The following is a 40890-nucleotide window of genomic DNA, read 5'->3' as shown; positions in this document are numbered from 1 at the left end:
GCCGGTTCTAACCGGCATTGCCACTCACGACCCGCTACTCCACCAACGCGTCCTCCGGCACGCCCCTCGCCAGCGACGCCAGCACCTCCAACGCACTTCCCAACGTCTCCTCCGCAGGCGCGGACACCGCGATCCGCACCGCGTTCGGCGCGTGCCCCGGCACCACCGAAAACGCCGCCGCCGGGGACAACGCGATCCCCCGGCGCGCGGCGGCGGCCACGAAAGTCTCGGCCCGCCACTGCTCCGGCAGCACCCACCACCGGTGGTAAGCCGCGGCGTCGCCGTACACCTGGAAGCCCGCCAGCGTGTGGGCGACGATCCTCGCCCGTGCCCCGGCGTCCGCGCGCTTCGCCGCTTCGACCTCCGCGAGCACGCCGCCGGTGATCCACCGTCGCGCTGCTTCCACGGAGAATCGCGACGCCGCCCAGCCGCCTGATCGGATCGCGCTCGCCAGCCGCGCGACCCACGCCGGCGGGACCACGAGGAAGCCGGCGGTGAGCCCGGGCGCGACGCGTTTCGACAGGCTGTCCACGAAAACCGTCCGCTCGGGCATCAGCGCGGCGAGAGGTTCGGTGTCCGGGCGGAGGAAGGTGTAGATGCCGTCCTCGATCACCGGCAGGTCCAGCCCGCGGACGGTCGCGGCCAGTTCGGCGCGGCGCTGCGGCGGCATCGTGGTGCCGAGCGGATTGTGCAGGGTCGGCTGGACGTACAGCGCCCGCACCGGAGCGCTCGCCGCGAGCGCGGCCGGGACCAGGCCGTGCGCGTCGGTTTCGATCGGCACCAGTTCGAGGCCGAGCCGGGTCGCCGCGGCCTTGACCACCGGGTACGTCAGGGATTCGACCGCCAGCCGCTCGCCGGTCGGCACGAAGGCGGCGAGTGCGGCCGCGATGCCCTGCCGTCCGTTGCCCGCGACCAGCACCTGGTCCGGGTCCGGCTTCCAAGCTCCCCGGGCGAGCATCGTGACGGCCGCCTCGCGGACCGCTTTGGTGGCGGCCGCGCCGAGCGGATGCAGGGCGTCGGTGAAGACGTCCGCGCGCAGCACGGGTTCGAGCGCTTGGGCGAGTTTGGCCGATTGGCTTGGCAGCACAGCGAAATTGAGTTCGAGGTCCACCCGCGCTTCGCCGGGTTCGGACAGCGCCGGCTCCGGTCCGGGCTTCGCCGCGCGCACGAAAGTGCCCCGGCCGACCTCGCCGATCGCCAGGCCGCGCCGGACGAGTTCGCCGTACACGCGGGCCGCGGTGGAGCCGGCGATGCCGCGGTCTCGCGCGAAGCGGCGCTGCGGCGGCAGCCGGTCGCCGGGGCGCAGCCGGCCGGCTTCGATGTCGGCGGCGAGTTCGTCCGCGACGACGCGGTAGTCGTCCATCCCACCCTCGCTCTGCCGGGATTCTCCCGGACGCATCATGGCACCGGCCGGTCACGTACGGCTAATGCGACCCACGGAACTCCCCGAACGGGGGTCACTAGGTTAGCCTTACCTGTGTGGCATGGACGAGCGAAGACACCCGACTGCACGCCGAGGACCTGACCCTGGCCTACGACGGCCGCACGGTCGCCGAACGGCTCGGCGTGGTCATCCCGGACAAGTCGTTCACGGTCATCGTCGGCCCCAACGCCTGCGGCAAGACGACCCTGCTGCGCGCGCTCGCCCGCATGCTGAAGCCGCGCGCGGGCTCGGTCTACCTCGACGGCGAGGTGATCACCAGCTACGGCGCGAAGGAGGTCGCGCGCCGGCTCGGGCTGCTGCCGCAAAGCTCCATCGCGCCGGACGGGATCACGGTGGCCGACCTCGTCGCGCGCGGCCGGTACCCGCACCAGAAACTGCTGCGCCAATGGTCCCGTGACGACGCGACGGTGGTCGCCGATTCGATGCGCGCGACCGGCGTCGACGACCTCGCCGAGCGGATGGTGGACGAGTTGTCCGGCGGACAGCGCCAGCGCGTCTGGATGGCGATGGCGCTCGCCCAGCAGACCGATCTGCTGCTGCTCGACGAGCCGACGACGTACCTGGACATCGCGCACCAACTCGACATCCTCGACCTCTGCGCGACGCTGCACAGCGAGCAGGGCCGCACGCTGGTCGCGGTGCTGCACGATCTCAACCACGCGGCCCGGTACGCGACGCACCTGATCGCGATGCGCGACGGGAAGGTGCTGGCCACCGGGACGCCGGAGGAGGTCGTGACGGCGGAGAACGTCGAGCGGATCTTCGAGCTGCCGTGCCGGGTGATGGAATGCCCGGAGAGCGGGAGCCCGATGGTGATTCCGAAGGTCAGCCGCCGGGCCGCCTGACCTCGGCTTCAGCGGCGGGCCATGAACGACCGCCATACCTCCGCCGGGATCGACGAACCCGTCACCTTCTTGCCCTCCGCGTCGAGCAGCTTGCGGTCGTCGTCGGAGCCGAGCCACACCGCCGTCGCCAGTTGCGGCGTGTAGCCGACCGCCCAGGCGTCCTGGTTGTCCCGCGAATTGCCGCGCTCGAACTCGCCCGTGCGCAAGGCCGCCGCGCGACCGTCCGGCAGCGTCGTGCGCAACGCCGACGTCACGTCCTGTGCCACCTCCGCCGGGACCGCTGAAACCGGCTGGTTTTCGTGCTGCCACACGACTTTCCCGGACCGGTCGAGCACCTTGTCCACGAGGTGCGCCGCCGCGTGCATCCCGTTGGCGGCGTAGGTCGCGTACGCCCCGGCCACGTCGAGCGGCCGCATCGGATACCGGCCGACGACGATGCCCGAGCCGATCGTGGCTCCGTCCTGTTCGCGCATGGTCGGCGTGCCGTCCACCTCGTCCGGAATCCCCGCCGAACGCGCCGCCGCGCTCACCTCGTCGACGCCGATCTTCTTGGACACCGTGATGAACGGCGTGTCCGCGCCTGAGGTCAACGCGCTGCGCAGGGTGCAGGGTTGCGGGCACTTCGGCGGATAGTCGAACTTCTCGCCGAGATACTGGATCTCCTTGGGAGCAGCTACTTTCTCCTCCAGCGACATGCCGTTCTTCAAGGCGGCCGCCGCGGTGAACGGGTAAAAAGCGGAGCCGAGCGCGTGCCCGGTCGCCGCATAATCCCGGACGCCGTTGTTGCCGCCGTCGTACGCGCGCACCGCGCCGTTCGTCGGATCGACCGCCACCAAAGCGCCGCGGAACTCCGCCGGTTCGCCCCTCAACCGGTCGCCCAGCGCGGCGTGCGCGGCGTTCTGCAGCCCTGGGTCGAGCGTGGTTTGGACGGTCAGATTCCCCTGCTGCAACCGGGAAATCGAGAAACCGGCCGTCTCCAATTCCGCGAGCACTCGCTGTTTGAGATGGTACTGGTCGTAATTCAGGCTCACTCGCGTTTCCGCGGGCGGCTTGATCTCCGCGCCCGGATAGGCCATCCCGTCGGCGTTCTTCACGTAACCGCGTTCGACCAGCTTGTCGCGGACGTAGCGCCAGCGTTTCGCCGCGTGCTCGTCGCCGGAGACCGCCGGGTCGTGCACCGACGGCGACTGGATCATCCCGGCCAGGAAGGCGGCTTCGCTCCAGGTGATGCTGTTGTCGAGCGGGCGGCCGAAGAACGCGTTCATCGCCGCCGCCGGGCCGAACGTGTTGCGGCCGAAGGAAATGATGTTGACGTAGCTCTCGAAGATCTGTTCTTTGCTCTGCTGCTGGGTGATTTTCGTGGCGAGCACGAGTTCCTGCATTTTCCGCGACAGCGTCGAATCCTCGTCGCCGGTCGATTTCTTGATGTACTGCTGGGTGATCCCGGACCCGCCGCCGACGCCGGTCAGGAACGCGCGGCCGATCCCGGTCGGGTCGAAGCCGGAGTTGGCCCAGAAGGTCGGATCCTCAGTCGCGACGATGGCGTCGCGCAGTTTCTGCGGGATCTGGTCGAACGGCACGAACCGCCGGTCGCCGCCCGGGGGCACGATGCGCAGCAGTTCGCTGCCGTCGGAGTACTTCAGCGTGACGGTTTTGCCGAGCGACGCGAGGACGTCCTGCGGGCTGCGGACGTCCAGCAGCAGGTAGGCGATCCAGAACGCGATCAGCGGCACGCCGACCGCGAACCCGGTCAGGTAGTAGGCACCCTTGCGGATGCGGCGCCACTGGCGACGGACACCAGCGGATTGGTCACTCTCCGGGGCTGACTCCACGAATGAAGGACGACTGAACCGGTCACAAGGTTCTGCCGGTTCCGTGAATTGATCACGAGAGGAACGCGCGCAGCAACGACGCGGTGCCCTCGATGTGCTCCGCCATCGCCTGCCGCGCGGCCACCGGATCTCCGGCGAGGATCGCGTCGACGATCGCCTCGTGCTGCGCGTTCGAGTGCTCCAAATTGGGTTCGAGGAGCGGAATCCGGTCGAGCAGCTGGTTGACCCGCGTGCGCGCGTCGGCGACCGTGCTGGTGAGCGACGCGGACGCGGTGACCTCGGCGATCGCCAGGTGCAGCCGCGAATCCTTGCGCCGGTAATCGGCGAGACCGGCCGCCGACGCCTCCGCGAGCGTGCCGGTGAGATGCTGCCGATCAGCCGGGCTCAACGTCCGCGCCGCGGCCGCCTCCGCCGCGCCGGTCTCCAGCACATGCCGCAGGCAGAGCGCGTCCTCCAGCCCCGCCGCGTCCACCTCGCCGACCGCGCGTTCCGCCGGGTCCGGCAGTTTCTCGTTCACGAACGTGCCGCCGTACCGCCCGCGCCGCGACTCGACGTACCCCGCGTCGGCCAGCGCGCGAATCGCCTCCCGCAGCGTCACCCGGCTCACCCCGAGCCGCTCGGCCAGCTCGCGTTCGGAGGGCAACCGGTCCCCCGCGCCGACGACGCCGAGCCGGATCGCCTGCAACAGCCGCTCGACGGTCTCCTCGAAGGCGTTCCCGGCACGCACCGGCCGGAACAGGGCCGCGTTCGCGCTCACCACCGAGGTCGACTCCACCTGTCCGATTCTATGCTGCCCGATTGCAGAGAACTCTTTGCAAAGTTCCCTCTGCGGTCTAGGGTGGGGACATGCCCGACGAACGCCGTGCCCGCCAGATCGACGCCCGCACCCTCCGTGCGCTGGCGCATCCGCTGCGGATGGAGCTGCTCGACCTGCTCACCGTCGACGGCCCGGCCACCGCGACCGGGCTCGGCAAACGCGTCGGAGAAAGCTCCGGCACCACGTCGTGGCACCTGCGCCAGCTCGCGGACGCCGGACTGGTCGCGGAAGACACCAGCCGCGGCTCGAAGCGCGAACGCTGGTGGAAGGCGGCGCAGGAATCGACCCGGATGCGCGCGGCCGATTTCGTCGACGACCCGCAGATGGCCGGACCGCTGATGGCTTTCCTGCACCAGCACGTGGACATCCGCTATCGCGAGCAAGCGCGGTTCGTCTCGGAACTGCCGCGCTGGGCGGACGAATGGCAGGACAGCTCGACGCTGAGCAGCACCCGGATGCCGCTCACGCCGGGCGAATCCCAGCGGCTGATCGAAGAGATAGAAGCGGTGATCGAACGCTACCGCCGTCCGGCCTGTCCGGGCGACGAAACGGTGATCGCGCAGTGGGCGGCGTTCCCGCACGCGACCGTCACATCCGAAGACCAGGGGGAATCCTGATGCACCCGTTCCTGACCGAATTCGCCGCCGACCGCCACGACGACTTGCTCGCGGCCGCCGTCCGCTTCCCCGCGCTCAGAGCGCCCGCCCGGCAACGGCTCGGCTGGTGGCTCATGGAACTGGGACTGCGCCTCGCCACTCCGAAACGCCGTGAAGGGCTCCTTGAAGGAATGTGATTCCCTCAAGGAGCCCTTCACGGAACGAAAATCAGCACTCGATGACGTTCACGGCGAGCCCGCCGCGCGCGGTCTCCTTGTACTTCACCGACATGTCCGCGCCGGTCTCGCGCATGGTCTTGATCGCCTTGTCCAGCGTCACCACATGGCTGCCGTCGCCGCGCATCGCCATCCGCGCGGCGTGAATAGCCTTGGACGCACCCACGGCATTCCGCTCGATGCACGGAATCTGCACCAGCCCGCCCACCGGATCGCAGGTGAGCCCGAGATGATGCTCGACCCCGATCTCAGCGGCGTTCTCCACCTGCGCCGGCGACCCGCCCAGCACCTCGGTCAACCCGGCGGCCGCCATCGCCGAAGCCGACCCGACCTCGCCCTGGCATCCGACCTCAGCACCGGAAATAGACCCGGTCTGCTTGAGAATCGACCCGATAGCCCCAGCGGTGAGCAGGAAGGTGACGATGCCGTCGTCCGACGAACCGCGCACAAACCGTTGGTAGTAGTGCAAAACCGCCGGAATGATCCCCGCCGCACCGTTGGTGGGAGCAGTGACCACACGGCCGCCCGCGGCGTTTTCTTCGTTGACCGCCAGCGCGTAAAGACTGACCCAGTCCATCGCGTACAACGGGTCATCAGCGCCGTCTTCAGCAAGCAGCTTGTCGTGCAACGACTTGGCCCGCCGAGGCACCTTCAGCCCGCCAGGCAACACGCCCTCGTGCGTGTACCCGTTCCGCACGCACTCGACCATCACCTGCCAGATTTCCAGCAGCCCGGCCCGGACCTCCTCGCGACTGCGCCAGGAAAGCTCGTTCTGCAGCATGATCTCGCTGACGGGCAACCCGCTGTCCGCGCAATGCTTCAGCAAATCCGCACCGGTGCGGAACGGATAAGGCACCGGCGTGGAATCCTCGACGAAAACCGTGTCGGTCTCGTACGACTCGTCCCGCACGAACCCGCCGCCCACGGAGTAATACGTCCGTTCCCGCACCAAAGAACCGTCCGCGGCGAACGCCCGGAACACCATCCCGTTCGGATGCGCGGGCAGCGACTTCCGCCGGTGCATCGTCAGGTCAGTGTCCTCGACGAACGCCACCGGGTGCGTCCCGCCGACAGCCAGCCGCCCGGAATCCCGGATCGCCGCCACCTTCGCGGGCACCGTGTCGGTGTCGATCGCCTCCGGCAGTTCCCCGGACAGCCCGAGCAGCACCGCCTTGTCGCTGCCGTGCCCGAAACCGGTCGCGCCGAGCGAGCCGAACAACTCGGCCTGCACCCGCGCGACCGTCTCCAGCACGCCGTCCTCGACCAGACCGTCCACAAAGGTCTTGGCCGCCCGCATCGGGCCGACCGTGTGCGAACTCGACGGCCCGATGCCGATCGAAAACAGGTCGAAGACGCTGATCGCCATTGATCCGCCCCTTCTCTTAGTTCCTCGCCAGCACGCTGCTGGCTTCTTGCGCCGCCGGTCCTTCGGCGGTCAGGTGAGCGAGGTTCTCCGGCAATTCCTCGCCGCGGTGGGCCTTGGTCTGCGCGTACAACCGGCCCGCGCGATACGACGACCGCACCAGCGGCCCCGCCATCACACCAGGGAACCCAATAGCCTCAGCGGTTTTCGCGTGCTCCACGAACTCCTCCGGCTTGACCCAGCGGTCGACCGGGTGGTGCCGCGCGGACGGCCGCAGGTACTGGGTGATCGTGATGATCTCGCAGCCCGCGTCGAAGAGCTCCTGCAACGCGACACTGACCTCGTCGGGGGTTTCGCCCATCCCGAGGATCAGGTTCGACTTCGTCACCAAACCCGCCGCGCGGGCCTGCGTGATCACGTCCAGCGAGCGGGCGTAGCGGAACCCGGGGCGGATCCGCTTGAAGATCCGCGGCACCGTCTCCACGTTGTGCGCCAGCACCTCCGGACGCGACCCGAACACCTCAGCCAACTGATCCGGCTCCGCGTTGAAGTCCGGGATCAGCAGCTCAACACCGGTGCCCGGGTTCAACGCGTGAATCTGACGCACGGTCTCCGCGTACAGCCACGCACCACCGTCAGCCAGGTCGTCGCGCGCGACACCGGTGATCGTCGAGTACCGCAAACCCATGGCCTGCACCGACTCCGCGACCTTCCGCGGCTCAGTGCGATCCAGAGCAGCAGGCTTGCCCGTGTCGATCTGGCAGAAATCGCACCGCCGAGTGCACTGGTCACCACCTATCAGGAACGTAGCCTCACGGTCTTCCCAGCATTCGTAAATGTTGGGACAACCAGCCTCTTCACAAACCGTGTGCAGACCCTCGCGCTTCACCAAGCCCTTCAGCTCGGTGAACTCCGGACCCATCCGCACGCGTGTCTTGATCCACGACGGTTTCTTCTCGATCGGCGTCTCGCTGTTGCGCACCTCAAGCCGCAACAACTTCCGCCCCTCGGGCTGCGCGCTCATCGGCTCAGGTCCGCGTACAGCGGGTGCTTCTTGGCCAGCAGCTCCACGCGACCCCGCAGCGCCTGCTGCGCGGCCTCGTCGAAGTCCGGCTTCAGCGTCTCCGCGATGATGTCGGCGACCTCGGTGAAGTCGTCGGCGCCGAAACCGCGGGTGGCCAGCGCCGGCGTGCCGATCCGCAGCCCCGACGTCACCATCGGCGGACGCGGGTCGAACGGCACGGCGTTGCGGTTGACGGTGATCCCGACCGAGTGCAGCCGGTCCTCCGCCTCCTGGCCGTTGAGCTGGGAGTTCACCAGGTCGACGAGCACCAGGTGCACGTCCGTGCCGCCGGTGAGGACGCGGACGCCCGCCTCGGCGCAGTCGGTGCGCGACAGCCGGTCGGCGAGGATCTTCGAGCCTTCCAGGGTGCGCTCCTGGCGCTCGCGGAACGCGTCGGTCGCGGCGATCTTCAGCGCCACGGCCTTGGCCGCGATCACGTGCTCCAGCGGACCGCCCTGCTGACCGGGGAACACCGCCGAGTTGATCTTCTTCGCCAGCTCCTGGCGCGAGAGGATCAGACCGCCGCGCGGACCGCCGAGGGTCTTGTGCGTGGTGGTCGTGACGATGTCGGCGTGCGGCACCGGCGACGGGTGCAGGCCGGCGGCCACGAGGCCGGCGAAGTGCGCCATGTCGACCATCAGCTTGGCGTCGACCAGGTCGGCGATCCGGCGGAACTCGGCGAAGTCGAGCTGGCGCGGGTAGGCCGACCAGCCGGCGACGATCAGCTTCGGCTTGTGCTCGACCGCCAGCCGCTCGATCTCGGCGACGTCGACGATCCCGGTCTCCTTGTCGACGTGGTAGGCGACCACGTTGTACAGCTTGCCGGAGAAGTTGATCTTCATCCCGTGCGTCAGGTGGCCGCCGTGCGCGAGGTCGAGGCCGAGGATGGTGTCGCCCGGCTTCAGCACCGCGAACATCGCCGCCGCGTTGGCCTGCGCGCCCGAGTGCGGCTGCACGTTCGCGTGCTCCGCGCCGAAGAGCGCCTTGGCCCGGTCGATCGCGAGCTGCTCGACGACGTCGACGTGCTCGCAGCCGCCGTAGTAGCGGCGGCCCGGGTAGCCCTCGGCGTACTTGTTGGTCAGCACCGAACCCTGCGCCTCGAGCACGCCGACCGGCGCGAAGTTCTCCGAGGCGATCATCTCGAGCGTCGACTGCTGGCGGTCCAGCTCCGCGGCCACCGCGGCGGCGACCTCGGGGTCGACCTCGGACAGGCGGGCGTCGAACGAGGCGGTCATCAGTTCTCCTGGGTCAGCTCGGCGTACGCGGACGCGTCGAGCAGCTCCGGGACGTCGCCCGAGAGCCGCACCTGCAGCAGCCATCCTTCGGTGTAGGGGTCGGAGTTGATGACCTCGGGGGTGTCCGATGTGGCCTCGTTCACCGCCACCACCTCGCCGCTGACCGGCGAGTACAGCTCGCTGACCGATTTCGTCGACTCGACCTCGCCGAACACCTCGCCCGCGGTGACGGTGTCGCCGACGCCGGGCAGCTGCACGAACACGATGTCGCCGAGCGAGCCCGCCGCGAACGCGGTGATGCCCACCGTCGCGACGCCGTCGGAGACCGACAGCCACTCGTGTTCCTTCGTGTAGGACAGGTTCTGGGGGATGCTCATTGTTCGACAGGCCTCTCAGGCTCGGGAGTAGAAGGGCAGGGCGACGACCTCGACCGGCTCGACGCGGCCCCGGATGTCGACGGACAGCGCGGTGCCGGGCTCGGCGTGCTCCCGGTCTACATACGCCATGGCGATCGGGTAGCCCAGCGTCGGCGACAGCGCGCCGCTGGTGATCTCCCCGATAGTGGCATCCCCGGACAGCACGGCGTACCCGTGCCGCGGGGCGCGGCGGCCGGTGCCGCGCAGGCCGACCCGCACCCGCGGGACGTCGGCCTTCTTCAGCTCCTCCAGGGCCGCGCGGCCCACGAAGTCGCCCGGCTTCTCGAACTTCACGACCCGCCCGAGTCCGGCGGCGAACGGGTTCAGCTCGCGGCTGAGTTCGTTGCCGTACAACGGCATTCCGGCTTCCAGGCGCAGCGTGTCGCGGCACGCGAGTCCACACGGGACCAGGCCGTGCTCCTGACCGGCCTCGGTCAGCAGCGCCCACAAGGCCGGAGCCTCGGCCGCGGGCACGAACAGCTCGAAGCCGTCCTCGCCGGTGTAACCGGTGCGGGCCAGCAGGACCTCGTGGCCCTTCACGACGGCGGGCACGCTCGCGTAGTACTTCAGCGAAGCGAGGTCCGCGTCGGTCACCGCGGCGAGCACGTCGACCGCCTTCGGACCCTGCACCGCGATCAGCGCGGTGTCCGCGGACCGGTTCTCCACCACCGCGTCGAACCCGGCGACGCGCTCGGCCAGTGCGTCCGCGACCACGGTCGCGTTGCCCGCGTTGGCCACGACCAGGTACTCCTCGTCGGCGAGCCGGTAGACGACCAGGTCGTCCAGCACGCCGCCGTCGGCGTCGCAGATCATCGTGTAGCGGGCGCGGCCCGGCTTCACCCCGGTCAGGTTGCCGACCAGCGCGTAGTCGAGTACGTCGGCGGCCTGCGCGCCGCGGACGTGGATCTCGGCCATGTGCGACAGGTCGAACAGCCCGGCCGCCTCGCGCACGGCCTTGTGCTCGGCCAGTTCGCTGGCGTAGCGCACCGGCATCGACCAGCCGGCGAAATCGGTGAACAGCGCGCCGAGGTCCTGGTGGACCTGGTGCAGGGGGGTTTCCGTCACAGGAAGCCTTTCGTTGTCGCGAGCGGAGGACACGCTCACGCGTCGTACGCGTCGAGGGGCGGGCAGGAGCAGACGAGGTTGCGGTCGCCGCGCGCGCCGTCGATCCGCCGCACCGGCGGCCAGTACTTGGTCTTGCGCGCCACGCCGACCGGGTACGCCGCCAGTTCGCGGTCGTAGTCCGCGGTCCACTCGCCGATGACCGACGAAGCGGTGTGCGGCGCGCCGCGCAGCGGGCTCGTCTCGGCGGTCCAGCGGCCGGCCGCGACCTCGTCGATCTCGTGCCGGATGGCGATCATCGCCTCGCAGAACCGGTCGATCTCGGCGAGGTCCTCGCTCTCGGTCGGCTCGACCATGAGCGTGCCCGCGACCGGGAAGGACATGGTCGGCGCGTGGAAGCCGTAGTCGATGAGCCGCTTCGCGACGTCGTCCACGGTCACGCCGGTTTCCTTGGTGATGCCGCGCAGGTCGAGGATGCACTCGTGCGCGACCAGGCCGTCCTGGCCGGTGTAGAGCACCGGGTAGTGCGGCGCGAGCCGGGCGGCGATGTAGTTGGCCGCGAGCACCGCGACCTTGGTGGCCTCGGTGAGCCCGGGCGCGCCCATCATCCGGACGTAGGCCCAGGAGATCGGCAGGATCGACGCCGAGCCGTAGGGCGCGCCGCTGATCGGGCCGACGCCGGTGTCCGGGCCGGCCTGCGCGAGCAGCGGGTGGTTCGGCAGGTACGGCGCGAGGTGTTCGCGGGCCGCGACCGGGCCGACGCCGGGACCGCCGCCGCCGTGCGGGATGCAGAACGTCTTGTGCAGGTTCAGGTGCGAGACGTCGCCGCCGAACTCGCCCGGCTTCGCCAGGCCCAGCAGGGCGTTGAGGTTCGCGCCGTCGACGTACACCTGGCCGCCGCCGTCGTGCACGATCTTGGCGAGCCGCTCGATGCCGTGCTCGTAGACGCCGTGCGTGGACGGGTAGGTGACCATGATCGCGGCGAGGTCGGCGCTGTGGCTGTCCACTTTGGACTGCAGGTCTTCGAGGTCGACGTTGCCCTCGTCGGTGCACTTGACCACGACGACGCGCATCCCGGCGAGCACCGCGGACGCGGCGTTGGTGCCGTGCGCGGACGACGGGATCAGGCAGACGTCGCGCTCGGGCTGGCCGTTCGCCTGGTGGTAGGCGCGGATGGCCAGCAGCCCGGCGAGCTCGCCCTGGCTGCCCGCGTTCGGCTGCAGCGACACCTGGTCGTAGCCGGTGACCTCGGCCAGCCAGCCGGACAGCTGGCGGACCAGCTCGTGGTAGCCCTCGGCGTCCTCGGCAGGCGCGAACGGGTGGATGCCCGCGAACTCGCGCCAGCTGATCGGCTCCATTTCGGTGGTGGCGTTGAGCTTCATCGTGCACGAGCCGAGCGGGATCATGCCGCGGTCGAGCGCGAAGTCCTGGTCGGCGAGACGGCGGAGGTAGCGCAGCATCGACGTCTCGGACCGGTGCGAGCTGAACACCTCGTGCGTCAGGTAGCCGCTCTCGCGGGCGAGGCCGTTCGGGAGCGCCTGCGCGGCTTCCCACCCACCGTCGACGCCGAAGGCGCGAAGCACCTTCGCGAGCGTGTCGGGACGCGTGACCTCGTCGGAGGCGATGCGGACGTGGTCGGCGTCGATGTGGCCGAGGTTGATCCCCGCCTCGCGCGCAGCCGCGTGCACTTCAGCGGCGCGGCCAGGCACCTTCGCGACGACAGTGTCGAAGAAGGCCTCGTGAGCGACTTCGACGCCACCGGCGCGCAGCGCGTTCGCGAGACCGGCCGCGAGTTCGTGAACCCGCGTCGCGATCGCCTTCAGCCCCTCGGGACCGTGGTAGACCGCGTACATCGCGGCAAGCACTGCGGGCAGCACCTGCGCGGTACAGATGTTGGAGGTCGCCTTCTCGCGACGGATGTGCTGCTCGCGCGTCTGCAGCGCGAGGCGGTACGCAGTGTTCCCGTCCGCGTCCACGGACACGCCCACGAGACGGCCGGGCAGCGACCGCTCCAGGCCGGCGCGCACCGCCATGTACCCGGCGTGCGGACCGCCGTAGCCCAGCGGCACGCCGAAGCGCTGCGTAGAACCGACGGCGACGTCCGCGCCGAACTCGCCGGGCGCGGCGATCAAGGTGAGCGCGAGCAGGTCGGCAGCGACCGTGTACAGCGCGCCCGCGGCCTTCGCCGCTTCGGAAACCGCGTGGTAGAAACCGCGGCCGCGCAGCACGCCGGACGCGCCGGGGTACTGCACGACGACGCCGAAGAACTCCTCGGGCAGACCGGTGAGCAGGTCGCGCACCTGCACATCGATGCCGAGACCGGCGGCGCGCGTCCGCACGACCTCGACGGTCTGCGGAAGGCATTCGGAGTCGAGAACGACCACATTGGACTTCGACTTCGACGCGCGGCGCATCAGCGTCATCGCCTCGGCGACGGCGGTGGACTCGTCGAGCATCGAGGCGTTGGCGATCGCCAGCCCGGTCAGGTCGGACACCGCGGTCTGGAAGTTCAGCAGCGCTTCGAGCCGGCCCTGCGAGATCTCCGGCTGGTACGGCGTGTACGCGGTGTACCAGGCCGGGTTCTCGAGCACGTTGCGGCGGATCACGCCGGGGGTGACGGTGTCGGAGTACCCGAGGCCGATCATCTGCGTCATCGGCCGGTTGCGCGCGGCGAGCGCGCGCAGCTCAGCGGTGGCCTCTTCCTCGGACGCCGGCTCCGGCAGCGCCAGGTCGCCCGCGGTGCGGATGGCGGTCGGCACCGCCGCTTCCACGAGCGCGTCCAGGCTTCCGTAACCGCATTCGGCGAGCATCTTCGCCCGCTCGGCCTCGCCGGGACCGATGTGGCGGGTGTCGAAGGGGGTGGAGGTGATGGGAGCTCCTCGGGACGGGCACCGGGCGCGGCGGTGCACTGGGAACTCCCCCTCTGTCATGGGCACCTGAGAGTTTCACCGCGCTCGACGCGGCTTTCACCTTGGGTGAGGCGCGGGTGCGCCTGCTTTCCAGAGTGGCCTCGCCAAAAGCGGTAGCGGTTACCTGAGAGATTCCGGGGAGTTTGCTCCTTCGGTGTCCCACTGCTCGCATGGGACTCTCCCGCTCCGGCTCGAACGGCCCTGTGTTCAGTTGTGGGTGCTGCAGGTGGAACGCACCCTACCTGGTGGTTCGCCCGCCAGTCTACCGCGCCAGGCCTACGCCACACCCCCTTGCCAAAGGTCCGTGAAGGGCTCCTTGAGGGAATCAGATTCCCTCAAGGAGCCCTTCACGGACAGTCACAGCGGGGTTACATAGGCGCCCGAGATGCCGCCGTCGACGAGGAATTGGGCGGCGGTGATGAAGCTGGCGTCGTCGCTCGCCAGGAAGGCCACCGCGGCGGCGATCTCCTCGGGCTCGGCGAAGCGGCCGACGGGAACGTGCACTAGACGCCGGGCCGCGCGTTCCGGGTCTTTAGCGAAGAGTTCCTTCAGCAGCGGTGTGTTGACCGGCCCCGGGCACAGCGCGTTGACCCGGATGTTCTCGCGCGCGAACTGCACGCCCAGCTCGCGCGTCATGGCGAGCACGCCGCCCTTCGAAGCGGTGTACGAAATCTGCGACGTCGCGGCCCCCATCACGGCCACGAACGACGCGGTGTTCACGATCGAACCGCGGCCCTGCCGCTGCATGTGCGGCAGCACCGCCTTGCAGCACAGGTACACCGAGGTCAGGTTGACCCGCTGCACCTTCTCCCAGGCTTCGATGCCGGTGGTGAGGATCGAATCGTCTTCCGGCGGCGAGATGCCCGCGTTGTTGAAGGCGACGTCGACCGCGCCGAACTCGTCGACCGTCGTCTGGAAAAGCGCCTCGACCTGGTCAGCGTCGGTGACGTCGACCTGGACGAAGGCCCCGCCCACGGCGTCGGCGGCCGCCTTGCCCTGCTCCGGCGTGACGTCGCCGATCACCACCTTCGCGCCTTCGCTCGCCAGCCGTTTGGCGGTGGCGAGGCCGATGCCGCTCGCGCCGCCGGTGATCACCGCGACGCGGCCGTCAAAACGCTGCACCATCTGGTTCATTCCTCCGTGCTTTCGGTGCTCAGGAAAACGTTCTTCGTCTCGGTGAAGGCGGCCGCGGCGTCCGGGCCCAGTTCGCGGCCGAGACCGGACTGCTTGAAGCCGCCGAAGGGCGTCCAGTAGCGGACCGACGAATGGGAATTCACCGACAGGTTCCCGGATTCGACGCCGCGCGCGACCCGGAAAGCGCGGCCGACGTCGCGCGTCCAGATCGAGCCGGACAGGCCGTATTCGGTGTCGTTGGCCATCCGCACGGCTTCGGCCTCGTCGCGGAAGCGGACCACCGCGACGACCGGGCCGAAGATCTCGTCGCGGGCCAGCGGATCGTCCAAGCCCGGCGGGAGCACCACAGTCGGCGCGAACCAGTAGCCCGGCCCGGACGGCGCGCTGCCGCGGAAGGCGACCGGAGTCGCATCGGTGACGTAGGAGGAGACTTTGGCATGGTGGTCCGCGGAAATCAGCGGGCCCATCTCGGTCGCCTCGTCGCCGGGATCGCCGACGACCACGCCCTGCACCGCGGGTTCCAGCAGTTCGAGGAACCGGTCGTAAACGTTGTCCTGCACCAGAATCAGCGACCGCGCGCAGCAATCCTGACCGGCGTTGTCGAACACCCCGTACGGCGCGGTCGCCGCGGCCTTCTCCAGGTCGGCGTCGGCGAACACGATGTTGGCGTTCTTGCCGCCCAGCTCCAGCGTCACCCGCTTCACCTGCGCCGCGCAGCCGGCCATGATCTGCTTGCCGACCTCGGTGGAGCCGGTGAACACGACCTTGCGCACTGCCGGATGCGTGACAAACCGTTGACCGACAACGGATCCCTTGCCCGGAAGCACCTGGAAGACGTCTTCGGGGAGGCCCGCCTCGCGGGCGAGTTCGGCCAGCCACAACGCGGTGAGCGGGGTCAGCTCGGCCGGTTTGAGCACGACCGTGTTGCCCGCCGCGAGCGCCGGCGCGAAGCCCCAGCCCGCGATCGGCATCGGGAAGTTCCACGGCACGATCACGCCGACCACGCCCAGCGGCTCCTGGAAGGTCACGTTGACGCCGCCGTCGACCGGGATCTGCTTGCCCAGCAGCCGTTCCGGCGCGCCGGCGGAGTATTCGAGCAGGTCGCGCACGTTGCCCGCTTCCCAGCGGGCGTTGCCGATCGTGTGCCCGGAGTTCTCGACCTCCAGCCGGGCGAGGTTCTCCAGGTCGGCGTCGACCGCGTCCGCGAACCGGCGCAGCAGCCTCGCCCGATCGCCCGGGGCGACCGCCCGCCAGGCCGGGAACGCGGCGTGCGCGCGGGCGATCGCGGCGTCGGTCTCCGCCTCGGTGGTCAGCTCGACCTGGCGCACCACTTCCGCGGTCGCGGGGTTGCGCACCTCGAACGTCGTCATTTCCCCTCCTGCGCGGCGTTCACCAGCGCGGCGAACAGCCGGACGTCGTCGCCGTCCTGCTCCGGATGCCACTGCACGCCGAGCACGAACTCCCCCGGCGCCTCCGCGGCCTCGACCGTCCCGTCCGCCGCGTGGCCGGACGCGATCAAACCGGAGCCGAGCCGGTCAATCGCCTGATGGTGGTAACACTGGACTTTTGTTTCCTGGCCCAGAATCGCCGCCGCCCGCGTGCCGTCGACCAGGCTGACGGTGCTGGTGCCGAACGTCGCCGGAGCGGGCTGATGCGTCGCGTCGCTGAGGGTTTCCGGCAGGTGCTGCGAGAGCGTGCCGCCGAGCGCGACGCTCATCACCTGCAGCCCGCGGCACACCCCGAGCACCGGCTTTCCGGCCGCGCGCGCCGCCTCGAACAGGCCGAACTCGAATGCGTCGCGCTCCGGACGGATGTACGTCTTCTCGTGCGGCTCCTGGCCGTAACGGCTGGGTTCGACGTCCGCACCACCGGTGAGGACCAGGCCGTCGATGCGCCCGATCAGGCTGGCGTACTGGTTCGTGACCGGCGGCAGCAGCACCGGGATCCCGCCCGCCTTGACCACGCAGTCCGCGTATACCCGGTGCAACAGCGTCGCTTCGGTGTCCCAGGCCAGGAACTTCGCCTGTTCCGAATAGGTGCTGAGCCCGATGACGGGTGGGTCAGAGTCGTTCGAAACCACGGATGCGCTCCCAATCGGTCACAGCTCGCTCGTACGCTTCGCGCTCGATCCGCGCGGCGTTGAGGTAATGGTCGACTACATCGGTGCCGAAGGCATCTCGCGCGATACGGCTGCCTTCGAGGACTTCAGCGGCTTCAGCAAGTGTGACGGGCACAGTGGGCTTGTCGGACGCGTACGCGTTGCCTACGAACTCAGGCTCCAACGGCAGCTCGTTCTCGATGCCGTGCAGTCCAGCAGCGATCATCGCGGCGACTGCGAGGTACGGGTTCACGTCTCCGCCGGGTACGCGGTTCTCGACGCGCAACCCGTCACCGTGCCCGACGACGCGCAACGCGCACGTACGGTTGTCCGTTCCCCACGCGATCGCTGTCGGCGCGAAGCTGCCAGGGACGTAACGCTTGTACGAGTTGATGTTCGGAGCGAAGAAGTACGTCAGCTCGCGCAAGGCTTCCAGCTGTCCGGCGAGGAAGTGCTGCATCAGCTTCGAGAAGCCGTGGTCGCCGTCGCCGGGAAGCACCGCTTCGCCGGACTTGCCGCGAAGGCTCAGGTGGATGTGGCAGGAGTTGCCCTCGCGTTCGTTGTACTTCGCCATGAACGTGAGGCTCTTGCCCTCCTGCGCGGCGATCTCCTTCGCACCGTTCTTGTAGATGCCGTGGTTGTCGCACGTCGCGAGCGCTTCGGCGTAGCGGAAGGCGATCTCGTGCTGACCCGGGTTGCACTCGCCCTTCGCCGACTCCGGATACAGGCCCGCGCCCGCCATTCCGTTGCGGATCCGGCGCAGCAGCGGCTCGATGCGCGCGGTGCCGAGCATGGAGTAGTCGACGTTGTACTGATTGGACGGGGTGAGGCCGTGATACCGCTTGTCCCACGCGGTCTCGTAGGAGTCGTCGAACACGATGAACTCGAGTTCGGTGCCCACGTAGGCCTTCAGGTCGTGCTCGGCGAGCCGGTCGAGCTGGCGGCGCAACACCTGGCGCGGCGAAACGGAAACCGGGCCGCCCTGCACGCGCTCGACGTCCGCGAGCACCAGCGCGGTGCCCTCCTGCCACGGAATCTCCCGCAGCGTCGCGAAATCCGGCCGGAGCACGAAGTCGCCGTAGCCGCTCTGCCAGGACGAGATGTCGTAGCCGTCGACGGTGTTCATGTCGACGTCCACCGCGAGCAGGTAGTTGCACGCCTCGGTGGCGTGGCCCACCACCTCTTCGAGGAAGTACTCCGCCGAACAGCGCTTGCCCTGGAGCCGCCCCTGCATGTCGGTGAGGGCGACGAGCACCGTGTCGATGGTGCCCGCCGTCACCCGTTCGCGGAGATCTTCGAGCGTGAGCATTCCTCGCCTGGCCGCCATCGCATCGCCCCAAAGGTTCGGATCAGGTCCTTTGCGGCTTCTTCTTACCGGGCCATCCTGCCAGGGTCAATCCACTGAAAGGCATTTTCTTAGACCTTTAAACGCGGGTTCCGCGGGGCTCACCCGCGCGGCGCCTGCTATGTCCGGGTTGCCCGGCTGAGAAGATACTGTGAATCGGGTGCGTCCGGGACCAAATCCGCCGCCTCGTGCGTTGGACCGGGCAAGAGAGGTGAGAGGGATGACTGAAGCATTCACGCAGACCACGTTCAGCCAGCAGCAGGCGCGGCCGCAGCTCCCGACGCTGCCCACCGGGTGGCCGATCGGGTCGTACGAGTCCTACGAGCAGGCCCAGCAGGCCGTCGACCACCTCGCGCACGCTGACTTCCCCGTCGCCGACGTCACCATCGTCGGCGTCCAGCCGATGCTCGTGGAGCGCATCGCGGGCAAGATGAGCTGGAGCCGGATGCTCAGCAGCGCGGCCATGTCCGGCGCGGTGTTCGGCCTGTTCCTGGGCCTGGTGCTGAGCATGCTCAACCCGGCCGCCGGGCTGCTGTCGATCGTGCTCGGCCTCGCCGCGGGTGTCGTGTTCAACGTGGCCTTCGGCGCGCTGGGGTACGCGGCGAACCGCAACAAGCGCGGGTTCATCTCGCAGAGCCAGCTCGTCGCCCAGCGCTACGACGTGCTGTCGCAGCCGCGCAACGCCGAGAAGGGCCGCCAGCTGCTGGCGGACCTGGCCGCACGCTCGGCGTTCAACCACTGAGTTCCGGCGACTCGCCTCCCGGGCGCCCTGGCCGTTCGCGGCCTTGGGCGCCCGGTTTCGCGTTGCGGGCCTTGCCGAGAGGGCGGGCTGCCGTGCTGGTCGGGTCTCGTGCGCGCCTATGCCGGTTCTCACCGGCCTCACCACTCACGAACCACCCGCCCCGACGCCCCTTACCTCGTCGGCGGAGCGGCCTTCGTCGAGCTGCTCGGCGGAACCGGCGCCCCGGATGTCGCCGGAGCCTTCGGGATCACCGCCGCGAACGGCACCCCTGCGTCCTCCCGGCAGTAGCTGCGATAACCGTTGTAGCCGTTGACGTTCCCGCGGTCGTCCTGCGTTCCCAGGGTGACCTTCGGGCGCGGGAACTGGTTGTCCTCTCCGGTCATCTGGCTCGTGCCGGTGTCCTTCTCGCAGCCGTAGCGGGTGATCGTGAGCGGACGTCCGCGGTCGTCGTAGAGATAGACGTTCTCCAGCGGTTTGCCGTTCGCGTCGAAGGCATACAGATTGGTCAGTTCGTGCTGGCCGTAGCGCAGCGACTCGTTGCCGTGGACGTCCTGGTACATCGAGGAGGCGTACGACGGGGTGGAACTCGACGAGTAGGTGCGGTCCCGGACGAGGTTGACCGCCGCGCCGAGGCCGCCGAACGCGCTGCCCACCACGAACGCCGACACCGGCACCGCGATCCACAGCATCCGGCCGTCGACCTTGATCCGCGGGCCCGCCCACATCACCAGGCCCGCGCCGACGAGCAGCACCGGCAGCAGCAGGACCGCGTGCAGGTCCCGGATCATCAGCAGCAGCCCGAACGCCAGCAGCGCGAACCCGCAGACGACCCACCACGCCGGCTTCAGCGAATTGAGGTACGTGAGCGCGCGGTCGGCCGACCGGTCCTCCCGCATCGACTTCACCATCGCCCGCGCGCGGACCACCTCCGGCAGCTCCCGCATCGCGTCGAGCCCGCGCAGCAGCAGGAACGCCACGCTCACCGCGAACACCGGGGCCAGCAAGATCATCCCGGCCAGCGCCGCGGCATTGAAGCGCACCGCGGTGTAGAACGCGATCAGCGCCGTCCCCGCCGCGCAGAACATCAAGCCCCACAAGGCAAGCCGCGGTCCGACCCGGCCCGCCTTCGCTGTCGGCAGGACCTCGGTCGCGGCTTCCGGAACCGCCGGAGCGGGCGGGTAGCCGCCGGACGCCCGCAGCTCGGCCGCGTAGCTCTCCGGAGTGCCGAGCCGCGCGACGAGGTCCTCGACCCGTGCCGTCGCGCCCGCTTCCGACTCCATTTCGGCCAGCTGCGGCCGGACGTCCTCGAGCAGTTCCTCGATCTCGTTCGCGGGCAGGTCCGCGAGCGCGGTGCGCACCCTCGACAGGTACGTCCGCGCGGCCGTCGGCTTGTCCGTGCTCATGCTGCCTCTCCCCGATTCGTGCCCGCGGTTTCGCCTGTCCGCGCGGTCAGGCCCGCTCATTCACCAAACTGTCCATAATGGACGCGAAGCTGGTCCACGTACGCGCCGATTCGGCGAGCCGCGCCCGGCCCCGGTCGTTCAAGCTGTAGTACTTGCGGTGCGGGCCCTCTTCGCTCGGAACCACGTACGACGTCAGCAATCCCGCTTTGTACAGCCGCCGCAGCGTGCCGTACACCGAGGCGTCCCCGACCTCCGCCAGGCCGGCGACGCGAAGTCTTCGCAGCACGTCGTAGCCGTACCCGTCGTCGTCGCGCAGCACCGCGAGGACCGCCAGGTCCAGCACTCCCTTGAGCAGCTGACTGATCTCCACCGCGTTCCTTCCCGGTCCTGCGCGAGAGAAGCTACCACGCATAGCGCAGTAGTGTGCGCGGCGAGCGGCCGTCCGGCGGTATCGCTGCCCATTCGGCCGGTTCAGCGGGAGACGAACGGTCAGGTATACAGCGTAGACCTCGTGGTCTACAGTGTAGACATGGCCGAGATCCCGACCGCCGAACGGCTCGCCGCGGCGGCGCGCGAGATCATCGCCGCCGAGGGCGCGGCGGCGGTCAGCATGCGCCGCGTCGCCGAAGCCGCCGGAGTCACCGCGATGGCGATCTACCGGCACTACGAGAACCGCGAGGTCCTGCTGCGCGCGGTCGCCGACGCCACCGGCCGGGAATTGGGCGCGGCGTGGAAAGACCCGGCACCGGGCGGAGAATGGCTCGACCGCTTCGACGCGCTGCTGGACCGGTTCCTGGACTTCGCGCTCGGCCAGCCGCATCTGTACCGCTTCCTGATGGCCGACAGCTGGGCGCAGGCCCGGATATATCCGGACAGTTTCCGCGAACCCGGCTCGCCGCCGTTCACCGCGCTGGTCCGGCTGATCGAAGAAGGCATCCGCGAAGGCGTGCTGCGCGACGACGATCCGCTGGAAGCCGCGCTGACCGTCAGCACGCAGACGCAAGGCATGGTCCTGCACTACCTCGCCGGCCGAATGGGGGCCGCGGAACCCGAGTTCCGCGCGCTGTGCCGGCGTACTTCCCGGAGGATCTTCGATGGCCTCAGCACGTAATGCCCGCTGGCACGCCCCGGCCGCGCTGCTGTCTTCGGCGGCGCTCTTCTACTTCGGCACCGGGCTCGCGCCGATCGCCGCGCTGACTTGGCTCGCGCCGTTTCCCGTACTGCTGCTGGCGACTCGCGCCGGCGGCTGGACCACGGTGAGCACCGCGTTCGGCGCGTTCCTGCTCGGCACCGCGAATATGTGGGCCTACCAAGCACATTCCGGCGACGAACCGTTGTGGCCGTTCGGCGCCACCATCGATGTCGGGATGTCGCTGGTGTTCACGTTCGCGGTATGGCTGTTCTGGGCCTTGGTGCGCCGACACCGGACGCTGCTGGCCAGCCTGGCCGCCCCGGCGGCGTGGACCGGCCTCTTGTACCTGATCGCGACGCTGAACCCCATGGGGATGATGGGTTCCCTCGCCAACGACCAGGGCGACGCCCCGCTCGTGCTGCAAACCGCTTCGTGGGCGGGAATGTGGGGCGTCGAATTCCTGGTGCTGCTGCCCGCTTTCGCGGTCGCCGCGATGTGCGCGCCCGGAGCTTCGCGGCTGCGCATTGGCATTGTCGCCGCGATCATCGTGGTTTTGTCGCTCGGCGGCGGCGCATTACGGCTTTCCGGCGCGGGCGGTCCGTCGGTGCGAATGGCCGCTCTCACGCAAAATGCCGGCTATCACTGGGGTCCCGCGCTTGGCACTGCTCAAGGACGCGCCCTGGTGCAGGACTACATCCAGCAGATCTCAGCCATGCCGGACGGCGTGCGGCTCATTGTATTGCCAGAAGCCGCTTTCAGCGCCGAGGAGGAATGGCCAGCGGCGTTGGTGGAGCCGATGCGGCGCGCGGCCAAGGCCCGGGGCGCGGCGATCGTGGTCGGCTTCGAGTACTACGACCGGCCGGGCAAGCACAACTACGACTACGCGCTGGCCTTCCCCGCCGACGGTGCCGCACCCGCTCGGTACCTGAAGCACCACGACCTGGTGAGCCCGCCGGGCCGGGATCTGGTGTTCGTGCCCGGCACCGAGGTCCCGACCGGGCCGGTGATCTGCGGCGACACGACGTTCGCCTCCCCCAGCCGCGACTACGCCGCCGCCGGTTCGCGGATCCTCGCGATCCCGGCGGAACTGGCGGTCCCGCCGGGCAACAACAACGAGGGCGGCTGGCAGCACACCCGCAACGCACTGCTTCGCGGTGTCGAAAGTGGACAGTCGATCGCGCTCTCCGACGCGAACGGAAGCCTGATGCTGTCCGATGGCTACGGCCGCGTCCTCGGCGAAGCCCGCACCGGAGGACCGGCCCCGTTCACGACGGTCGTTGCCGATGTTCCGGCAGGCCCCGGTCAGACGTTCCACACGCGATTCGGTGATTGGTTCGCTTGGCTCGCGGCGGCGATTGCCGTTGCTGGCTTGGTTTTCACTCGCCTTCACGCGGCCTCGCAGCCTTCCTCCGCCGCCAACCCCGCAACGGTTGGTTCACGCCCTCACACATCCTGAAAGTTCACAGGCGTGCCGGGCACCGCGTCACTGCGGGCGGAGCAACCCTTCCAGCACGAGGGTGATGACATCGTCCGCCTCGGCCCGCCAATTGGGGCGGTCATGGGCCGCGCCGATGCCGTGCAGCACCATCATCACGGCACCGGAATCCACGTCGTCGCGGACGGTGCCCTCTCGCACGGCGGCGGCCACCAGGTCGGCGACAGCCTGTTCCAGCGCCTGACTGCCCTCGGCGAGGTCGCCCGAGCCCTCGGACATGAGCGTGGCGAGCGTCCGGGCAAGGCCTTCGTGGGCGTCGATGTGGTCGACCATGCCGCGCAGGAAGGTCGCCAAAGCCTCCGCCGCGGGCAGCGTGACCTGCAGCTCGCGGGCGCGTTCGCACAGCGCGGCGACTTCCCCGTGGTAGACCGCCTCGGCCAGCGCCTCCCGGGTGGGGAAATGCCGGTACAAAGTGCCGGTGCCCACTCCGGCGAGCCGCGCGAAGTCGTCGAAACGCAGGTCGAAGAACTCTCCGGCGTCGAAGATCTCTCGCGCCTTGGCGATCAGGACATCGCGGTTGCGCCGGGCATCGGCCCGCAGCGGCTTGTCGGCGGTCATGGGCTCCCTCGCGTTGACAAGTGGAGACTGTCTCCATATTTTGGAAAGTGGAGATCGTCTCCACATCGAATGCTACCCCGCGAGGTGCGGCGTGAAGATCCTGATGTTCGGCCGAGGCGTGATCGCCACCATCTACGGCTGGACCCTGCAACGAGCGGGACACGACGTCGAGTTCTACGTCCGGCCAGGCCGCGCGGCGCAGTACGGGGACACCGTCGACCTCGACCTGTTCGATACGCGGCGTCGGCAGCGCGTCGAGAAGTGGCCGGTACGCCTCCGCGAGCAACTCGAGCCGGACCACGACTTCGACCTGATCGTGCTCAGCGTGGGGCACCACCGCCTCGCGGAGGCGACGGCCTTCCTGGCCCCGCGCGTCGGCCAGGCCACGGTGTTGATCTTCGGCAACGTCTGGGCAGAGCCGCTGGACGCGATCGGCGCACTCCCGGCCGACCAGGTCGCCTGGGGCTTTCCCCAAGGCGGCGGCGGTTTCGACGCGGACGGCGTGCTCCGCGGATTCCTGCTGCGATCAGTCGTCTTCGGCACTCTCGGCCAGCCCCCGACCGACCGGGAACTGGCTGTGCGCCAAGCGTTTCGCGAAGCCGGGCTCCGGATCAAAGAACGGCCCGACTTCCGCGGCTGGCTGTGGGTCCATTTCGTGTCGGACGCGGGCCTGTTCTCCCAAGGCCTGCGGCTGGGTTCCCTGTCCGACCTGGCCGGGTCGACGCGCGACGTGCGCGAGGGCCTGCTGGCCGGGCGCGAACTCGTGCCGCTCCTCGAAACGCGCGGCATCGACCTGCGACGACACCGGGGCGGCCTGCTGCTGTTCCGAGCACCCACCTGGCTGACGGCCCCCGTGCTGGCCTGGCTGACCGCTCACGTCGCACCCGTGCGCGCGAGTTTCGCGGCACACAACAACCCCGACGCGCAGGAGCCGCGCGAGGTCTGCCGAGACACGCTGGCCGAAGCACGACGCTCAGGCATCTCGGCACCGCGGCTGGAAGCGGCGGAACCACTCTTCGCCCGCGAGGAGACGGGGCGAGCCTGAACTCGCCGATGTTCCGGCTGCACAAGGCTTTTCGCTGCCCAGTGCCTGTGAGCTTTTCGCGGTCCAGTGTCTGTGACGTGGAAGGAAAGGCCGCTGGTTCGCACGGTTCGGGCCTCATCACCTGTCAGTCGCGCCGCTCAGCGATCTCCCGTTCTCGCCCGACCGCAGCCACAACTGACCGCCCAACCCAGCCCCGTCGCCGGTCCACCGCGAGTCGCGCGGCTCAGTTCTCGCCCGGCCGCAGCCACAACTAACGGCCCAGCCCCAGCCTCGCCGCCGATCCACCGCGCGTCACGCCACTGCGCGATCTGCGTGTCCGAGCCGCAACTAGCCACAAGACCAGCGTCTCCCAGCAACGCGCGGCCTGCGATCGCCACACCCACCCAAACGTCCGCGCCGGGCGACCGTCCCGTGCGGCTAAGCCACCCGAGCCCGTCGCTGACACTTGGGACACGAAAACGACGACCGGTTCATGAACGGCTCCCGCCGGATCGCCGAACCGCATCGGCGGCACGGCATTCCTTCCTGGCCGTACGCGTCGAGCGAGCGCTCGAAATACCCCGACTGTCCGTTCACGTTCACATAAAGCGCGTCAAACGACGTCCCTCCCGCCAGCAGCGCGGCCGACATCACGTCACTGGCCGCGGACACCAGCGTTCGCCCTTGTGCGGCAGTGAGTTTCTCGGTCGGCCGCGACCAATGCAGTTTGGAGCGCCACAACGCCTCGTCGGCATAGATGTTGCCCACCCCGGACACCAGCGTCTGATCGAGCAGCGCGCGTTTCACCTCGGTCCGCCGAGAACGCAACGCGCGCACGGCGGCCTCCGGGTCGAACTTCGGATCCATCGGATCCCGGGCGATGTGCGCGATGGTGCCGGGCAGGTTGTCGCCGTCGACCTCGACCAGTTCGTCCAGGGCCAGGCCGCCGAACGTGCGCTGGTCGACGAAACGCAGTTCCGGCCCGTCGTCGGCGAACCGGACGCGGACGCGCAGGTGTTTCTCGTCCGGCACGTCCTCGGCTTGCACCAGCATCTGGCCGCTCATGCCGAGATGCGCCAGCACCGCCTCGCCGTCGGACAGTTCCAGCCACAGGTATTTGCCGCGCCGCCGGGCGGCCTCGATCGTGACGCCGGCGAGCCGTCCGGTGAAGTCGGCGGCTCCTTGCGCGTGCCGCCGGATGGCGCGGTCGTGCAGCACCTCGACGGCGCGGACAGTACGGCCGGCGACGTGCGCTTCGAGGCCGGCGCGGACGACCTCGACCTCGGGTAGTTCGGGCATGCGCTCATTCTGCCCGGCGCCCCCGACAAAAAACGGAGGGCCCGTGCCCTGGCAACGAAAAAACGGGGCCGGCCGACATCGAGTCGGCCGGCCCCGGGAAGAAAAACGACTCAGCTCGCGTCGTCGCCCGTGCCGAGTTCCTCCGACAGAGCCCGCCAGGCGGTCTCCGCGGCCTTCTGCTCGGCTTCCTTCTTCGTGGTGCCGTTGCCTTCGCCCAGCGCGCGGCCCGCTACCAGCACGGTGGCGGTGAATTCCTTGCGGTGGTCGGGACCGCTGTCCTCGACGCGGTACTCGGGCACGCCGAGTCCCCCGGAGGCGGTCAGCTCCTGCAGGCTGGTCTTCCAGTCGAGGCCTGCCCCGCGCAGCGGGGCCTCGGCCAGCAACCCGTCGAAGAGGTGGTGCACCAGCTTGCGCGCGACCTCGATGCCGTGCGCGAGGTACGTGGCGCCGATGACGGCTTCGAGACCGTCGGCGAGGATGCTCGCCTTGTCCCGGCCGCCGGTGAGCTCTTCGCCCTTGCCCAGCAGCAGATGCGCCCCGAGCCCGCCCTCGCCGAGCCCGCGTGCGACGCCTGCCAGCGCGTGCATGTTGACGACGCTGGCGCGCAGCTTCGCGAGCTGGCCCTCGGGCAGGTCGGGGTGGGTGGTGTAGAGGTGGTCGGTGACGACGAGGCCGAGCACCGCGTCTCCGAGGAACTCCAGTCGCTCGTTCGGCGGCAGGCCGCCGTGCTCGTACGCGTACGAGCGGTGCGTGAGCGAAAGACGGAGCAGCTCGGGGTCGAGAACGACCCCGAGCGCCTCGAGCAACGATGCGGGTTCGGCCGCGGGTCCTCCGACGGGCTTACCCCCCATGGTCGGCTGCCCGCTCAGGCGGGCTCGACGACCTGGCGGCCGTTGTGCTGGCCGCAAGCCGGGCAAGCGACGTGCTGGATTTTCGGCTGGCGGCAGGCGCGGTTGGAGCAGGGCACCAGCTGAACCGGAGCCGCCTTCCACTGGCTGCGGCGGGAGCGCGTGTTGGATCGCGACATCTTCCGCTTCGGGACGGCCACGAGTAGATCTCCTTCAAACGGTCTGCTCGCGGATGCGAGCGAACTTACTTCTCCCGGATCGAGCTGGACGCTCGTCAGGCTTGCTCTCCGGAGCCGTGCGCAGGCTTTTCGCCCGCGTTCTCGTCGAATCGCTCGACCAGCGCGGCCCACCGAGGGTCTATCTTCTCATGCCCGTGTCCGGGCTCGAGATCGGCCCACTTGACGCCGCATTCGATGCACAGTCCCGGGCAGTCCTCGCGGCACAGCGGGGCGAGCGGAAGCGCCAGCACCACGGCGTCGCGGACGGTCGGCTCGAGGTCGATCCGGTCGTCGATCAGGCGAGGGATCTCGTCCTCGTCGGTGGTCTCCTCGGTGGCCGATCCCGGGTAGGCGAACAGCTCGGTGAGATCGACTTCGATGTGCTCGGTGACCGGGTCGAGGCAGCGCGAGCACTCGCCGGCGGCCACTGCCGTGGCGGTGCCGGTGACGAGGACGCCTTCGACGACGGATTCGAGCATCAGGTCGAGCTCGACGGGCTCGCCTTCGCGGATTTCGAGCACGCCGGGGACGCCGAGCGCGGCCGGCACGGGCGCGGTGCGGCGCAACTCCCGGCTGAGTCCCGCGCGGCGGCCGAGCTCACGGGTGTCGACCACCCACGGACTGCGGTCGTCGAGCTGCGCGGGGCGGGGGTTCTGGGCAGGGTTTTCGGACATCGCCTACCAGCGTACGCAGGCCCCGCAACCTCGTTGGAGGCGGCCGGACCTGGCGAGCGCCGGGCGCGCGGCAGCCACGCGCCCCAATGTGGCATTGGGTGCATGCGACGCACCGAACGCCACATTGGGTGCGTCTGACGCACCCAATGCCACATTGGGGTTTTCTCAGTAGTGGGCCTTGAGAGGTCTGTGAAGGACGTTTGCGGGAGCGGAGAGCGGCGTGGCGTGGGTCGGCCGCATCGCCGCAGCTGCCAGCCGCCCCGCGCCGCATGCCACCGCGCAGCCCCGCAGGGAGACCCCGGTTTGCGCGGGGTTCCCGCGTCGCGCGACTGACCTGACGCGCGATGCCGAGGTCCGTGAGGGGAACCCTGAGGGACTCAGAGTCCCTCAGGGTTCCCCTCACGGACTTTCGCCAGGAACGGAGCCACACGGCCCGGCGGTGCTCCGCATCCCCTGGCCAGCCATCGCTACAACGCGAACCCGCCACACCGCACCACTGAGAAAACCTCATTGGGGCGCTCGCCCGCCGAGAGCCTCGGCATCCGTCCTCACCGGCCGGAACACCCGCGAGGAGCCTGGTCAGACCTGGTAGTCGTACAGCGTCGAGCGGCCGCCGCCGTGGCCGGTCGAGGGCGAGCGCAGGTGGTTGCGGCCCGAATCGACGGTGCGCAGCGTGGTGGCCAGCAGTTCGGAGAACTCGGCCAGCTTGCCGTCCACGTACGCGTCGCAGTCGGCGCGCTGGCGGTCGGCCTCGGCGTGCGCCTCGTCGACGATGCGCGCGGATTCGGCGTGCGCGGCCTGCACGACCTCGGTCTGCGAGACGAGCCGGGCCTGTTCGGCGCGGGCGTCCTCGATCGCGCGGTCGTAGGCGTCGCGGCCGGCCTGGATCATCCGCTCGGATTCGGCGCGGGACCGTTCGGTGAGGTTCTGGTACTCGGCCTGCCCGCCCGCGACCATGCGCTCGGCCTCGTTGTGCGCGTCGCCCAGCATCTGCTCCGCGCGGGCGCGCGCGTCGGCGAGGATGCGCTCGGCCTCGGACGTGGCGTCCGACACCGTCCGCTCGGCTTCCTCGTTCGCGCCGGCGACGGTCTCCCCCGCCTCCTTGCGCGCGGCCAGCAGCAGATCGTCGCGTTTGTCGAGCACGTCCTGCGCGTCGTCCACTTCGCCGGGAAGCGCGTCGCGGACGTCGTCGAGCAGCTCGAGGACGTCGCCGCGGGGCACCACGCAGCTGGACGTCATGGGAACCCCACGGGCCTCTTCGACGATCGTGACGAGCTCGTCGAGTGCCTCGAAAACCCGGTACACGGCCACTCCCTCAAGCAGTTTCCCCGATCACTGGCTTCCAGTCTGCCCGCTTCGCAGCCTGAACCGGTGAACGAGCACCCGACCGGGCGTGTCCTGGCACGCAGGGGAAGGGGCGGCCTCGCCCGCCGGTGAGACCGCCCCGCCGCGCCGCGATCAGCCGTTCAGATCGATCTTCTGGAAGGTGGCGTAGTGGTCCGGCGTGTAGACGAGTTCGCCGCCGTCGCCGGAGATCACCCGGTCCTCCGAGCCGACGTCGTACAGCGTGTAGTAGCCGGCGTCGCACGCGGGCAGGACGCCCTCGCGGTTCTGGTAGGTCGTGCCGTCGCTGAGGGTGCCCGCGCGCACGCCGTCGACGACCTTCTTGGCCTCGTCCGACAGCGTCGAGTAGCCGACCGGGCTCAGCTTCGACAGGTCGCCGCACTTGGCGGGCGTGCTGCCGCCGTCGATGTCGATGACCTGGAAGGACTGGTAGTGGTCGCCGGTGTAGAAGTACTCGCCGCCCTGGCCGGTCACGATCCGGCGGGTGCCGCGGTTGCTCGAACCGGGCGTGGGCACGGTGTACTCGTGGTAGTAGCTCGACGCGCAGGAGGGCAGGATCCCCTCGCGGTTGGTGAACACGACGCCGTCGTTCTTCGGGTACGGGAACGGGCCGTTCGTCTGGATGAGCTTGTAGGTGTCAGTCGCCTGCGCGGGCAGCGCGGACAGCTTGACGTGCGTGAACCCGGACAGATCCCCACAGGAGTTCTGCTTCGGCTGCACGGACGCCGGCGCCGCCGGGGACATCGGAACGGCCTCCGCGGCCGTGCCAAACCCCAGGAAACCGACCAGCAGTGCGAAAAGGACACCGACTATGCGGCTGCGGTTGTTGGTCATTTTCGGACGGTAACCCGGTCGGGTAGTCCGCAGAATGACGTGAGGTGAACAGCTTCAGGCCGCGGCCGAAGTCCCGACGAAGGCTGTAATCCGTTCAGGCTAAATCGGCCGCCGGGCTGGCGTTTCGGCCGGAGGCGGTGCTCAGTCCCGAGCTGCTCAGTCCTGTTTGGCGTAGACCGCGACGAGGCGTTCGTACACCACCGGCGGCACCAGGTTCTCGATGTCGCCGCCGAGCGCCGCGATCTCCTTGACCAGCGAGCTGGACACGAAGCCGTACGCCGGGTTGTTGGCCATCAGCAGCGTTTCGAGGCCGGTGAGCTCGCGGTTCATCTGGGCCATCTGCAGCTCGTAGTCGAAGTCGCTGACCGAGCGAAGGCCCTTCGCGACCGCGGCGATGTCGTTGTCGCGGCAGTAGTCCACGAGCAGGCCCTGCCACGAATCGACGCGTACGTTCGGCAGCTTCGCGGTGATCTCGCGCAGGATCTCCATGCGTTCCTCGACGCTGAAGAGGCCCTTCTTGCTCTTGTTCACCCCCACCGCGACGACAACCTCGTCGAAGAGCGCCGAAGCACGCTCGATGATGTCGAGATGTCCGTTGGTGGCCGGATCGTAAGAACCGGGACAGACCGCACGCCGCATGGCGCGGACGCTATCAAGCCACGCGGTCGCGCGCGCACTCGTGACGACTGCGTCACACCTCAGATGAGCTGTCGTACTCAGCCCAGTACAACGCCGTGTCTCCATAGCGCTTGTCGCGAAGCGGCTTAAACGTCGACGGCCAGTCCGGAGCACCGTCGCGCGCAGCCCGTTCAATCACCGTCAACGCGCCGTCCGCGAGCCAGCCACCACTGTGCAGCGAAGCGAGCACAGTGCCCAGCGAAGCAGCGTCAACCGCGTACGGCGGGTCTGCGAGCACCACATCGAACTGCACCGAAGAAGGAGCAGCGACAACAGTCTCGACCTGGCCCGCGCGCACAGTGCCGCCTAGCCGCAGTTCGGCGACGTTGCCGCGAAGCACCTCGACCGCCCGACGGTCGGCCTCAACGAACCACGCCTCCGCAGCACCCCGCGAGAGCGCTTCGAGACCGAGCGCGCCTGAGCCGGCGTAGAGGTCGAGCACGCGGGCACCGTCCAGCTCACCGGCCACTTCGAGGGCGTTGAACAGCGCTTCCCGCACCCGCTCCGACGTCGGGCGGGTGCCCTTGGGCGGCACCTTCAGCCGCCGCCCGCCCGCCTTCCCCGCCACGATCCTCGTCACCCGGCCATCTTCGCCCAAGGTCGCGATGTGGCGTTGGGCAGGACTTGCCGAACCCGCGCGCGCGGGCGCGTAGAGTCGTTCTTCGCCCTCCAGAGGCGAAGTCATGGTGTTCAAGGGAGCGTTGCGTGTCGGAACCCCGGGTGAGACGGGCTGAGATCGCCGTCGAGCAGGCACACGTCGACCGGGTCTACACGCGGCTCGCCGAGCTGCGGACCCAGGCCGAGGCGATGCGGGCCAAGGGCTACGAGCTCGGCCAAGGCGCCCAGCGCGAAGCGATCTTCGAGCAGGCGTCGATGCTGTTCGAACGCGACATGATGGTCTACCACGCGAACCAGACCCTGCAGACGCTCGACGCCGAGTACGAGGGCCTGGTCTTCGGCAGGCTCGACCACCTCGACCGCGAGCACATCTACGTGGGCCGCCTCGGCATCCGCGACACCGAGTTCGACAACCTGGTCACCGACTGGCGCGCGCCCGCCGCCGCCGCGTTCTACCAGGCCACCGCCGAAGAGCCGATGGACGTCGTGCGCCGCCGCGTCATCCGCTGCTCCGGCCAGACGGTGCTGGACGTGGACGACGACGTGCTGATCGCCGACGCCGTGCCCGAGGACATGCAGATCGTCGGCGAAGGCGCGCTGATGGCCGCGCTCGGCCGCTCGCGCGGCGAGAAGATGCGCGACATCGTCGCCACGATCCAAAAGGAACAGGACGAGGTCATCCGCGCGCCGTGGCGCGGGGTCACCGAGATCACCGGAGGCCCGGGCACCGGCAAGACGGCGGTCGCACTGCACCGCGCGGCGTACCTGCTGTACCGGCACCGCCGTCAGCTCGGCGGCGCGGGCGTACTGGTCATCGGTCCGTCGGGCGTCTTCACCACGTACATCTCGCGCGTGTTGCCGTCGATGGGCGAAACGAACGTAGAGCTGCGCGCGCTCGGCGAAGTGCTCGACGGTCTCGAAGCGACTCGACAGGACACAGCCGCGCTGGCCGCGATCAAGGGTTCGCTGCGGATCCGAAAGGTGCTTCTGCGCGCGTTGCGCGACACCCCGCCCGAAGCGCCGACAGAGCTGAAGATCGTGTACCGCGGCGAAGTCCTGAAGCTCACCGCGCGCGAGTTGGAGAAGGTACGGCGTAAGGCGCACACGCAGGGCGCGCCGCCGAACCGGTCGCGCGTACGCGTGGCAGAGCTGCTTCTGGGCGCGCTCGCGGACAAGGCTGAGGAGTACGCGAAGGCGGACGGCAAGGAGATCGACCGCGCGGAGCTGATCAACGATCTCGGCGAGCGCATCGACTTCCACCGTTTCCTCGTGGTGTGGTGGCCGACGCTGTACCCGGCGCAGGTGCTCAAGTGGCTCGGTGCCGAGAAGCGGCTCGCCGCGGCGTCGAAGGGCATTCTGAACCGGAACGAGATCAGCCTGCTGGCGGCCGATTTCGCGGACCGTTCGCGCGGCTGGTCGGTGGCCGACGTCGCGCTGCTGGACGAGCTGCGCGTGCTGGTCGGACCGGAGCCGAAGCGCCGCCGTCGCCAGACCGTGGTCGAGGTGGCCCCGGAGCGCGGCAGTTCCGGGGGCGCGCCGCACCGCCCGGAGCACTACGACGAGTACTCGCACGTGGTCGTCGACGAATCGCAGGACCTTTCGCCGATGCAGTGGCGGATGGTCGGCCGGCGCGGCAAGTACGCGAGCTGGACGGTCGTGGGCGACCCGGTGCAGAGTTCGTGGCCGGATCCGGACGAGGCGGCGCAGGCGCGCGACCAGGCGTTCGGCGTGAAGACCACGCGACGGCGCTTCACGCTGCGCACGAACTACCGGAACTCGGCGGAGATCTTCGACCTGGCGGCGAAGGTCGTGGCCGGCCACGCGCAGGCCGACGAGCTGCCCAAGGCCGTGCGCACCACCGGGATCGAGCCGGAGGTCCGGCCGGTCGACCAGGCGGCTTTGGCCACCGCGACGCAGTCCGCGGCGAAGGAACTGCTCGGCGCGGTCGAGGGCACGGTCGGTGTGATCACCGCCATGGACCGGGTCGAAGAGGTCGAAGGCTGGCTCGCCGGGCAGACCGACGAGCGGCTCAAGGTCGTCGGCAGTCTCGATTCGAAGGGCCTCGAATACGACGCGGTCGTGCTGGTCGAGCCCATGGACCTGGTCACCGAGTCCTCGACCGGGCGGCGGGTGCTGTACGTCGCGCTCACCCGGGCGACGCAGCAGCTGATCGTGCTCGCCTCGAACCCGGACTGGCTGCCGCACGCGTGAGGCGGGAAGGGAATCGCGGCCACGCGCGTTACGGCTGTACGTGACCTCCCTGCCTGACGTGCCGCTGTCCGTGCTCGACCTCTCCCCCGTTTCCGAAGGGAAGGGGGTCGGCGAGGCGCTGCGCAACACGCTCGATCTCGCCCGCAACGCCGAGCGGCTGGGCTATCACCGGTACTGGCTCGCCGAGCACCACAACATGCCCGGCATCGCCAGCTCGGCCACGGCGGTGCTGATCGGGCACGTCGCGGACGCCACCGAGAGCATCCGCGTCGGCTCCGGCGGGATCATGCTGCCGAACCACGCGCCGCTCGTGGTGGCCGAACAGTTCGGCACGCTGGAGGCGTTCCACCCGGGCCGGATCGATCTGGGCATCGGCCGCGCGCCGGGCACCGACCAGCGCACCGCGCTCGCGCTGCGCGGGCCGGGCGGGCTGTCCGCGGAGAACTTCCCCGAGCACCTGATGGAGCTCATCTCCTACTTCGAGCCGGACGCGGCGCGCGGCGTCAACGCGATCACCGCCGAGGGCAACAAGCCGCCGGTGTGGCTGCTCGGCTCGTCCGGCTTCAGCGCGCAGCTGGCCGGACGGCTGGGGCTGCCGTTCTCCTTCGCCCATCACTTCGCGGCCGAGAACACGATTCCGGCGGTGCGGCTGTACCGCGAGAACTTCCGTCCGTCCGAGGTGCTTTCCGAGCCGTACGTGATGCTGGGCGTGCAGGTGATCGCCGCCGAGACCGACGAGCGCGCGGAGTACCTGGCCGGGCCGAGCGGGCTGACCTTCCTGAGCCTCCGCCGCGGCCGCCCGATCGCGCTGCCGACGCCGGAGGACGCCGCCGAGTACCCGTACACCGAGATGGACCGCGCGTTCCTCGCCGAGCGGTTCGGGTCGAGCATCGTCGGCGGGCCGGAGAGTGTCCGGAAGGGACTGGACCAGCTGCTGGCCGACACCGACGCCAACGAGCTGATGATCACCACGATGGTGCACGGTCACGAGGACCGCGTGCGTTCGTACGAGATCGTCGCGGACCTCAAGCGCTGATGGAGGTCTTCGACTGGCAGGGCAAGCACAGTCAGCGGGTGCGGTGGTCCCGGCAAGGCGCGGGACCACCGCTCGTGTTCTGCCACGGGACGCCGTGGTCCTCGAAGCTGTGGGAGCCGATCGCCTCGACGTTCGCGCAGGACTTCACCGTGTACCTCTGGGACATGCCGGGTTACGGCAGCTCCACGATGGCTGAAGGCCAGGACGTCTCACTTGCCGCGCAGGGCGAGACGTTCGCCGCGCTGTTAGACCATTGGGGTCTCGAAGAGCCGGACGTCGTGGCGCACGATTACGGCGGCGCGGTCAGTCTGCGCGCGTTTTTGTTGCACGGCGCGGCTTATCGGTCGCTGGCGCTGGTGGACGTCGTCGCGCTGGCGCCGTGGGGGTCGGAGTTCTTCCGCCTGGTGGCCGAGAACGCGGACGTGTTCGCGCAGCTGCCGCCAAACCTGCACGAGGCGCTCGTGCGGGAGTACATCGCCGGCGCCGCCCACCGTCCGTTGTCCGCCGAAGCGCACGACATGCTTGTCACGCCGTGGCTCGGCAAGGCCGGTCAGGCCGCGTTTTACCGGCAGATCGCGCAGGCCGACCAGCGGTACACCGACGAGATCGAGCCGCGCTACCGCGACATCAGCGTGCCCACACTCGTCGTATGGGGTGCCGAGGACACCTGGATCCCGGTCGACCGCGCGCACCGGCTCGCCGGGATGATCCCGGGCGCCGGACTGGAATTGGTCCGTTCGGCCGGACACCTGATCCAGCTCGACGCACCCGAGGCGCTGACGGCTTCGCTGCACCGCTGGCTCGCCCGCTGAAATATCCGGAAACCGCCGCACCGGTATTTATTTTCCGGCACTGACAACCGCATTCCCGGCAGTTGTCACAACCGCACAAGAATTCGGCGGTTACGACGCCGTGACCCCGCAGGACGGGGCAAGTTCTTGTCTGCGGGCAAGGCCCTCGTTAGCGTACTGACCAGTAACGAAACCGCACGGTAACCCCGCCGACGCTTTCCTTCCGACCCGGTCCTCCAAACGGATCAGCACCGGAACAGGCGTTCGGCGGGCATTCCGCCGTGCCCGGAAATTGCTGGGAGGTCGGGCGATGGCGTTTCCCGGCGCCGCGGCACTGCACCAGACCGGCCGGCTTTACGCACTGGGGCTCGACGTCGTCCGGCTGACGTTCCGCCGTCCGTTCCAGTTCCGTGAACTCGTGCAGCAGTTCTGGTTCATCGCGAGCGTGTCGATCCTGCCGACCGCGCTGGTGTCGATCCCGTTCGGCGCGGTGATCGCGCTGCACATCGGGTCGCTGACCACGCAGATCGGCGCGCAGTCGTTCACCGGCGCGGCGAGCGTGCTGGCGATCATCCAGCAGGCCAGCCCGATCGTCACCGCGCTGCTCATCGCGGGCGCGGGCGGCAGCGCGATGTGCGCCGACCTCGGCTCCCGCACCATCCGCGAGGAAATCGACGCGATGGAGGTGCTCGGAGTTTCGCCGATCCAGCGCCTGATCGTGCCGCGCGTGCTGGCCGCGATGGGCGTGGCGGTGTTCCTCAACGGCATGGTCAGCGTGGTCGGCGTGCTCGGCGGCTACTTCTTCAACGTGATCATGCAGGGCGGCACGCCGGGCGCGTACCTGGCGAGTTTCTCCGCGCTGGCACAGCTTCCCGACCTGTGGATCAGCGAGATCAAGGCGTTGCTGTTCGGGTTCGTCGCGGCGGTCGTCGCTTCCTATCGCGGGCTGAATCCGCGCGGCGGGCCGAAGGGCGTGGGCGACGCGGTGAACCAGTCCGTCGTCATCACGTTCCTGCTGCTGTTCGTGCTGAACCTGATCCTCACCACGGTGTACCTCCAGCTCGTGCCGCCGAAGGGAAGCTGATGGCCACCCCGACTCCGACGCGCGTGCTCGAAGCCATCGACCGCAGGCTGGGCTTCCTCGACACTCTCGGCGACCAGATCCTGTTCTTCCTGCGGGCGCTCGGCTGGGTGCCGCGCGCGGTGCGCCGGTACCTGCGCGAGATCGTCCGGCTGCTGGCCGAGGTGAGCTTCGGCAGCGGCGCGCTGGCGGTGATCGGCGGGACCATCGGCGTGATGGTCGGGATGACCGTCGCGACCGGGACTGTCGTTGGGCTGCAAGGGTATTCGGCGCTGAACCAAGTGGGCACGTCGGCGTTCGCCGGGTTCATTTCGGCGTACTTCAACACGCGCGAGATCGCGCCGCTGGTGGCCGGGCTGGCGTTGTCGGCGACGGTCGGCTGCGGGTTCACCGCACAACTGGGCGCGATGCGGATCTCGGAGGAGATCGACGCACTCGAGGTGATGGGCATCCCGAGCGTGCCGTATCTCGTGACCACGCGGGTGATCGCCGGATTCATCGCGGTGATTCCGCTGTACGCCGTGGGGCTGTTGTCGTCGTATCTCGCGTCGCGGCAGGTCACAGTGTGGGGCTTCGGCCAATCGGCGGGGACGTACGACCATTACTTCCTGCTGTTCCTGCCGCCCGGCGACGTGCTGTGGTCGTTCGGGAAAGTGCTGATCTTCAGCGTCGTCGTGGTGCTCGCGCATTGCTATTACGGCTTCCGCGCGAGCGGCGGTCCGGCGGGTGTCGGCGTCGCGGTCGGGCGGGCGGTGCGGACGGCGATCGTCGCGATCAGCGTCCTGGACTTCTTCCTGAGCCTCGCCATCTGGGGCGCCACGACGACCGTCCAGGTGGCCGGATGAACCGGCGCTGGCACAAGACTCGAGTCCGCACCGCCGGGGTGCTGTTCCTGGCGGCGCTGTCGGCGTTCGTGCTGCTCACGGTGAAGATCTACAACAAGGACTTCACCACCACGGTCCCGGTGACGCTGCAGGCCGACCGTGTCGGCAACCAGCTGCGCGCGGGCGGGCAGGTGAAGGCGCGCGGGGTCGTGGTCGGCGAGATCCGGAGCGTGCACGCGATCCGCGGCGGCGCGGAGATCTCGCTGGCGCTGGACCCGGAGCAGGTGAAATGGCTGCCGGTCAACGTGTCCGCGTTGCTGGTGCCCAAGACCCTCTTCGGCGAACGGTACGTCCAACTGTCCATTCCGGACACTGGCCGGAGGCGGCCGCTGCAGGCCGGAGATGTGATCTCGCAGGACCGGTCGGCGAACGCGATCGAACTGGAGCGGGTCTTCGACAACCTGCTGCCGGTGCTGAAGGCCGTGCAGCCGCAGAAACTCGCGACCACGCTGACCGCGGTGTCGACGGCGTTGCAAGGCCGCGGCGCACAACTGGGCCAGACGTTGGCGACCGCGTCGGACTATCTGCGGCGGTTCAACCCGAACCTGCCGCAGCTGGACCGAAACGTGCGCGACCTCGCCACCGTCACCCAGATGTACGGCGACATCGCACCCGATCTGCTCGACGCGCTCACCGATTCGTCGGTCACCCTCGGCACGGTCGACGCGAAGCGCGCGGACCTCGGTTCGCTGTATCAGCAGGTCACGACGTCGTCGCAGGACCTCACGACGTTCCTGCGGCAGAACCGGAACAACATCATCGCGTTGTCCGCGGACAGCCGCCGTCCGCTCGAAATCGGCGCTAAGTACTCCCCCAGCTTCCCTTGCACTCTACAGGCGCTCACCGACATGAAACCGTCGATGGACCGGATCCTCGGCGCTGGGTCGAAGGAACCCGGCCTGCACGTCGAGGTCACCGTGTCGCAGTCGCGCGGGAAATACGTGCCGGGCAAGGACGCGCCCGCCTATACCGAAAAGACCGGCCCGCGCTGCTACCCGAGCGGCGTCGTGCCGCGCGCCGGAACTCCGGCGACCACGCCGTCGACCGGCGACCTCGGCATCGCGAATTCCCCGCAGGAGCAACAGTTCCTGTCCTCGCTGATCGCGCCGTCGCTGGGCATGTCGACCGCTGACGTGCCGATGTGGAGCAGCGTGCTCGTCGGCCCGCTCTACCGCGGAACGGAGGTGACGGCGAAGTGAGAAACCTTGCCGCTCCCCTGGTCAAAAGCCTGATCTTCATCCTGGTCACGGTCCTCGCGACAGTCATTCTCGCGTTGTCGATCACCGGCGGTTCGGTCGGCGGAAGCCAGCGTTACGGAGCGACTTTCCTCGATGCCACCGCGTTGAATGTCGGCGACGACGTGCGGATCTCCGGGGTGAAGGTCGGGCAGATCGAAGACCTCGGCGTGACCGACCACAACCGCGCGCACGTCAGCTTCTCGCTCGAGAACGGCCGCACGGTGCCCGCCAACGTGACCGCGGTGATCAAGTACCGCAACATGGTCGGCCAGCGCTACCTCGCGCTGGAACGCCCCCGCGCCGCCGCCGGGGTGTTGCCGTCGGACGGCGAAATCCCCCTCGACCGCACGACCCCCGCACTCGACCTGACCGACCTGTTCAACGGTTTCAAACCGCTCTTCCAGGCTTTGTCGCCCAAGGACGTCAACAACCTGTCCGGAGAGATTGTCCAAGTGCTGCAAGGAGAAGGCGGCACAGTGACCGAACTGCTGCAGCACACCGGGTCGCTCACCAGCACCCTCGCCAGCCGGGACCGTGTGATCGGCGAGGTGATCGGCAACCTGAACTCGGTGCTGAAAACCGTGAACGGCAAGGGAGATTCGCTCGCGACGCTGGTGTCGACCCTGCGCCAGCTCGTGTCCGGCCTCGCCGAGGACCGCACGGCGATCGGCGACGCGGTGTCCGGCCTGGCCGAGCTGACGCAGTCCACCAGCGGGCTGCTCACCGAAATCCGGCCCGGTCTGAAGGACAGCATCTCCGGTCTCGACGTGCTGACCCAGAACCTGAACAAGGGGGAAGCCGACGTGGACAAGGCCCTGACCACGCTGCCGAAGAAGCTGGACCGCATCGGCACGCTCGGCTCGTACGGCTCGTGGATGAACTTCTACTTGTGCAAGGCCGTCCTGGAAACTTCGCCGCCGCGCGGAGTGGCGGCGACCGCGGCGAGGTGTGGCGCGTGAAGTCGTTCCGGGAGCGCAATCCGCTCGTGCTGGGGGTCGTCGGCAGCGTCGTGCTGGCCGCGATCCTCACCGGCACGCTGAACTACAACAACCTGCCGTTCCTCGGCGGCACCACCTACCAGGCCGAATTCGGCGAGGCCGCCGGGCTGCAGGCGGACGACGAGGTGCGGATCGCCGGGATCAAGGTCGGCGAAGTGTCCCGGGTGGACCTGGACGACGACCACGTGCTGGTCAGCTTCCGGGTCAAGAACGCCTGGATCGGCGACCGGACGTCGGCGCAGATCAAGATCAAAACGTTGCTGGGCCGGAAGTTCCTCGCCCTCGACCCGTCCGGCCGCGCGGAACAGAACCCGGACCAGCCGATCCCGCGCGACCGCACGGTGACCCCGTACGACGTGACCGACGCGTTCAACGGCCTCGCCGACACCGCGGGCGCGATCGACACGAAACAGCTCGCGACCAGCTTCTCCACGATCAGCGACACCTTCCGCAACTCGCCGCAACACGTCCGCACCGCGCTCGACGGGCTCAGCGCGCTGTCGAAAACGGTGTCGTCGCGCGACAACGAGATCGCCGAACTGCTGGCCAACGCGCGCAAACTGACCACCACGCTCGCCAACTCGAACGACGACTTCGAGAAACTCGTCAAGGACGGCGACCTGCTGCTCACCGAACTGGACCACCGCCGTGAGGCGATCCACCAGCTGCTCGTCGGAACCCAGCAGCTCGCGAAACAACTGTCCGGCCTGGTTTCGGACAACACCGCGCAACTCGCGCCGGCGTTGCAGCAGCTCGACCAGGTGACCGACCTGCTGCAACGGCAGGACGCGAATCTCACGCAGAGCCTCAAGCTCGCCGGGCCGTACTTCCGCGTGCTGAACAACACCGCGGGCAACGGCCGCTGGCTCGACAGCTACCTGTGCGGCCTCATCCCGGAGAACCGCGATCCGTGCACCCCGCCGAGAGGATGCGCGAAATGACCACGCGCGCATACCGTTTCGTCGTCTTCCTGCTGGTCATGGCCTTGGTGGTCTGCGGCGTGCTGTGGTGGGTGTTCTCCGGATCCGGCCGATACCGCGTCACGGCTTACTTTTCGCGGGCCGTCGGTGTCTACAGCGGGTCCGACGTCCGGGTGCTCGGGGTGAAGGTCGGCGAGGTCACCGCGGTTCTCCCGCAAGGCCAGCAGGTCCGTGTCGACTTGTCGGTAGACCCGCACATCCCGGTCGCCGCCGACACGACGGCGCTGGTCATCGCGCCGAGCGTGGTCGCCGACCGCTATGTCCAGCTGGGCAAACTCGCCCGGGGCGGCCCGCGCTTGGCCGACGGCGCGGTGATCGGCACCGACCGCACGGGCACGCCGGTGGAGCTGGACCAGCTGTACTCGAGCCTGGACACGCTGAGCAAAGCGCTCGGCCCGAACGGCGCGAA

The 40890-nt window shown here is 69.1% G+C and carries 40 protein-coding genes and 1 riboswitch (1 of these 41 running past the window's edge); of the genes, 16 read left to right on the top strand and 24 right to left on the bottom strand.

What is annotated here, in order from left to right:
- Positions 1-34: 34 nt before the first annotated feature.
- Positions 35-1363 carry an aminotransferase-like domain-containing protein gene (locus ABD156_RS38205; protein ID WP_344285904.1) on the bottom strand — a complete coding sequence of 443 codons (1329 nt, stop codon included), beginning with the start codon at positions 1361-1363 and terminating at the stop codon, positions 35-37.
- A gap of 116 nt (positions 1364-1479) precedes the next feature.
- On the opposite strand from ABD156_RS38205, the gene ABD156_RS38200 reads away from it, so the two are divergent.
- On the top strand, positions 1480-2289 hold the full coding sequence (locus ABD156_RS38200; RefSeq protein WP_344285902.1) for an ABC transporter ATP-binding protein: 810 nt from the start codon (positions 1480-1482) through the stop codon (positions 2287-2289).
- 8 nt (positions 2290-2297) lie between these two features.
- Here ABD156_RS38200 and ABD156_RS38195 read toward each other — a convergent pair whose 3' ends face one another.
- Together ABD156_RS38195 and ABD156_RS38190 are read right to left on the bottom strand one after the other, a co-directional pair.
- The gene (locus ABD156_RS38195; protein ID WP_344285900.1) at positions 2298-4121 is read right to left on the bottom strand and encodes a transglycosylase domain-containing protein; all 1824 of its coding nucleotides are present in this window, start codon (positions 4119-4121) and stop codon (positions 2298-2300) included.
- 52 nt (positions 4122-4173) lie between these two features.
- Entirely contained in the window at positions 4174-4896 is a 723-nt protein-coding gene (locus ABD156_RS38190) for a FadR/GntR family transcriptional regulator (RefSeq protein ID WP_344285897.1), read from the bottom strand.
- 71 nt (positions 4897-4967) lie between these two features.
- Between ABD156_RS38190 and ABD156_RS38185 the strand changes: the two genes are divergently transcribed.
- Both ABD156_RS38185 and ABD156_RS38180 read left to right on the top strand, forming a co-directional pair.
- The gene (locus ABD156_RS38185; protein WP_344285895.1) at positions 4968-5555 is read left to right on the top strand and encodes an ArsR/SmtB family transcription factor; all 588 of its coding nucleotides are present in this window, start codon (positions 4968-4970) and stop codon (positions 5553-5555) included.
- Positions 5555-5731, top strand: a complete 177-nt coding sequence (locus tag ABD156_RS38180; RefSeq protein WP_344285893.1) for a hypothetical protein — start codon at positions 5555-5557, stop codon at positions 5729-5731. Before ABD156_RS38185 ends, ABD156_RS38180 begins: the two co-directional genes overlap by 1 nt.
- A 31-nt stretch (positions 5732-5762) precedes the next feature.
- Here ABD156_RS38180 and ABD156_RS38175 read toward each other — a convergent pair whose 3' ends face one another.
- The 10 genes from ABD156_RS38175 to ABD156_RS38130 all read right to left on the bottom strand — a co-directional run bounded on the left by ABD156_RS38175 (position 5763) and on the right by ABD156_RS38130 (position 18377).
- Entirely contained in the window at positions 5763-7136 is a 1374-nt protein-coding gene (locus ABD156_RS38175) for an L-serine ammonia-lyase (RefSeq protein WP_344285891.1), read from the bottom strand.
- Positions 7137-7152: 16 nt separating this feature from the next.
- Positions 7153-8157, bottom strand: coding sequence for a lipoyl synthase (lipA, locus tag ABD156_RS38170; RefSeq protein ID WP_344285888.1), 1005 nt, complete (start codon positions 8155-8157; stop codon positions 7153-7155).
- A complete protein-coding gene (gene glyA, locus ABD156_RS38165) occupies positions 8154-9431 on the bottom strand; it encodes a serine hydroxymethyltransferase (RefSeq protein WP_344285885.1) in 1278 nt (425 codons plus the stop codon). The genes lipA and glyA overlap by 4 nt, the downstream gene beginning before the upstream one ends.
- Positions 9431-9808, bottom strand: coding sequence for a glycine cleavage system protein GcvH (gcvH, locus tag ABD156_RS38160; protein WP_067589411.1), 378 nt, complete (start codon positions 9806-9808; stop codon positions 9431-9433). The genes glyA and gcvH overlap by 1 nt, the downstream gene beginning before the upstream one ends.
- Positions 9809-9823: 15 nt before the next feature.
- Entirely contained in the window at positions 9824-10912 is a 1089-nt protein-coding gene (gene gcvT / locus ABD156_RS38155; protein ID WP_344285879.1) for a glycine cleavage system aminomethyltransferase GcvT, read from the bottom strand.
- 35 nt (positions 10913-10947) lie between these two features.
- The gene (gene gcvP, locus ABD156_RS38150) at positions 10948-13779 is read right to left on the bottom strand and encodes an aminomethyl-transferring glycine dehydrogenase (RefSeq protein ID WP_425546124.1); all 2832 of its coding nucleotides are present in this window, start codon (positions 13777-13779) and stop codon (positions 10948-10950) included.
- Between the two features lie 140 nt (positions 13780-13919).
- Positions 13920-14012: riboswitch (glycine riboswitch) on the bottom strand.
- A gap of 163 nt (positions 14013-14175) precedes the next feature.
- On the bottom strand, positions 14176-14943 hold the full coding sequence (locus ABD156_RS38145) for a 3-oxoacyl-ACP reductase (RefSeq protein WP_182892139.1): 768 nt from the start codon (positions 14941-14943) through the stop codon (positions 14176-14178).
- A 5-nt stretch (positions 14944-14948) separates the two neighbouring features.
- Entirely contained in the window at positions 14949-16322 is a 1374-nt protein-coding gene (locus ABD156_RS38140) for an aldehyde dehydrogenase family protein (protein ID WP_344285868.1), read from the bottom strand.
- Complete coding sequence (locus tag ABD156_RS38135; protein ID WP_344285866.1) at positions 16319-17032, bottom strand: gamma-glutamyl-gamma-aminobutyrate hydrolase family protein; 714 nt, start codon at positions 17030-17032, stop codon at positions 16319-16321. The genes ABD156_RS38140 and ABD156_RS38135 overlap by 4 nt, the downstream gene beginning before the upstream one ends.
- Entirely contained in the window at positions 17013-18377 is a 1365-nt protein-coding gene (locus ABD156_RS38130; protein WP_344285865.1) for a glutamine synthetase family protein, read from the bottom strand. The genes ABD156_RS38135 and ABD156_RS38130 overlap by 20 nt, the downstream gene beginning before the upstream one ends.
- Positions 18378-18615: 238 nt before the next feature.
- Here ABD156_RS38130 and ABD156_RS38125 point away from each other — a divergent pair, with 238 nt between their 5' ends.
- Positions 18616-19137, top strand: a complete 522-nt coding sequence (locus ABD156_RS38125; protein ID WP_344285862.1) for a YflT domain-containing protein — start codon at positions 18616-18618, stop codon at positions 19135-19137.
- A 170-nt stretch (positions 19138-19307) separates the two neighbouring features.
- On the opposite strand, the gene ABD156_RS38120 is transcribed toward ABD156_RS38125, so the two are convergent.
- Both ABD156_RS38120 and ABD156_RS38115 read right to left on the bottom strand, forming a co-directional pair.
- Positions 19308-20540, bottom strand: coding sequence for an HAAS signaling domain-containing protein (locus ABD156_RS38120; protein WP_344285859.1), 1233 nt, complete (start codon positions 20538-20540; stop codon positions 19308-19310).
- Between the two features lie 46 nt (positions 20541-20586).
- Positions 20587-20910, bottom strand: coding sequence for a PadR family transcriptional regulator (locus tag ABD156_RS38115; protein ID WP_344285855.1), 324 nt, complete (start codon positions 20908-20910; stop codon positions 20587-20589).
- Between the two features lie 159 nt (positions 20911-21069).
- On the opposite strand from ABD156_RS38115, the gene ABD156_RS38110 reads away from it, so the two are divergent.
- Complete coding sequence (locus ABD156_RS38110) at positions 21070-21651, top strand: TetR/AcrR family transcriptional regulator (protein WP_344285852.1); 582 nt, start codon at positions 21070-21072, stop codon at positions 21649-21651.
- Positions 21635-23128, top strand: a complete 1494-nt coding sequence (locus tag ABD156_RS38105; protein WP_344285849.1) for a nitrilase-related carbon-nitrogen hydrolase — start codon at positions 21635-21637, stop codon at positions 23126-23128. The genes ABD156_RS38110 and ABD156_RS38105 overlap by 17 nt, the downstream gene beginning before the upstream one ends.
- A 27-nt stretch (positions 23129-23155) precedes the next feature.
- On the opposite strand, the gene ABD156_RS38100 is transcribed toward ABD156_RS38105, so the two are convergent.
- The gene (locus ABD156_RS38100; protein WP_344285846.1) at positions 23156-23725 is read right to left on the bottom strand and encodes a TetR/AcrR family transcriptional regulator; all 570 of its coding nucleotides are present in this window, start codon (positions 23723-23725) and stop codon (positions 23156-23158) included.
- A 91-nt stretch (positions 23726-23816) separates the two neighbouring features.
- Between ABD156_RS38100 and ABD156_RS38095 the strand changes: the two genes are divergently transcribed.
- A complete protein-coding gene (locus tag ABD156_RS38095; RefSeq protein ID WP_344285843.1) occupies positions 23817-24770 on the top strand; it encodes a ketopantoate reductase family protein in 954 nt (317 codons plus the stop codon).
- Positions 24771-25187: 417 nt separating this feature from the next.
- On the opposite strand, the gene mutM is transcribed toward ABD156_RS38095, so the two are convergent.
- The 8 genes from mutM to rsmD all read right to left on the bottom strand — a co-directional run bounded on the left by mutM (position 25188) and on the right by rsmD (position 31224).
- Positions 25188-26048 (bottom strand): bifunctional DNA-formamidopyrimidine glycosylase/DNA-(apurinic or apyrimidinic site) lyase, encoded by an 861-nt coding sequence (gene mutM / locus ABD156_RS38090; RefSeq protein WP_344285840.1) that lies wholly within the window; start codon positions 26046-26048, stop codon positions 25188-25190.
- A 110-nt stretch (positions 26049-26158) separates the two neighbouring features.
- Complete coding sequence (gene rnc, locus ABD156_RS38085) at positions 26159-26899, bottom strand: ribonuclease III (RefSeq protein WP_344285837.1); 741 nt, start codon at positions 26897-26899, stop codon at positions 26159-26161.
- A gap of 14 nt (positions 26900-26913) precedes the next feature.
- Positions 26914-27096 (bottom strand): 50S ribosomal protein L32, encoded by a 183-nt coding sequence (rpmF, locus tag ABD156_RS38080; protein WP_009074209.1) that lies wholly within the window; start codon positions 27094-27096, stop codon positions 26914-26916.
- A gap of 74 nt (positions 27097-27170) precedes the next feature.
- Positions 27171-27788 (bottom strand): YceD family protein, encoded by a 618-nt coding sequence (locus ABD156_RS38075; RefSeq protein ID WP_344285833.1) that lies wholly within the window; start codon positions 27786-27788, stop codon positions 27171-27173.
- 579 nt (positions 27789-28367) lie between these two features.
- Positions 28368-29093, bottom strand: coding sequence for a DivIVA domain-containing protein (locus ABD156_RS38070; protein ID WP_344285830.1), 726 nt, complete (start codon positions 29091-29093; stop codon positions 28368-28370).
- Positions 29094-29246: 153 nt separating this feature from the next.
- A complete protein-coding gene (locus ABD156_RS38065; RefSeq protein ID WP_344285827.1) occupies positions 29247-29966 on the bottom strand; it encodes a ribonuclease domain-containing protein in 720 nt (239 codons plus the stop codon).
- A 156-nt stretch (positions 29967-30122) separates the two neighbouring features.
- Positions 30123-30605 carry a pantetheine-phosphate adenylyltransferase gene (gene coaD / locus ABD156_RS38060; protein WP_344285825.1) on the bottom strand — a complete coding sequence of 161 codons (483 nt, stop codon included), beginning with the start codon at positions 30603-30605 and terminating at the stop codon, positions 30123-30125.
- Between the two features lie 52 nt (positions 30606-30657).
- On the bottom strand, positions 30658-31224 hold the full coding sequence (gene rsmD / locus ABD156_RS38055; RefSeq protein ID WP_344285822.1) for a 16S rRNA (guanine(966)-N(2))-methyltransferase RsmD: 567 nt from the start codon (positions 31222-31224) through the stop codon (positions 30658-30660).
- Positions 31225-31349: 125 nt separating this feature from the next.
- Here rsmD and ABD156_RS38050 point away from each other — a divergent pair, with 125 nt between their 5' ends.
- From ABD156_RS38050 to ABD156_RS38010, 9 genes are all read left to right on the top strand, one after another.
- Positions 31350-33473 carry a HelD family protein gene (locus tag ABD156_RS38050; protein ID WP_344285819.1) on the top strand — a complete coding sequence of 708 codons (2124 nt, stop codon included), beginning with the start codon at positions 31350-31352 and terminating at the stop codon, positions 33471-33473.
- Positions 33474-33513: 40 nt separating this feature from the next.
- Positions 33514-34509, top strand: a complete 996-nt coding sequence (locus ABD156_RS38045; protein WP_344285816.1) for an LLM class flavin-dependent oxidoreductase — start codon at positions 33514-33516, stop codon at positions 34507-34509.
- A complete protein-coding gene (locus tag ABD156_RS38040; protein ID WP_344285813.1) occupies positions 34509-35321 on the top strand; it encodes an alpha/beta fold hydrolase in 813 nt (270 codons plus the stop codon). The genes ABD156_RS38045 and ABD156_RS38040 overlap by 1 nt, the downstream gene beginning before the upstream one ends.
- A 289-nt stretch (positions 35322-35610) precedes the next feature.
- Entirely contained in the window at positions 35611-36384 is a 774-nt protein-coding gene (locus ABD156_RS38035) for an MlaE family ABC transporter permease (RefSeq protein WP_009074192.1), read from the top strand.
- A complete protein-coding gene (locus tag ABD156_RS38030; RefSeq protein WP_037712855.1) occupies positions 36384-37226 on the top strand; it encodes an MlaE family ABC transporter permease in 843 nt (280 codons plus the stop codon). Before ABD156_RS38035 ends, ABD156_RS38030 begins: the two co-directional genes overlap by 1 nt.
- The gene (locus tag ABD156_RS38025) at positions 37223-38464 is read left to right on the top strand and encodes an MCE family protein (protein ID WP_344285804.1); all 1242 of its coding nucleotides are present in this window, start codon (positions 37223-37225) and stop codon (positions 38462-38464) included. Before ABD156_RS38030 ends, ABD156_RS38025 begins: the two co-directional genes overlap by 4 nt.
- The gene (locus ABD156_RS38020) at positions 38461-39462 is read left to right on the top strand and encodes an MCE family protein (RefSeq protein ID WP_344285801.1); all 1002 of its coding nucleotides are present in this window, start codon (positions 38461-38463) and stop codon (positions 39460-39462) included. The genes ABD156_RS38025 and ABD156_RS38020 overlap by 4 nt, the downstream gene beginning before the upstream one ends.
- On the top strand, positions 39459-40442 hold the full coding sequence (locus ABD156_RS38015; RefSeq protein ID WP_344285798.1) for an MCE family protein: 984 nt from the start codon (positions 39459-39461) through the stop codon (positions 40440-40442). The genes ABD156_RS38020 and ABD156_RS38015 overlap by 4 nt, the downstream gene beginning before the upstream one ends.
- On the top strand, positions 40430-40890 hold the 5' end (the start) of the coding sequence (locus tag ABD156_RS38010; RefSeq protein WP_377926057.1) for an MCE family protein. It continues 547 nt past the right edge of the window; only the first 461 of its 1008 coding nucleotides appear in the window; it begins with the start codon at positions 40430-40432; its stop codon lies off the right edge, out of view. The genes ABD156_RS38015 and ABD156_RS38010 overlap by 13 nt, the downstream gene beginning before the upstream one ends.

Origin of the sequence: Amycolatopsis albidoflavus, from assembly GCF_039525725.1 — a bacterium.
In the GTDB taxonomy this organism is placed as follows: Bacteria; Actinomycetota; Actinomycetes; order Mycobacteriales; family Pseudonocardiaceae; genus Amycolatopsis; species Amycolatopsis albidoflava.
The sequence above is the reverse complement of the archived record's forward strand: the minus strand, read 5'-3'. Positions and strand labels throughout refer to the sequence as shown.

What these genes read in the sequence shown, in the direction of transcription:
- ABD156_RS38140 (WP_344285868.1), bottom strand. Translation starts at nt 16,322, where the DNA reads ATGACGACGTTCGAGGTGCGCAACCCCGCGACCGCGGAAGTGGTGCGC.
- ABD156_RS38025 (WP_344285804.1), top strand. Translation starts at nt 37,223, where the DNA reads ATGAACCGGCGCTGGCACAAGACTCGAGTCCGCACCGCCGGGGTGCTG.
- ABD156_RS38105 (WP_344285849.1), top strand. Translation starts at nt 21,635, where the DNA reads ATGGCCTCAGCACGTAATGCCCGCTGGCACGCCCCGGCCGCGCTGCTG.
- rnc (WP_344285837.1), bottom strand. Translation starts at nt 26,899, where the DNA reads ATGGGGGGTAAGCCCGTCGGAGGACCCGCGGCCGAACCCGCATCGTTG.
- ABD156_RS38205 (WP_344285904.1), bottom strand. Translation starts at nt 1,363, where the DNA reads ATGGACGACTACCGCGTCGTCGCGGACGAACTCGCCGCCGACATCGAA.
- ABD156_RS38065 (WP_344285827.1), bottom strand. Translation starts at nt 29,966, where the DNA reads ATGACCAACAACCGCAGCCGCATAGTCGGTGTCCTTTTCGCACTGCTG.
- mutM (WP_344285840.1), bottom strand. Translation starts at nt 26,048, where the DNA reads ATGCCCGAACTACCCGAGGTCGAGGTCGTCCGCGCCGGCCTCGAAGCG.
- ABD156_RS38035 (WP_009074192.1), top strand. Translation starts at nt 35,611, where the DNA reads ATGGCGTTTCCCGGCGCCGCGGCACTGCACCAGACCGGCCGGCTTTAC.
- ABD156_RS38175 (WP_344285891.1), bottom strand. Translation starts at nt 7,136, where the DNA reads ATGGCGATCAGCGTCTTCGACCTGTTTTCGATCGGCATCGGGCCGTCG.
- ABD156_RS38130 (WP_344285865.1), bottom strand. Translation starts at nt 18,377, where the DNA reads ATGGCGGCCAGGCGAGGAATGCTCACGCTCGAAGATCTCCGCGAACGG.
- glyA (WP_344285885.1), bottom strand. Translation starts at nt 9,431, where the DNA reads ATGACCGCCTCGTTCGACGCCCGCCTGTCCGAGGTCGACCCCGAGGTC.
- ABD156_RS38030 (WP_037712855.1), top strand. Translation starts at nt 36,384, where the DNA reads ATGGCCACCCCGACTCCGACGCGCGTGCTCGAAGCCATCGACCGCAGG.
- lipA (WP_344285888.1), bottom strand. Translation starts at nt 8,157, where the DNA reads ATGAGCGCGCAGCCCGAGGGGCGGAAGTTGTTGCGGCTTGAGGTGCGC.
- ABD156_RS38180 (WP_344285893.1), top strand. Translation starts at nt 5,555, where the DNA reads ATGCACCCGTTCCTGACCGAATTCGCCGCCGACCGCCACGACGACTTG.
- ABD156_RS38110 (WP_344285852.1), top strand. Translation starts at nt 21,070, where the DNA reads ATGGCCGAGATCCCGACCGCCGAACGGCTCGCCGCGGCGGCGCGCGAG.
- ABD156_RS38120 (WP_344285859.1), bottom strand. Translation starts at nt 20,540, where the DNA reads ATGAGCACGGACAAGCCGACGGCCGCGCGGACGTACCTGTCGAGGGTG.
- ABD156_RS38185 (WP_344285895.1), top strand. Translation starts at nt 4,968, where the DNA reads ATGCCCGACGAACGCCGTGCCCGCCAGATCGACGCCCGCACCCTCCGT.
- ABD156_RS38100 (WP_344285846.1), bottom strand. Translation starts at nt 23,725, where the DNA reads ATGACCGCCGACAAGCCGCTGCGGGCCGATGCCCGGCGCAACCGCGAT.
- gcvH (WP_067589411.1), bottom strand. Translation starts at nt 9,808, where the DNA reads ATGAGCATCCCCCAGAACCTGTCCTACACGAAGGAACACGAGTGGCTG.
- ABD156_RS38040 (WP_344285813.1), top strand. Translation starts at nt 34,509, where the DNA reads ATGGAGGTCTTCGACTGGCAGGGCAAGCACAGTCAGCGGGTGCGGTGG.
- ABD156_RS38075 (WP_344285833.1), bottom strand. Translation starts at nt 27,788, where the DNA reads ATGTCCGAAAACCCTGCCCAGAACCCCCGCCCCGCGCAGCTCGACGAC.
- ABD156_RS38125 (WP_344285862.1), top strand. Translation starts at nt 18,616, where the DNA reads ATGACTGAAGCATTCACGCAGACCACGTTCAGCCAGCAGCAGGCGCGG.
- ABD156_RS38145 (WP_182892139.1), bottom strand. Translation starts at nt 14,943, where the DNA reads ATGGTGCAGCGTTTTGACGGCCGCGTCGCGGTGATCACCGGCGGCGCG.
- coaD (WP_344285825.1), bottom strand. Translation starts at nt 30,605, where the DNA reads ATGCGGCGTGCGGTCTGTCCCGGTTCTTACGATCCGGCCACCAACGGA.